The 57,671-nt window shown below is 69.5% G+C and carries 50 protein-coding genes (1 of these 50 running past the window's edge); 33 read left to right on the forward strand and 17 right to left on the reverse strand.

Translation table 11 applies throughout. The annotated features are described in order from the left end of the window. Positions 1–75: 75 nt before the first annotated feature. From ACWEKS_RS29055 to ACWEKS_RS29070, 4 genes are all read right to left on the reverse strand, one after another. Positions 76–1,032 carry a phytoene/squalene synthase family protein gene (locus ACWEKS_RS29055; RefSeq protein WP_452343021.1) on the reverse strand — a complete coding sequence of 319 codons (957 nt, stop codon included), beginning with the start codon at positions 1,030–1,032 and terminating at the stop codon, positions 76–78. An 11-nt stretch (positions 1,033–1,043) separates the two neighbouring features. Beyond that, a complete protein-coding gene (locus ACWEKS_RS29060; protein ID WP_452343022.1) occupies positions 1,044–2,708 on the reverse strand; it encodes an alpha-(1->6)-mannopyranosyltransferase A in 1,665 nt (554 codons plus the stop codon). A 63-nt stretch (positions 2,709–2,771) separates the two neighbouring features. Beyond that, positions 2,772–4,385: a phytoene desaturase family protein gene (gene crtI, locus ACWEKS_RS29065; RefSeq protein WP_452343023.1), complete on the reverse strand. Its 1,614-nt coding sequence runs from the start codon at positions 4,383–4,385 to the stop codon at positions 2,772–2,774. A gap of 25 nt (positions 4,386–4,410) precedes the next feature. Next, on the reverse strand, positions 4,411–5,556 hold the full coding sequence (locus ACWEKS_RS29070; protein ID WP_452343065.1) for a polyprenyl synthetase family protein: 1,146 nt from the start codon (positions 5,554–5,556) through the stop codon (positions 4,411–4,413). A gap of 139 nt (positions 5,557–5,695) precedes the next feature. Between ACWEKS_RS29070 and ACWEKS_RS29075 the strand changes: the two genes are divergently transcribed. Together ACWEKS_RS29075 and ACWEKS_RS29080 are read left to right on the forward strand one after the other, a co-directional pair. Beyond that, complete coding sequence (locus tag ACWEKS_RS29075; protein ID WP_452343024.1) at positions 5,696–6,694, forward strand: methylenetetrahydrofolate reductase; 999 nt, start codon at positions 5,696–5,698, stop codon at positions 6,692–6,694. A 94-nt stretch (positions 6,695–6,788) separates the two neighbouring features. Beyond that, positions 6,789–7,574, forward strand: a complete 786-nt coding sequence (locus tag ACWEKS_RS29080) for a hypothetical protein (RefSeq protein ID WP_452343025.1) — start codon at positions 6,789–6,791, stop codon at positions 7,572–7,574. A gap of 9 nt (positions 7,575–7,583) precedes the next feature. On the opposite strand, the gene ACWEKS_RS29085 is transcribed toward ACWEKS_RS29080, so the two are convergent. The 5 genes from ACWEKS_RS29085 to ACWEKS_RS29105 form a co-directional block, all read right to left on the reverse strand. Further along, positions 7,584–8,750, reverse strand: a complete 1,167-nt coding sequence (locus ACWEKS_RS29085) for a glycosyltransferase (protein ID WP_452343026.1) — start codon at positions 8,748–8,750, stop codon at positions 7,584–7,586. After that, positions 8,747–9,430, reverse strand: a complete 684-nt coding sequence (locus ACWEKS_RS29090; protein WP_452343066.1) for an LppM family (lipo)protein — start codon at positions 9,428–9,430, stop codon at positions 8,747–8,749. Before ACWEKS_RS29090 ends, ACWEKS_RS29085 begins: the two co-directional genes overlap by 4 nt. Positions 9,431–9,538: 108 nt before the next feature. Beyond that, positions 9,539–10,351, reverse strand: coding sequence for a carotenoid biosynthesis protein (locus ACWEKS_RS29095; protein WP_452343027.1), 813 nt, complete (start codon positions 10,349–10,351; stop codon positions 9,539–9,541). A gap of 261 nt (positions 10,352–10,612) precedes the next feature. Then, positions 10,613–12,229 (reverse strand): phytoene desaturase family protein, encoded by a 1,617-nt coding sequence (locus ACWEKS_RS29100; RefSeq protein WP_452343028.1) that lies wholly within the window; start codon positions 12,227–12,229, stop codon positions 10,613–10,615. Beyond that, a complete protein-coding gene (locus ACWEKS_RS29105) occupies positions 12,226–12,837 on the reverse strand; it encodes a GNAT family N-acetyltransferase (RefSeq protein WP_354843045.1) in 612 nt (203 codons plus the stop codon). The genes ACWEKS_RS29100 and ACWEKS_RS29105 overlap by 4 nt, the downstream gene beginning before the upstream one ends. Positions 12,838–13,046: 209 nt before the next feature. Here ACWEKS_RS29105 and ACWEKS_RS29110 point away from each other — a divergent pair, with 209 nt between their 5' ends. The 21 genes from ACWEKS_RS29110 (at position 13,047) to ileS (ending at position 38,230) form a co-directional block, all read left to right on the forward strand. Further along, complete coding sequence (locus ACWEKS_RS29110) at positions 13,047–13,487, forward strand: SAV_6107 family HEPN domain-containing protein (protein WP_452343029.1); 441 nt, start codon at positions 13,047–13,049, stop codon at positions 13,485–13,487. Positions 13,488–13,612: 125 nt separating this feature from the next. Further along, on the forward strand, positions 13,613–14,038 hold the full coding sequence (locus ACWEKS_RS29115) for a DUF3040 domain-containing protein (protein WP_452343030.1): 426 nt from the start codon (positions 13,613–13,615) through the stop codon (positions 14,036–14,038). Between the two features lie 457 nt (positions 14,039–14,495). Further along, positions 14,496–14,927, forward strand: a complete 432-nt coding sequence (gene mraZ / locus ACWEKS_RS29120; RefSeq protein ID WP_213560465.1) for a division/cell wall cluster transcriptional repressor MraZ — start codon at positions 14,496–14,498, stop codon at positions 14,925–14,927. Between the two features lie 184 nt (positions 14,928–15,111). Next, positions 15,112–16,092 carry a 16S rRNA (cytosine(1402)-N(4))-methyltransferase RsmH gene (gene rsmH, locus ACWEKS_RS29125; RefSeq protein WP_452343067.1) on the forward strand — a complete coding sequence of 327 codons (981 nt, stop codon included), beginning with the start codon at positions 15,112–15,114 and terminating at the stop codon, positions 16,090–16,092. A gap of 55 nt (positions 16,093–16,147) precedes the next feature. Beyond that, positions 16,148–16,816 carry a hypothetical protein gene (locus tag ACWEKS_RS29130; RefSeq protein WP_452343031.1) on the forward strand — a complete coding sequence of 223 codons (669 nt, stop codon included), beginning with the start codon at positions 16,148–16,150 and terminating at the stop codon, positions 16,814–16,816. A gap of 34 nt (positions 16,817–16,850) precedes the next feature. Then, positions 16,851–18,809 (forward strand): peptidoglycan D,D-transpeptidase FtsI family protein, encoded by a 1,959-nt coding sequence (locus tag ACWEKS_RS29135; RefSeq protein ID WP_452343032.1) that lies wholly within the window; start codon positions 16,851–16,853, stop codon positions 18,807–18,809. A 239-nt stretch (positions 18,810–19,048) separates the two neighbouring features. After that, entirely contained in the window at positions 19,049–20,665 is a 1,617-nt protein-coding gene (locus tag ACWEKS_RS29140; RefSeq protein ID WP_452343033.1) for a UDP-N-acetylmuramoyl-L-alanyl-D-glutamate--2,6-diaminopimelate ligase, read from the forward strand. After that, positions 20,662–22,146: a UDP-N-acetylmuramoyl-tripeptide--D-alanyl-D-alanine ligase gene (locus ACWEKS_RS29145; RefSeq protein ID WP_452343034.1), complete on the forward strand. Its 1,485-nt coding sequence runs from the start codon at positions 20,662–20,664 to the stop codon at positions 22,144–22,146. Before ACWEKS_RS29140 ends, ACWEKS_RS29145 begins: the two co-directional genes overlap by 4 nt. Then, on the forward strand, positions 22,143–23,219 hold the full coding sequence (mraY, locus tag ACWEKS_RS29150; RefSeq protein WP_452343035.1) for a phospho-N-acetylmuramoyl-pentapeptide-transferase: 1,077 nt from the start codon (positions 22,143–22,145) through the stop codon (positions 23,217–23,219). The genes ACWEKS_RS29145 and mraY overlap by 4 nt, the downstream gene beginning before the upstream one ends. Before the next feature lie 49 nt (positions 23,220–23,268). After that, complete coding sequence (murD, locus tag ACWEKS_RS29155; protein ID WP_452343068.1) at positions 23,269–24,711, forward strand: UDP-N-acetylmuramoyl-L-alanine--D-glutamate ligase; 1,443 nt, start codon at positions 23,269–23,271, stop codon at positions 24,709–24,711. Then, the gene (ftsW, locus tag ACWEKS_RS29160; protein WP_452343036.1) at positions 24,708–26,213 is read left to right on the forward strand and encodes a putative lipid II flippase FtsW; all 1,506 of its coding nucleotides are present in this window, start codon (positions 24,708–24,710) and stop codon (positions 26,211–26,213) included. Before murD ends, ftsW begins: the two co-directional genes overlap by 4 nt. A gap of 77 nt (positions 26,214–26,290) precedes the next feature. Next, complete coding sequence (gene murC / locus ACWEKS_RS29165) at positions 26,291–27,736, forward strand: UDP-N-acetylmuramate--L-alanine ligase (protein ID WP_452343069.1); 1,446 nt, start codon at positions 26,291–26,293, stop codon at positions 27,734–27,736. A 6-nt stretch (positions 27,737–27,742) separates the two neighbouring features. Beyond that, entirely contained in the window at positions 27,743–28,603 is an 861-nt protein-coding gene (locus ACWEKS_RS29170) for a cell division protein FtsQ/DivIB (RefSeq protein WP_452343037.1), read from the forward strand. Between the two features lie 320 nt (positions 28,604–28,923). After that, positions 28,924–30,183: a cell division protein FtsZ gene (gene ftsZ / locus ACWEKS_RS29175; RefSeq protein ID WP_354843015.1), complete on the forward strand. Its 1,260-nt coding sequence runs from the start codon at positions 28,924–28,926 to the stop codon at positions 30,181–30,183. 139 nt (positions 30,184–30,322) lie between these two features. Next, entirely contained in the window at positions 30,323–31,063 is a 741-nt protein-coding gene (gene pgeF / locus ACWEKS_RS29180) for a peptidoglycan editing factor PgeF (RefSeq protein WP_452343038.1), read from the forward strand. Then, on the forward strand, positions 31,060–31,833 hold the full coding sequence (locus tag ACWEKS_RS29185; protein WP_452343039.1) for a YggS family pyridoxal phosphate-dependent enzyme: 774 nt from the start codon (positions 31,060–31,062) through the stop codon (positions 31,831–31,833). The genes pgeF and ACWEKS_RS29185 overlap by 4 nt, the downstream gene beginning before the upstream one ends. 104 nt (positions 31,834–31,937) lie before the next feature. Continuing rightward, positions 31,938–32,735: a cell division protein SepF gene (sepF, locus tag ACWEKS_RS29190; RefSeq protein WP_452343040.1), complete on the forward strand. Its 798-nt coding sequence runs from the start codon at positions 31,938–31,940 to the stop codon at positions 32,733–32,735. Between the two features lie 492 nt (positions 32,736–33,227). Continuing rightward, positions 33,228–33,530: a YggT family protein gene (locus tag ACWEKS_RS29195; RefSeq protein ID WP_040856625.1), complete on the forward strand. Its 303-nt coding sequence runs from the start codon at positions 33,228–33,230 to the stop codon at positions 33,528–33,530. A gap of 72 nt (positions 33,531–33,602) precedes the next feature. Then, on the forward strand, positions 33,603–34,433 hold the full coding sequence (gene wag31, locus ACWEKS_RS29200; protein WP_354843003.1) for a DivIVA-like cell division protein Wag31: 831 nt from the start codon (positions 33,603–33,605) through the stop codon (positions 34,431–34,433). Positions 34,434–34,559: 126 nt separating this feature from the next. Further along, a complete protein-coding gene (locus ACWEKS_RS29205; RefSeq protein ID WP_354843223.1) occupies positions 34,560–34,763 on the forward strand; it encodes a hypothetical protein in 204 nt (67 codons plus the stop codon). A gap of 311 nt (positions 34,764–35,074) precedes the next feature. Continuing rightward, on the forward strand, positions 35,075–38,230 hold the full coding sequence (gene ileS / locus ACWEKS_RS29210; protein WP_452343041.1) for an isoleucine--tRNA ligase: 3,156 nt from the start codon (positions 35,075–35,077) through the stop codon (positions 38,228–38,230). A gap of 52 nt (positions 38,231–38,282) precedes the next feature. Here the strand turns inward: ileS and ACWEKS_RS29215 are convergent, their stop codons facing one another. Next, complete coding sequence (locus ACWEKS_RS29215; RefSeq protein ID WP_452343042.1) at positions 38,283–38,861, reverse strand: TetR/AcrR family transcriptional regulator; 579 nt, start codon at positions 38,859–38,861, stop codon at positions 38,283–38,285. 130 nt (positions 38,862–38,991) lie between these two features. Between ACWEKS_RS29215 and ACWEKS_RS29220 the strand changes: the two genes are divergently transcribed. Further along, positions 38,992–39,270, forward strand: coding sequence for a hypothetical protein (locus ACWEKS_RS29220; RefSeq protein ID WP_452343043.1), 279 nt, complete (start codon positions 38,992–38,994; stop codon positions 39,268–39,270). A 252-nt stretch (positions 39,271–39,522) separates the two neighbouring features. Then, positions 39,523–40,059, forward strand: a complete 537-nt coding sequence (locus ACWEKS_RS29225) for an NlpC/P60 family protein (RefSeq protein ID WP_452343044.1) — start codon at positions 39,523–39,525, stop codon at positions 40,057–40,059. A 6-nt stretch (positions 40,060–40,065) separates the two neighbouring features. Here the strand turns inward: ACWEKS_RS29225 and ACWEKS_RS29230 are convergent, their stop codons facing one another. Continuing rightward, positions 40,066–40,479, reverse strand: coding sequence for an organic hydroperoxide resistance protein (locus tag ACWEKS_RS29230; RefSeq protein WP_452343045.1), 414 nt, complete (start codon positions 40,477–40,479; stop codon positions 40,066–40,068). Between the two features lie 110 nt (positions 40,480–40,589). On the opposite strand from ACWEKS_RS29230, the gene ACWEKS_RS29235 reads away from it, so the two are divergent. Next, entirely contained in the window at positions 40,590–41,129 is a 540-nt protein-coding gene (locus ACWEKS_RS29235) for a TetR/AcrR family transcriptional regulator (RefSeq protein ID WP_379401661.1), read from the forward strand. A 7-nt stretch (positions 41,130–41,136) separates the two neighbouring features. Here ACWEKS_RS29235 and ACWEKS_RS29240 read toward each other — a convergent pair whose 3' ends face one another. Then, positions 41,137–42,204 carry a hypothetical protein gene (locus tag ACWEKS_RS29240; RefSeq protein ID WP_452343046.1) on the reverse strand — a complete coding sequence of 356 codons (1,068 nt, stop codon included), beginning with the start codon at positions 42,202–42,204 and terminating at the stop codon, positions 41,137–41,139. Between the two features lie 55 nt (positions 42,205–42,259). Between ACWEKS_RS29240 and ACWEKS_RS29245 the strand changes: the two genes are divergently transcribed. Beyond that, positions 42,260–42,706, forward strand: a complete 447-nt coding sequence (locus ACWEKS_RS29245) for a MarR family winged helix-turn-helix transcriptional regulator (RefSeq protein WP_452343047.1) — start codon at positions 42,260–42,262, stop codon at positions 42,704–42,706. A 43-nt stretch (positions 42,707–42,749) separates the two neighbouring features. Here ACWEKS_RS29245 and ACWEKS_RS29250 read toward each other — a convergent pair whose 3' ends face one another. Next, the gene (locus tag ACWEKS_RS29250; RefSeq protein ID WP_452343048.1) at positions 42,750–43,865 is read right to left on the reverse strand and encodes an alpha/beta hydrolase; all 1,116 of its coding nucleotides are present in this window, start codon (positions 43,863–43,865) and stop codon (positions 42,750–42,752) included. A 115-nt stretch (positions 43,866–43,980) separates the two neighbouring features. After that, positions 43,981–44,859: a UTP--glucose-1-phosphate uridylyltransferase gene (locus tag ACWEKS_RS29255; RefSeq protein ID WP_452343049.1), complete on the reverse strand. Its 879-nt coding sequence runs from the start codon at positions 44,857–44,859 to the stop codon at positions 43,981–43,983. A 230-nt stretch (positions 44,860–45,089) separates the two neighbouring features. On the opposite strand from ACWEKS_RS29255, the gene ACWEKS_RS29260 reads away from it, so the two are divergent. The 5 genes from ACWEKS_RS29260 to ACWEKS_RS29280 all read left to right on the forward strand — a co-directional run bounded on the left by ACWEKS_RS29260 (position 45,090) and on the right by ACWEKS_RS29280 (position 55,138). Continuing rightward, positions 45,090–46,415, forward strand: a complete 1,326-nt coding sequence (locus ACWEKS_RS29260; RefSeq protein ID WP_452343050.1) for a DNA polymerase IV — start codon at positions 45,090–45,092, stop codon at positions 46,413–46,415. Between the two features lie 243 nt (positions 46,416–46,658). Beyond that, positions 46,659–47,159: a hypothetical protein gene (locus tag ACWEKS_RS29265; RefSeq protein WP_379388871.1), complete on the forward strand. Its 501-nt coding sequence runs from the start codon at positions 46,659–46,661 to the stop codon at positions 47,157–47,159. Between the two features lie 184 nt (positions 47,160–47,343). After that, on the forward strand, positions 47,344–47,658 hold the full coding sequence (locus tag ACWEKS_RS29270) for a WXG100 family type VII secretion target (RefSeq protein ID WP_452343051.1): 315 nt from the start codon (positions 47,344–47,346) through the stop codon (positions 47,656–47,658). Between the two features lie 11 nt (positions 47,659–47,669). After that, positions 47,670–51,254, forward strand: coding sequence for a WXG100-like domain-containing protein (locus ACWEKS_RS29275; protein ID WP_452343052.1), 3,585 nt, complete (start codon positions 47,670–47,672; stop codon positions 51,252–51,254). A gap of 584 nt (positions 51,255–51,838) precedes the next feature. Further along, complete coding sequence (locus tag ACWEKS_RS29280; protein ID WP_452343053.1) at positions 51,839–55,138, forward strand: arabinosyltransferase domain-containing protein; 3,300 nt, start codon at positions 51,839–51,841, stop codon at positions 55,136–55,138. Between the two features lie 117 nt (positions 55,139–55,255). Here ACWEKS_RS29280 and ACWEKS_RS29285 read toward each other — a convergent pair whose 3' ends face one another. From ACWEKS_RS29285 to ACWEKS_RS29295, 3 genes are all read right to left on the reverse strand, one after another. Beyond that, positions 55,256–55,717, reverse strand: a complete 462-nt coding sequence (locus tag ACWEKS_RS29285) for a VOC family protein (protein WP_452343054.1) — start codon at positions 55,715–55,717, stop codon at positions 55,256–55,258. A 121-nt stretch (positions 55,718–55,838) separates the two neighbouring features. After that, positions 55,839–56,552 carry a hypothetical protein gene (locus ACWEKS_RS29290; protein ID WP_452343055.1) on the reverse strand — a complete coding sequence of 238 codons (714 nt, stop codon included), beginning with the start codon at positions 56,550–56,552 and terminating at the stop codon, positions 55,839–55,841. Beyond that, on the reverse strand, positions 56,540–57,547 hold the full coding sequence (locus ACWEKS_RS29295) for a hypothetical protein (protein WP_452343056.1): 1,008 nt from the start codon (positions 57,545–57,547) through the stop codon (positions 56,540–56,542). Before ACWEKS_RS29295 ends, ACWEKS_RS29290 begins: the two co-directional genes overlap by 13 nt. A gap of 104 nt (positions 57,548–57,651) precedes the next feature. Between ACWEKS_RS29295 and lspA the strand changes: the two genes are divergently transcribed. After that, a protein-coding gene (lspA, locus tag ACWEKS_RS29300; RefSeq protein WP_452343057.1) for a signal peptidase II crosses the window boundary here: on the forward strand, positions 57,652–57,671 show its 5' portion. It continues 598 nt past the right edge of the window; the window shows 20 of its 618 coding nt (coding positions 1–20); it begins with the start codon at positions 57,652–57,654; its stop codon lies off the right edge, out of view.

The following is a 57,671-nucleotide window of genomic DNA, read 5'->3' on the forward strand; positions in this document are numbered from 1 at the left end:
CGCACGGTGCCAAATCAGTTGGCGCCCAGCGATCGGGACACCTGCGGGTCGTGTCGTGTTTCGATCGGCCTGCGGTCAGTTCTGGTTGATGCGCCGGGTAGTGGCAAGTTCCCGCGCCGCGACGCGTAGGCGGCGGTGCTGGGGAACCACTGCGCGGCGGCTGAAGACCGCGTAGTCGGCGCGTTCGATCTCGTCGAGGATACCGCCGTACAGCGTGGCCGCGGTGCGGATGGCCGGGCGCACGCGGGGGCTGAGCAGTTCGATGCCGGGGGTGGCGCGGCGGTAGACGCCGCGATTGACGGCGATCAGGTGGGCCAGCGCGCGTCGTACCCGCGGGTCCGTGCGGCCGGATTCCCGGCAGTGGTGCAGCAGGTCGGCGTCCACGCCGAAGGCCGCCAGTTCGTCGGCGGGCAGATACACCCGCCCGCGGTCGAGGTCCTCGCCGACATCGCGCAGGAAGTTGGTGAGCTGGAAGGCTTCTCCCAGCGCCGCCGCCGCGGGTTCGGCATCGGCCACCGGGACGACCGTGCCCAGCACCGGCAGCAGTTGCAGTCCGATGGCGGCCGCCGAGCCGCGCATGTAGTCGCGCAGGTCGGCCATGGTGGGGTAGCGGTCGCGATACTGCGGCCCGCCGGGGATGTCCATGCGCATGGAGTCCAGGAACACCCAGAAATGTTCGGCGGCAATCGAATACCGGCGGATGGTGTCGGACACCGCGAGCAGCGCCGGGTCCTCGGGCCCGTCGCCCGTGTCGATGGGCGCGTCCACCAGGCGGGCCCGCAGCTCGTGTTCGATCCGATCCAGCCGCGCCGCGGATTCCGCCGCGCGACTGGGCGCGTCGCTCGCGTCGACGATGTCGTCGACCATCCGGGCGAAGGCGTACAGCGCGTGCACGGCCGGTCTTCGCTCCGGTTCCAGCAGCCGGGTGGCCAGGAAGTAGGTGCGGCCGTGGGCCGCCGCGATCCGGCGGCAGTCGCGGTAGGCGCGGTCGAGTCGTCCGGACTGATCCGGCAGTACGGTCTGGTCGGGCACGGCGGGCTGGTTCACGCCGGGCCGGGCGCGGGCGCGACGCCGAGCTGATCGGTCTGCGGGCGGGCGGCCCGCAGCTTCAGCGGATCCATCGTGCACAGCGACAGCGCCGCCACCACGGCCGCGAGGATGGCCAGCGTGCCGTGCACGGAATTGGTCACGGGCGAACCGTCCGGCTGGAACACCAGCATGAGCCAGGTGCACAACCCCACCAGCACCTGCAGGGTCCGGGTGGACAGCGCGAATCCGGCGGCCAGCGCCAGCGGCCACGAGTAGTACCAGGGCAGTGCCGCGGGCGAGAGGATCACGATGGCCACGAACGCGACGAGAATGCCGAGCACGGCCTCCCGCTCACTGTTCCTGAACCGCCACCACGCCCACACCAGGCCGGCCACCATCACCACCGCGCACAGGGTGCGGGTCCACGGCAGCACCGACTCCAACGGCAGCGGGGTCACCCAGCTGACCACGTGCGCCATGATGGTCGGCAGCGACAGCCAGTTGATGATCTTCTTGGACCCGGACAGCGCGGTGAGCCACCCGATCTGGTGGTCCCGCAGGCCGGTGGCCCAGGTGGCCAGCGCGAACACGGCCGCGAAGATGGCCACGCCCAGCGCGGTGATCTTGGCGAAGGTCCGGATCGGATGCGGCAGATCGCCCTCGTCCTGCGCCGCGCGTCGCTCGCGTTCGTGAATCATCCAGATCCACACCAGGAACGGCAGTGCCACACCGGCGGTCGCCTTCACCGCCACCCCGATCGCGACCACAACGATGCCGGCCACGTGATGATGCTCGAGCACCAGCGCGATGCCCGCGGCCATCAGGCCCACCATCAGCATCTCGTTGTGCACGCCGCCGATCAGGTGGATCAGCACCAGCGGATTCAGCACCGCCAGCCACAGCGCGATGGTCGGCTTGCCGCCCAGGTGCTTGGTCAGATGCGGGATCGCCCACACCATCAGCACCAGGCCCGGCAGCATCACCAGCCGCAGCGCGATGGTGCCCGCCACCACATTGTCACCGGTGATGGTGGTGATGGCCCGCCCGATCAGCAGGAAGACCGGACCGTACGGCGCGGTCGTGTTGAGCCAGACGGGGCTCACATTGTCCAGTACCGCAGCGGCATTCGCCTTCAACTCCGACGGACCGAACACGTACGGGTTGATGTGGTCGCGGAGCATCGCGCCCTGGGCCAGATACGAGTAGGCGTCGCGGCTGAACAGGGGGACCGAGAACAGCAGCGGGAAGATCCAGATGCCGACGATCGCGCGCAGCTCGTTGAGCGACACGGTGGCGCCCGGCTGCTTGCCGATCACGATGCGTCCCAGCCGGACCCACGCGGTGATCATGGCGATGACGCCGAGCCACACGAACACCGACGACAGCACCAGCCCGTGCCCGAACCGCAGCCACGACAGGTGCATGACCTCCAGCAGCGGGTCGCTGCGCCGCACACTGCCCGCGCCGAACCCGCCGAAGGTGATCAGCAGGGCGCCGAAGAATCCGAGCGTCGCCGCGTGTCCCTCGGGGCTGCGGGTGAAGTCGGAGGCGTGGCGCAGCCAGCGCTGCGTGGCGGTGCCGTCGGTGGCGGGGGCGCCCGGGATGGCCGGTTCGGCCGGCGCGAGGCGCGTGGCGCCCGCGGCCTCCGGGGTGGCGGCGTCCATAGAGGGGGTCGGCATTGGCGGTCGTTCCCCCCGGAAAGGTAGGCGGCGGCAGCCGCGTTGGTTCAGGACGCGGTCAGTCTAGTGTGTGGGCGCGGGGGCCACAGCCCCGGAGTCGGCGGATCCGATACCGGCATGTCGTGGATCACCCGTCAGGCGCGCCGCTGCCAGTTTCCCGGACAACAGCACGGTCGGCACGCCGACACCGGGCACGGTGCCCGAGCCTGCGAGAACCACATTCGCGCGGCCCCGCACCAGGTTCCGGGTGCGGAACGGTCCGGTCTGCCGGAACAGGTGCGCGGCCGAGAACGGGGTGCCGGCGATCATGCCCTTGTCCCGCCAGGTGCGCGGGGTGTCGAGGTGGTCGATCCGGAAGTATCGCGAAATACCTTGGTAGCCGCGCTCTTCCAGGGTGGCGAGCAGTTCGCGCAGGTAGTGGGGGCCGAGCTGTTCCCAGGCCAGGGGCGCGGCGTCGAGATTCGGGCACGGGGCCAGCAGCGAGAGCGGCTCGTAGCGCACGGTGTCGCGCAGGTGCCCGTCCGGGTCGATGTGCTGTTCGGCGCGCTCGATGTAGAGGGTCGGATCGGTGAGCGCGGGCCGGGTGAGCAGCAGCGAGGGATCGCTCATCAGCCGCCCGTGGCCGCGCCGGGCGGCGATCTCGCGGAAGGTCCGGTCCCACTCCTGGCCGAAGTCGATGGTGTGATGTGCCTGCACGGGCCAACTCTGGGCGACGCCAGCGGGAATCGTGCCGTGCGCCACCACCGCCGACGGCGAGGCCCGCAGTCCGATCCGGCGCCGCAGCCCGAAGCGCGGCAGCGATCCGAGGTCGGCGGTCACCACGACGGCGTCGCAGTCGAAGACACGTCCGTCGGCGGTGCGCACGGCGGTGGCCCGCCGGCCCGCGTAGTCGATGCCCACCACCTCGGCGTTCAGTTCGAGTGTCCCGCCCGCGGTGGTGAAGGCGCGGCCGAGCGCCTCGGCGATGGCCCGCATCCCGCCCTCGGGGTAGGTGACGCCCAGGCAGGTGTCCATGTAGGGGATTGCGCCGTACACCCCGAGCGCCCGGTTCGGCGCCATCCCCGCGAACAGGGCCTGGAAGCTGAACAGCCGCGCCACCTCCGGGTCCCGTACCAGGCGCCGGACCTTGGGCCCGAGCCGCCCGAACGCGCCGAGCCGCACCAGTTTCGCCAGCGCCACCCGTTTCTCCGGAATCCGCACCATGTCCAGCGGGGAATCGAAGTTGGTGTCCATGAACTGCCGGAACTCGGCCTCGTACACGTCTTTCAGCCAGCCGCGCAGCCGCCGATAGCGGCGCGCCGTGCCCGGCCCGCGCACCTGCGCGACCTCGGCCGCCATCTGCTCCTCGTCGGAGTAGACGCCGATCTCGGAGCCGTCCGCGAACCGGGCCCGATACGCCGGGGCCAGATCGAGGATCCGCAGGCCGACCGACTCGCGCGTCTGCCCGACCACCGCGAGCGTCTCGTCGATGAGCTCGGGCAGAGTGAGAATCGTTGCCCCGGAGTCGATCTCGTAGTCCGGTCCGCGATACGCGCCGACCCGCCCGCCCGGGCGATCATCGCGTTCCAGGATGGTCACCTGCCGTCCGGCCGCCACCAGGTGCAGCGCGGCGGCCAGCCCGGACAGTCCGGCACCGATCACCACGACCCGATCGGCCGGTCCCCCAACAGTTCTCATGCCCCGCACCCTCGCGCCCGGCCGGTCAGTAGGAGCGCGCGGTGGCGGCCAGGGCCATGGCGCGCAGCTGCCGTTTGGCGTCCGGGGTGGCCGTGCTGGCGTCCAGGGCGGTGAGCGCCTGGTCGGTGAGCGAGCCGATCCGCTGCTCCACGGCGTCGACCGCGCCGAGTTCGGTGAGGACCGTACGCAATTCGGCGACCTGCTCGGGGGTGACGTCGGTGCCGAGGCTGGAGCGGATGAGGTCCGCGGCGGCCGGGGCGGTGGCGTCGGCGCGCTGCAGGGCCTCGGCGATGAGGACGGTGCGCTTGCCCTCGCGCAGGTCGTCGCCGGAGGGTTTGCCGGTGACGGCCGGATCGCCGAAGACGCCGAGCAGGTCGTCGCGCAGCTGGAAGGCGATGCCGATATCGGTGCCGAATTCGCGGTAGGCGGCGACCAGTTCGGGGGAGGCCCCGGCCAGCGCCGCGCCCATGTGCAGCGGGCGCTCGATGGTGTACGCCGCGGTCTTGTACCGGTTGATCCGCAGCGCGGCCTGCACGGTCTCGTCGCCGGCGGACTCGCCGTGGATGTCGAGCAGCTGCCCGCCCAGCACCTCGGTGCGCATGGCCGCCCACACCGGGGCGAAACGCGCGGCGGCGTCGGCGGGCAGACCGGCGTCGCGGGTCATGTCGTCGGCCCAGGCCAGGGCCAGATCGCCGATGAGGATGGCGACGCTCACGCCGTAGTGGTCGCTGTCACCCGCCCAGCGCTGATCCCGGTGCCGCTGTTCGTAATCCACGTGCACGGTCGGGAAGCCGCGCCGGGTGCGCGAGGAGTCGATGATGTCGTCGTGGATGAGCGCGCACGCCTGCACCAGTTCCAGCGCGGAGCACGCGGTGAGCACGGCGTCGGCGTCGGGATCGTCGGCGCTGCGGCCCGCGCCCAGCCAGCCGGTCCACGCGAAGGAGGGCCGGGTCCGCTTGCCGCCGCGAATGACGAAGTCCTCCAGGGCCGCCGCCGCGTCCACGAACACCGGTCCGAGCGGTGCGACGACCGGTTCCCGGGTGCGGAAGAAGGCGGCGAGACGGTCCTCCACGGCGGCGACGAGTGATCCCGCGCCGACCGGGTGACAGGTCGGGGTACCGGGTCCGGCGGACAGGGGGGCCTCCTTGGTGAGAGCCGCGGCGCGGCGTATGCGCAGCCAGCGGGGTTGTGTCCGACTCTACCGACCACCGGGTCGCCGACGGGAATCGGTCGGGTCCGAATCGGTCTCACCTGCTGGGATAACCGCAGGTCGCGGTCCAGCACCCGGTACGGGCTCGTAAAATGTCCGCGTGAGTTTCGACAACGTACGGGGATATTCGACCCCAGGCCGAGTTTCCCGCACGCCTCGGGCGTCCGGAACTCGCTCCATAGTCCAGCAGCTGGGCCCGCGCCCGGATGGGTCGATCCCGTTCTCGGTCGAGTTCAATCCGCCGCGCGACGCCGCCGGTGAGGCGCGGCTGTGGCGGGCCGCACGTGAGTTCGAGCGGCTGCACCCGGCCTTCGTGTCCATGACGTACGGGGCGGGCGGCTCCACCCGCGACCGCACCATCCGGGTCACCGGCCAGCTGGCGCGCGAGACCACGCTGCTCACGGTCGCGCACCTGACCGCGGTGGATCACTCGGTCGCCGAGCTGCGGTCGATCGTCGGCGCGTACGCCGACGCCGGCATCCGGAATCTGCTGGTGTTGCGCGGCGACCCGCCCGGCGACGTGCTGGGGGAGTGGATCAAGCACCCCGAGGGCGTCGAGTACGCCGACGAACTCGTGCGCATCGTCCGCGACCTGGGCGACTTCCACGTGGGTGTGGCCTCGTTCCCGCAGGGCCACCCGCGCTCCACCGACCTCGACCAGGACACCCACTTCCTGGTGTCGAAACTCCGTGCGGGCGCGGAGTATTCGATCACCCAGATGTTCTTCGACGTGGAGCACTATCTGCGCCTGCGGGATCGGGCCATCGCCTGCGATCCGGTCGAGGGCGCCAAGCCGATCATCCCCGAGCTCATGCCGGTCACCTCGCTGCGCACCGTGCAGCGCGCGGAGGAGCTGTCGGGCCGTCCGCTGCCGGCCGCGGTGATGGAGCGGCTGCGGAAGGCCGCGGGCGACGGGCCGGAGGAGGATCGCGCCGCGGTCCGCGAGGTCGGCATCGAGATCGCCACGGAGATGGCTCAGCGCCTCATCGCCGAGGGCGCGCCCTGCCTGCATTTCATCACCCTGAATTTCGCCAAGACCACCAGCGAAGTTCTAGCAAACCTTGGCTACACCATGTCGGCGACTCCGGCGAACGCCTGAGCCAACCTACCCGGCATGCCGGATCAAATCCGCGGTATGCGCTGGTCAGCGGAGTAGCGTCGCCCTCGATTCGTGACCTCGAGGGGAGCTATCCATGTCCGTGTTCCACAGTCTCGTCCGTGTCGCAGGCGCTGTCGGCGCCTGCGCCGTGCTGACTGCCGCCGGTCCGGCAACCCTGGCCGGCCCGGCCGCCGCTGCCCCCGCCGATTCGCCCGCGGGGGCCGTGACCCAGGAGGCGGCCGCCGCCCTGGCAGCCATCACCGCCGCGGGCAAGACCGCCGGGGCCGATCCATCGGCCAGATCCAATACCGCCGGCCCATCCGACTGGCTCTCGGCCTACGATCAAGCCGTCGACGGCTTGAAGGCCCTGGGCATCCAGCCCTTCCTCTACCCGACCGCCGCTCCCTTCTGCCTCGGCGGCACCACCCTCGGCATCGCCCCCGGCGTGGCGGGCGCCATCCCCGGACCGTGGCCCAAGTACACGGTTTCCATTCCCGGCCTTGATCTTTCGGCCGTCAAGGCGGGCCAGACCATGTTCGCCTTCGTCCCCTACGGCATCAGCCCCGACGGCGCCGACACCTCCGGCATGCAGGTCGCCTGGTTCAACCTGTCCAGCGGCCGCGGCGGCCTCGTCCCCATGGGCCCCCTGAGCCAGGTCCTCAACGCCATGATCCCGCCCCAGATCCCCGCCGAACTCCGCCCCATGGTGGAACAGGCCGTCCACGACTACTTCACCGCCGCCCTCCCCGTCGGGGGCGTCCGCGCGGTCCCCGTCACCACCGGCTCCGGCACCGTCCTCGCCGCCGTCTTCGGCACCGTCCGCAACGGCACCTCCACCTGCTTCTTCCTCCCGACCATCGGCATGACCCCCGTCCCCTGACGGGCCCGGTCAGCGGGTTCCGAGCGGGCGGTCCTTCCAGCTCAGCCCGCCCGCCCGGTACGTGCGATGGGAGCGAAGCGACAGCGCCAGGTAGGCCGCGACCGACAGCGGGTGTGCCAGCGCGGCAACGAGATCCGCGCCGCCCGGGGTGCCCCCGCTCTCGGTCGAGCGGGCCAGCAGCCGGGCGGTGACCGCCGCGCCGTAACCCAGCAGTCCCATCCGGCGCAGGCGTCCCCGCCCGCAGATCGCTGCCAGTGGCGGCGCCCAGAACGCCAGGGCCGCAATCGAACCGACCGCGAGGCTGCCGGCCGGGCCGCCGTAGGCGGACCACAGCCAGCGGGCGTATCCCTCGGTGAGTTCGGTGGTGTTGCGGTACATCCGGGTTTCGGCGAGGGGACCGGCCGTGACCAGGGCGGTGTGCCGGCCGCTGCGGCGGAGGCGGCGGGCGATCGCCAGGTCTTCGGTCATGCTGCCGGCCACGGCCGTGTGACCGCCGAGGGCCGCGTAGGCCGCGGCGTCGAAGACCAGGAACTGGCCGCAGGCTACGGCCATCGAGGGGCGCAGGGTGCGGTTGGCCAGAGCGATGGGCAAGGTCGAGGCCCAGGACCAGCACAGGAGTGGCTGGACCAGTCGCTCCACGGGCGATTCAGCGCGCTGCCGGGGCCACGGGCACACCAGGTCGGCTGGGGCCGAGCGCAATTCGCGCACGGCTGCCGCCAGCGCGGCGGGCGCGAGCCGGATGTCGGCGTCGAGGAAGATCAGCGCACCGGTGGGGGATCCGGATGCGGGCGGTTCGAGGGCGAGATCGGCCAGGCGGGCGCAGGCGGCGGTCTTGCCGGTCCAGCCGGGTGCGGGGTCGATGTCGTTGCGGGAGAGCAGGAATCGATTGTCGTCGCCGATGGCGGTGCGGGCGGCGGCAGTGGTGCCGTCGGTTGAGCCGTCGTCGAGAATGAGGATCCGGAGCCGCGGAATGCCCTGCTGGGCGCGCAGATCGGCGATGAGGGCGGGGAGACGGACGGCCTCGTTGCGGGCGGGGACGCAGACGGTGACCGGTTCGGTGACGGGTCGTTCGGCCGGCCGGAGGCGGCGGGCGCCGAGGCGGTTCGCCAGGGCGGTGGCGGCGCCGAGGGCGGCGACGGCGCTACCGGCCGTCACCGCCCTGGCGGCGAGGGTCATCGAGTCTTGGTGCGATCGGGGCGCAGCCAGCGGGCCGCGCGGACGTAGGCCGGCGGGTCGGGGTTGCGGGTCATGAAGGCGAGGACCGCGACCACGGCCGCCACCGCGAGGGTGATGCCGCCGACGATGCCCGCCCAGCCGGCGAAGGAGCGCGTATTCGGGTCCGCGTAGCCGACTTCCGCGCGCAGCGTGCTGACATCGCCGGCGGGGAGCTTCCAGGACACCACGGAGTCGCCCTCGCGGGTGCCGTTGGTGGTGGCGACGCGGGCCGGGAAGGCCACGGTCAGCTGCACGTCGGAACCCTGGGCCGGCAGGCTCTTCAGGTCCACCCGGCCGGTCAGGGTGACCAGGTCGCCGGTACGGCTGAAGACCAGGTTGAACATGCCGGAGGTCTGGTCGGACATGCCGCCCAGCTGCTGCACCTCGCCGAAGGTGAGGTCGTCGAAATACACCTGGCTGCCGACGTATCCGTCCTGCGCGTAGGAATCGACCCGCACCTTGCCCTGCAACCCGTCGGGCGCCTTCAGCTGCGGCCCCTTGTCCTTGTCGTTCTGGGGCACGGCCGCCGCGACGATGCGGCCCGACACCCGGTCATTGGAGGACACACCCATCGACACCTGCACCCGCAGGCATCCGGTCAGCATGACGGCGAGCCCCGCGAACAGGACCACGGCCAGCATCCGCACCCACCGGCGCGGTCGCCGCGCTCCCGATGCGCTGGGATCCGACGGTGTCATGGATTCGGGCGTTTCCTCTGCTGTCGACATGTTGGGACTCGGCTGCACGGGTCACATCGTGCCATGCGCCCCGGGCCCCAGGGTGATTCGACGGGCGCTCAGCGTCCGAACCAGCGGAATCCCCAGCAGACCGAGCCCACAGAACCCGTAGCCGGCCGAGATCGGCAGCCCCAGGAACACCGCGTGCGCCAGCGTCGAGCCCAGCCAGGTCCACAGGAACACCACGACCGGAACCATCCGCGCCGCGCCGGTACCCGGAGCGGTCCGATCCCACCACTCCAGCAATCCCGCCATCACCAGCGCCACCGCGAACCAGCCGACATAGTTGGTGACCGGAATCTGGCCCAGCCCCGGCAGTCCGGCTACGGTCGAGCGCCACGTCCACTGCCCATCCGCGACCATCTGCGGATCCAGGAACAGATCCCACCCGACGGCCCCGAACGCCGTCAGCGAAATCCGTCCGGCCGCACCATGAACCAGCATCCCGGCCACCACCCACACCGGATACAGCCCACCGGTCCAGGCCAGCGGCACGATCAGCGGCACCCCGAGCAGCTCTGGCCCCAGCCGCCCGACCGCATAGTCATAGCTACCGAACGGGAACCCCGTCGCGATCCCCAGCAGCTCCGCACCGAACCCGATCCCGGACACGATCGCCAGCAAACCCGCAGCCCACCGCACCCCGCGTGTCACGCCGGCATGCACCAGAGCGGTCCCCAGCGAGAGCAGTACGACCACGACGGTCACCCGATCCCGCCCGACCCCGTGCGCCAGCGGATACGTGATCTGGACCAGCACCAGCAACACCGCCGGGATCGCAATGATCCTCATGGCCTGCTCGGCCGCCGCGGTCAACGTATGCATCCGGCTGCCCGCCATGTCCCGATCAGCCGATGTCCGGGCCGGTCGCCGCATCGGACCCGCGCCCGCTCGGCGGCCGGATGGTCGAAACGGGACAGCATCTGCGAACCGGCCATCGAGGATGCGGCGCGGGCCACGTCGCCGCCTGCACCGTGCCGAAGGCGGGTCGCGCGCCGGTCCGCCATGCGGTACCGCCGCCGGGTGCCGTCGGCTCCGGCTCAGCCGCAACCGGATTCGCGGCGGAGCGGGATGGTCCGGGGTCCGTCATCGACGCGCCACGAGGAGTCGGCGCGGGCGCAGGTCGCGCTCCACCAGGCGGGCCGCGCTGCGTCCGCTCGCGCCGGAGACGCCGCCGCCGGGATGCGTGGACGCGCCCGTGAGGTACAGCCCAGGCGCCCCCGGAACCCGCTGCCCCGAGAGCTCGGGCAGCGGCCGCCACATGAACATCTGGTCGATGGACATCTCGACGTGCATGACATTGCCGCCCAGCAGGCCCATCTCGCGTTCCAGGTCGGCAGGCGTCTGGACGAAGCGCTGCGTCACCGTCCCGGCGAATCCCGGTGCGTGTGCGTCGACTTCGGCGATGATGCGGTCGGCCTCGCGGTCGGCGTGCGCGGACCAGGCGGTGCCGTCGGCCAGGTCATAGGGATGCCACTGCGACCACAGCGTGACCTGATGCTCGCCCGCGGGCGCGATGCTCGGATCCAGGGCGCTGAAACTCATGGCCAGCACGACCGGTCGCGGCGGCAGATCCCCGGCCAGCGCGGCGCCGTGCGCGCGGCGCAGCTCGCGGCGATCGGTGACGAGAAGCTGCAGGCCGTGGGCGGATTCGGCGGTCTCCGCACCCGGATACCGGGGCAGGTCGCTGAGCGCGGCCCGCACCACCATGCCGATGCCCGGCCCCACCCGAATGCGCCGCCGCCAGCCGGTGAGCACCCCGGCGTCGAATCCCCCCCGCTCCAGCAGGTTCAGCGTGGTGAGGATGTGGGTGCCCGCGATCACGATGTCCGCCTGCACGTTTCGCCCGTCCGCGGTGCGCACCTCCCAGGTGTCCCCGGCCCGGGCGATGGCGGTGACCGCGTCCCCGGCGCTCACGATGCCGCCGTCGGACTCCAGCCGCGCCACCAGCGCCGCGGTCAGCGCCCCGCTGCCGCCGACCGCGCGGCCCGGCGGCAGCGTGTGCATGAGCGCCGCGAATCCCACCATGGGCGCGGACCCGGGTTCGGACATGGGCGGCCCGGACTGTGCGCCGAACCAGGCCAGCGCGGCCTTGAGCCGTTCACTGTCGAAGAGGCTGTCCAGCAGCGCGTCTCCGGTCTGCATCATCTCCCGCGACAGGGCCCCGGCACTGGTGCGGCCGGTCGCCCCGGCGGCCTCGCGAGGGTCCATGCCCCAGAACGCCTTCAGCAGGTTCCCGCCCGTCGGCGTCGCCGAGAACGCCCGCATCACCCGGGCGCTGCGCGGTCCCCACACGGTCACGAACCGCCGATACGCCTCGGCATCCCGTTCCCCGCATGCCGCCGCGATGGACGCGCAGGTCCGGTCCACATCGCGATGGAACACGATCGGCGGCAGCCCGCTCCCGGGCGGTGCGGGCGCGAAAGCCCATGGGTCGCAGTCGATGTACCGCAGCCCGAACCGGGCCAGCTCCAGTTCCTCGATGATCCCGGTGTGCCGGATCATGATGTGCGCCGACGAGCCCCGATCGACCAGGTGACCCGGGAACCGCTCCACCGTGGACACCGCCCCGCCCAGCACGGTGTCGCGCTCGAGGACGTCGACCCGATGCCCGGCCCGCGCCAGGTAGCAGGCCGCGACCAGCGCATTGTGCCCGGAACCGACGATGACGACGCGGCGGGCACCGAGGTCGCCGCGGCTCACAGGGGGAGCCGCCGGCCGAGCACCGCGAATCGCCGGGTGTCGCCGGAGAAGATGAAGTGCCGCACCACATCTCCGAACCCCTGCCGCCGATACAGCCGCCAGGCCCGGTTGGATTCCCGATCCACCTCGGGTGTGGACAGCAGCACGGTCGGCTCGGGCCGGTTCTGCAGCAGCCGGGTGAGCAGGATTTCGCCGAGCCCGCGGCCCTGCGCCGCCGGGTGCACGTGCAGCTCGGTGAGTTCGAAGTAGTCCGAAAGCAGTTCTCGCGCGGCGTGTTCGGGCCATCCGGTGCGCCGCATGCCGCTGTACACCTGCTGGTGCCACCACTGGTGCGGCGCGCCGTGATACCCGTAGGCGATGGCCACGATGGGCGCGGTACGCAGGTCGAGCCGTCCGTCGTCGTCGGGCAGTACCGCCGCCACCGCCTGCCAGCCGGGCCGGGTGGTGTGCTCGGTCCACATGGGCGCGCGCTGGTGTTCGGTGCCGCGCGGGTAGTCCATCGCCGCTACATAGACCGAGAGGGCGTCGTGCAGCCGGTGCCGCAGGGTAGCGGCCGACAGGTCGACCACCACGGGCGCGGGCGTCGGTTTGGGGGTGACTGCGGTCATCGGCTGGACGCAACTCTCGTTGGCGCGGACGGATGGGGTCGACAGTAGCGCCACGCGGGGGCGTCAACTTGTCGGTGGGTCTCTCTATATTCAAACGCACGAGAAACCTTCGAATATCTGTTCGATCTTTCCAGCGGGCGAAATGCCTGATCGGGACCGGATGTCCTCCTGGAAGGTGAATCAGGTGTACGAGTGGGGAGGTACCCGAAATGAGCGGGAAAACTGAACGACCGGGCCATCCCGGCCGCGCCGGCGATCTGCTGCGCAAGGCGGACGGTCTATTGCTGGCAGCCCAGGGGGAAACCGACCCGGCGGAGCGCTTCCGTACGGCCTACCTCGCCGCTCTTCGCGGCGCGGGCGCCGTGCTGGCCCTCACGGGGGCAGACCGCGCGCCCCGCGCGCGTTCTCGCAACGCCTGGGTCCTGATGCAGCGCGCGGCACCGGAATTCGTGATGTGGGCCGACTATTTCACCGGTCAATCCGAGACCAGAGCGGCCCTGGAGGCCGGGTTGCCGCGGCCCATCGATGATCGCCGCGCGGACGAGTTCGCTTCGAGGGTAACCGCATTCCTGCACGACGTGGCGGACCTGCTGGCCGCCGCCGCCCGCCTGCGCCCCAGTTCAGGGTGGGTAACCGGAATGCTGGCGTGAGTATCGGCGAGTAGGTGGTCGCGGTCTGATCGAACTCGTATTATTGGTGACAGACAGCCGCCAAGGTCGGCTATCCGTCGTCTACCCGGAGGCGACAGCCACCACCTAGTGCCGGGGGAGGTACCGTGCCACTCTCCGAGCACGAGCAGCGCATGCTCGAACAGATCGAGAGCGCGCTCTATGCTGAGGATCCGAAGTTCGCCTCGACTGTTCGGGGTGGACGGTTACGTTCTGCCACTGGTCGACGCAGACTTCAGGCGGCCGCCCTGTTCGTCCTCGGTCTGTTCCTATTGGTGGCCGGTATTGCCGCACCATTCAAGCCGGGCGGCTTCCCGATCATCAGTCTGGTCGGATTCATCGTCATGTTCAGCGCGGGTGTGCTGTTGTTGATCGGTGGCCCTCGGATGGGCGCGCCGAGCAGCCGCGGCGCCGATGCGCATCCCAACGCGGGTGGCGCTCCCGGCGCCGGCCGCGGGAAGCCCCGGAAGCAGGGCGGGTTCTCCGCGCGGATGGAGGACCGGTTCCGCAAGAGGTTCGAACAGGACAGTTGACCGGGCTGCCGTGCCGCCGAAGGCTTTCGGCGTCGCGCGGCAGCGGATGATCGGCTAACTGAAGATTCAGCGACACGCCGTGGCGCCACACCGATTTGGGGTGTGGCGCCACGGCGTTTCTCGTTGGTGCCGATTCGGCGTGTCGGGAGCCGTCCGGGATTCCCCACACCTCCCCACGGAGCATCCCCACCGCGCCCCGCGAATGCCGGAAATGCACGCTATCTGCGGGTTTGCTGGCGGTTGTCGGATGCTCGCCGGCGCGCGTCGCGCGTGTCGGGGGAACTGCACGAAATCTTCCCCACCTCGGTGATAGCTGGTGTGACCTGCGAAGTTCGCCAAGCGGGGACCGAGATCACCGACGCTTTCGATTGAAAGTGGGGGAAAGTGGGGTAATGTGGAGCCCGCACTACAGGAGGCCGAACAGTCGAGAGGGTGATCCGGCAGGAGGTGTCGAGGCTTGTTTCTCGGGACCTATACCCCTCGGTTGGACGACAAAGGGCGACTGACGTTGCCTGCGAAGTTCCGGGACGAGCTGGCGGGAGGGTTGATGGTCACGAAGGGACAGGACCACAGCCTTGCCGTGTATCCCAAGGACGAGTTCACCGCGCTGGCGCGGAGAGCCGCGGCGGCATCCCGGTCCAATCCGCAGGCCCGCGCATTCGTCCGGGCCTTGGCGGCTTCCAGCGATGAGCAGCGTCCGGACGCACAGGGCCGGATCATGCTGTCGGCCGAGCATCGCCGCTACGCCAATCTGTCCAAGGATTGCGTGGTGATCGGTTCGGTCGACTTCCTCGAAATATGGGACAAGACGGCCTGGGATTCCTACCTCGCCGAGCACGAGGAGGATTACTCGCAGGCCAGAGACGAGTCGCTGGGCGAGATCTTCTAGCCCGCAACGAGGCGAGTGCCCTGCGGCCTCTGCCCGACACCGACCCTGACGTACTTCCCCAACGCCAGGTGCGGTGCTTCGGTCAGAGACCACGGGGCATTCGCCCAATTCGAAGGTCCTTTTCGCTAGCGACCCCAGGTGGCCGTGCGAATGAAACGTGAGGCAGGAATTCCGGGAGGTCGAGGTGCACCGAGGCAGTGACGGCCCCCGCCATGTTCCGGTTCTTCTCCATCGGGCCGACGAAATCCTTGGTCCCGCACTGCATTCCGAGGGCGCGGTCTACCTGGACTGCACGCTGGGGCTCGGCGGTCATGCCGAGTACTTCCTGCGGACGTATCCGAACATCCGCCTGGTCGGGCTGGATCGCGATACCGCCGCGCTGAAGCTGGCGGGCGAGCGACTATCCCCGTTCCGGGACCGGATCACCCTGGTGCACACCAGGTATGACGGCATCGCGCCCGCGCTGGAGCAGGCCGGGCTACCCGACAAGGGTTCGGTCAGCGCGATTCTGATGGACCTGGGTGTGTCCTCCATGCAGCTGGACGAGGCCGATCGCGGCTTCGCCTACTCCATCGACGCGCCGCTGGACATGCGGATGGACTCCAGCACCGGCCCCACGGCCGCCGACGTGCTCAACACCTACAGCCACGGCGAGCTGGCCCGGGTGCTGAAAACCTATGGCGAGGAACGGTTCGCGGGCAAGATCGCCGCCGAGATCGTGCGGCGTCGTCAGCGCACCCCGTTCACCACCAGCGCGCAGCTGGTGGAGCTGCTCTACGACGCCATCCCGGCCGCGGCTCGGCGCACGGGCGGCCATCCGGCCAAGCGCACCTTCCAGGCATTGCGGGTGGAGGTCAACCGCGAACTGGAGTCCCTGGAGGCCGCGCTGCCCGCCGCGCTGGACGCGCTGGCCCCGGGCGGCCGCATCGTGGTCATGAGCTACCAGTCCCTGGAGGACCGGGTGGTGAAGGCGGCGCTGGCCAAGCGGTCGGTGTCGCGCACCCCCCTGGACCTGCCGGTCGAATTGCCGGGTATGGGACCGGAATTCAGGATTCTGACCCGCGGCGCGGAGAAGGCCACCGAGCAGGAGATCGAGGACAACCCGCGGGCCGCTCCGGTGCGCATGCGGGCGGCCGAACGGATCGTCGGGGAGGAGCAATCGTGAGGTTCCGGGGTGGAACGGCGCGTCGAGCGGGCATCCGCTGGATCGGAGCCGCACTGTGACGATCAGGACGCAGGCGACGGGCCGGGGGGCCCGCCGGGTGCAGGCCGCCGAACGGGTGAAATCGGGTGCGGCGCAACGGGCCTACGCGCGCCGGCGCAATCGGGAGGGCGGGGCCGACCTGCCGGGCATGCGCCGCGGTCGGCGCAGCGATTCGATGCCGCGCGGCCGCATGTCCTTCGTGGCCACCATCATCGCGCTGCTGGGCTGCGGCCTGGCGCTGACGCTGCTGCTCACCACCCGCGCCACCGAGGACAGTTATCAGCTCGGCGATCAGCGCCGCGCCAACCAGAAGCTGTCCGACGAGCGGGACGCGCTGCAGCGCGAGGTGGCCTCCGCCGATTCGGCCCCCGAATTGGCCAAGCGTGCAGCCGAACTGGGCATGATCCCGGCCAAGGATCCGGCCCGGCTGGTGATCGGCCCGGACGGTCAGGTCACGGTGGTCGGCAATCCGCAGCCCGCTGAGGGCGCGCCCGCACCGCCGCTCAACACGACGCCGCCGCCCGCCCCGCCGCCGTCGAAGCTGCAGCAGGCTCAGGGTGAGCGGGTGGTCCCGGTGACCACGACGCCCGCCCCACCGACCACCGCCGCCGCGAATCCCGTTCCGGCGGCGCCGGTCACGATTCCGCAGAACCCGCAGGTGCAGGCGAACGGAGCGCCCCGATGAGCCGCACCGCGGCGCCGGCGAACGGGGCTGGTCGATGAGCCCTACCCGCGCGGGGCGCGGGCGCGATTCCGGCCGGGGCCGGTCCGATTCCGGTCGAGGGCGGGTCGCCGCCGCCGGCCGGAGCCGGTCGGGTTCCGGCCGTGCCGGTTCGGGGCCGGGCCGGCAGTCCAGACCACGGCCCGCTCCGGGATTGGACTCCAGCGCGCGCCTCCGGTTCGGCGTGGGCCGGCTGGTCATGCTGGTGGCGCTCGCGGTGGCGGCCATCCAATTGCTGTGGGTGCAGAGTGTTTCCGCGCCGAAGCTGTCGGCGGAGGCGGCCAGCCAGCGCACCGTGAAGGTGGCCGATCCGGCCAACCGGGGACCGATCACGGATCGGTACGGGAAGTCGCTGGCATTCACCATCGCGGCGAAGGAGCTGAGCTTTCAGCCGGTGCGGGTGCGCAAGGATTTGGCGGACGCGCACGACAAGACGCCCAAGACCGCGCCGGATCCGGATGATCGGCTGGCGGCCATCGCCAAATACATTCACGAGAAGCTGGGTAATGACGCGCCCGAGAAGGACATCCTGGCCAAGCTGAAGAGCGACGAGCCGTTCGTGTACCTCGCGCGGAATGTGGATCCCCGGGTCGCCTCGGACATCACTCTGCAGTTCCCCGAGGTCGGGATGGATCGGCAGGATATGCGCGAGTACCCGGGTGGATCCCTGGCCGCCAATGTGATCGGCGCGACCGGCTGGGACGGGCACGGCCAGATCGGCCTGGAGTCCTCGATGGACGCGCTGCTGGCCGGCTCCGACGGATCGGAGACCTACGACCGCGGCTCCGACGGCGCGGTGATCCCGGGTTCGTGGCGTGATCGCCAGCCCGCGGTGAACGGCTACGGCCTCGAGCTCACCCTGGATTCGGATCTGCAGTACTACGTGCAGCAGCAGGTGCAGCAGGCCAAGGACCTCTCGGGTGCGAGCGCGGCCTCGGCGGTGGTGCTGGACGTGCACACCGGCCAGGTGCTGGCGATGGCCAATGACAACACCTTCAATCCCGCCATGGGACCGCAGTATTGGTCCACCACCGATCTGGGCAATCCGTCGGTGCAGGAGGTGTTCGAGCCGGGCTCGGTGAACAAGATCGTCACCGCGGCCGCGGCCATCGAGTACGGCCTCACCACTCCCGATGAGGTACATCAGGTTCCGGGCAGCATCTTCATGGGCGGTGTCACCGTGCACGACGCCTGGGAGCACGGTGTCGCCCCCTACACGACCACCGGCATCTTCGGTAAGTCCTCGAACGTGGGCACCCTCATGCTGGCGCAGCGCGTCGGCGAGGACCGCTATTTCGACATGCTCAAGAAGTTCGGCCTGGGCCAGCGCACCGGCGTCGGCCTGCCGGGTGAGAGCGCGGGCGTGGTGCCCGCCCGGGACCAGTGGTCCGGCTCCACCTTCGCCAACCTGCCCATCGGCCAGGGTCTTTCGATGACGACCCTGCAGATGACCGCCATGTACCAGGCCATCGCCAATGACGGCGTGCGGATGCCGCCGCGCATCGTGAAGGCCAAGATCGCCCCGGACGGCACCCGCACCGAGGAGGAGCCGCCGGAGGGCGTCAGGGTGGTCACCCCGCAGACCGCGCAGACGCTGCGCCAGATGTTCCAGGCCATCGTGCAGAAGGATCCGCGCGGTATCCAGACCGGCACCGGCAGCCCGGCCGCCGTGGAGGGCTATCAGATCGCGGGCAAGACCGGCACGGCCCAGCAGATCGACCCGAAGTGCCGCTGCTATTCCAGCGACCGCTACTGGATCACCTTCGCGGGCATGGCCCCCGCCGACAATCCCCGCTATGTGATCGGCATGATGCTGGATGCGCCGGTGCGCAGCTCCGACGGCAGTGGCGGCGGTTCGGCCGCACCCCTGTTCCACAGCATCGCCTCGTGGCTGTTGCAGCGCGACCGCATCCCGCCGTCGCCGCCTGCCAAACAGCTGATTCTGCAGGCGAGTTAGAGCAGGGAGCGGATGGTTGTGACGCCCATCGCCGCCGGTGCGTGCGCCGGCGGGTGACCGAACCCCGCCGTGCCGATCGCGCGGCGATCGAACACAGGTAACCTGACACGTCGATCCGGTCATCCGGACCGATTCATGCATATGACCGCCCCTTGGAGAGGAGCTTCGTGCCCGCGCAGTCGGTTCCGTACAGCGGTGATCGAGCAGAGCCGCCGAGCGGAAGAACGGCGGAGCCGCAGGTGCTTCGGCCCGCCGCGCCGCCGGCGACCACCCTGCGCGCGGTGGCGGAGCTGACGGGTGCGCGGCCCGCCGAATTCGCAGCGGCTCTCGAGGACATCCAGGTCACCGGCATCGAGCAGCGCTCGAATGCGGTGCTGCCGGGTGACCTGTTCGCGGGTCTGGCCGGAGCCCACGCGCACGGCGCGCGCTTCGCCCACGATGCGGTCGAGCGTGGCGCGGTCGCGGTGTTCACCGATCCGGCGGGCGCGGAACTGATCGGCGAGATCGCCGTCCCGGTGCTCGTGCACGATGCGCCGCGCGCGGTGCTCGGCGAGTTGTCCTCGGCCCTTTACGGTGATCCGTCTCGCAAACTCCGCATCGTCGGTATCACCGGTACGTCCGGCAAGACGACCACGTCGTATCTGGTGGAGGCCGGGCTCGCCGCGGCCGGGCTGGGCACCGCTCTCATCGGCACCATCGAGACCCGCATCGGCGGCGTCCGGGTGCCCTCGGCGCTCACCACGCCCGAGGCTCCGCAGCTGCACGCCATGTTCGCGCTCATGGTCGAGCGGGGTGTGGACGCGGTGGTCATGGAGGTCTCCAGTCATGCCCTGGCGCTGGGCCGGGTGGACGGGGTGAGTTTCGCGGTCGGCGCGTTCACCAACCTGTCCCAGGACCACCTCGACTTCCACTCCGATTTCGAGGACTATTTCGCCGCCAAGCGCCGCCTGTTCATTCCGGACGGGCCGGACTCGGCCGCCGCAGCGCGCCCGTCGGTGGCCGCGCGCACGGCCGTGATCTGCGTCGACGACATGTGGGGCCGGCGGCTGGCAGACGACGTATCCGACTGTCTCGCAGCGGGATCCGGTGATACCACCGGCCGCCTCCGCACCGTGGCGACCCGGCCGGGCGTGCCCGCGGACTGGACCGCCGGCACGGCCACCGCCGGGCTCGGCGGCACCCAGGAGTTCACCGCTTCGGGGCCGGGTGTCAATGTGGATGTGCGGCTGCGGCTTCCGGGCGCGTACAACATCGCCAATGGACTCCTGGCCGTCGCGGTGTGCGCGGCAGCCGGGGTCGAGGCGGAGACTGCCGCTGCGGCGCTCGGCACTGTCGATGTGCCGGGCCGCATGCAGCGGGTGGATAAGGGTCAGGAGTTTCTGGCCGTGGTCGATTACGCGCACAAGCCCGCCGCGATCGAATCGGTCGTGGCGACCCTGCGCACGTGGTTGGCCGAAAAGGGGGAGGGCCGTCTGGCCGTAGTGGTGGGCGCGGGCGGTGATCGCGATGCCGGCAAGCGGCCCCTGATGGGTGCGGCGGCGGCGCGCGGCAGCGACCTGGCCATCATTACCGACGACAATCCGCGCAGCGAGGACCCGGCCGCCATCCGCGCCGCGGTGCTCGCCGGTGCCAGACAGGTACCGGTCGCGGAACGCGGTGAGGTCCGGGAGGTTGGGGACCGGGCGGCCGCGATCAAGACCGCCGTCGACTGGGCGCAGCCCGGCGACGTGGTGCTGGTCGCGGGCAAGGGACATGAGACAGGGCAGGAGATTTCAGGCGTGAAGCATCCGTTCGACGACCGCGAGGTACTCGCGGCCGCCCTGTCGGAAAAGACGAGGGACCTGACGCTTTCATGATCGAGATGACTTTGCGGGAGATCGCGGAGGTCGTCGGCGGCACGCTGCACGACGCCCCCGATCCCGAGGCGAAGGTCACCGGCTCGGCCGAATTCGATTCGCGCCGTATCGGTTCCGGTGACCTGTTCCTGGCGCTGCCCGGTGAGCGCGCCGACGGCCACGACTTCGCGGCGCAGGCCGTCGCGCAGGGCGCGGTCGCGGTGCTGGCCGCCCGGCCCGTCGGGGTGCCCGCCATCGTGGTGACGCCCCGTCCCGGGAACACGCGCGCCATCGCGCTGGCCCACGACACCGACGGCTCCGGCGCGGCGGTGCTGGACGCGCTGGCCGCCCTGGCCCGCGTCAGTGTGGACCGGCTGGTCCGGGCCGGGAACCTGACGGTGGTCGGGGTGACCGGTTCCTCGGGCAAGACCTCCACCAAGGATCTGCTGGCGGCGGTGCTCGCCCCGCTGGGACCCGTTGTGGCCCCGCCCGGTTCGTTCAACAACGAGCTCGGCCACCCGTGGACCGCGCTGCGCGCCGACGCCGGCACCCGCTTCCTGGTGCTCGAGCTGTCCGCCCGCGGACCCGGGCACATCAAGGCCCTCACCGAGATCGCCCCGCCGAGCGTGGGTGTGGTGCTCAATGTGGGCACCGCGCACCTGGGCGAGTTCGGCAGCCGCGAGGTCATCGCGCAGACCAAAGGCGAACTCGTCGAGGCGCTTCCGGCCTCCGGCCTGGCCGTCCTGAACGCCGACGACCACCTGGTCGCCAAGATGGCCGAACGGACCGCCGCCCGCGTGGTGACCTTCGGCCACGCCGCGCAGGCCGATGTCCGCGCCTCCGACGTGGTGCTCGACGATCGGGCCCGCGCTCGATTCACCTTGCACGCCAACGGCGAATCGATCGAGGTCCAGCTGGCCGTGCACGGTGAGCACCAGGTCGGCAATGCGCTGTCCGCGGCGGCCGTCGCCCTGGACCAGGGCGCGGACCTCGCGACCGTCGCGCGGGCGCTGTCCGGCGCGACCCCCGTCTCGGCCCGCCGCATGGACGTGCGCACTCGCGCCGACGGCGTCACCGTCGTCAACGATTCCTACAACGCCAACCCGGATTCGGTGCGCGCCGCCCTCAAGGCGCTGGTCACCATGTCCAAGGCCGGGACCGAGCCGCGCCCCAGCTGGGCGGTGCTCGGCGAAATGGGTGAACTGGGCGAGGAATCCGTCCTCGAACACGACCGGATCGGCCGCCTGGTGGTGCGGCTGGACGTGGACCGCCTGATCGTGGTCGGCCAGGGCCGTCCGGTGCGCGCCCTGTTCCAGGGCGCGGTGCAGGAGGGCTCCTGGGGTGAGGAGGCCATCCACGTGCCCGATATCGAGTCCGCCATCGCCCTGCTCGACGAGGAATTGGAGCCGGGTGCGGTGGTGCTGGTGAAGGCCTCGAAGTCGGTCGGCCTGTGGACGGTCGCCGAACACCTGATCGGTGCGGAGCAGGAGGCCGCGCGATGACCCAGATTCTGCTGTCGGCGGCCATCGCGCTGACCGTCTCCATCCTGCTGACCCCCGTGGTGATCCGCTACTTCGCCAAACAGGGCTTCGGACAGGAGATCCGGGTCGACGGCCCGGAGAGCCACAAGGCCAAGCGCGGCACCCCCACCATGGGCGGCGTCGCCATCATGATCGGCATGTGGGCCGGCTACCTCGGCTCGCACCTGATCTCCATGACCTACGGCGAGCCGGGCCCCTCGGCCTCGGGCCTGCTGGTCATGGGCCTGGCCACCGCGCTGGGCTTCGTCGGCTTCACCGACGACCTGATCAAGCTGCGCAAGCAGCGCAACCTGGGCCTGACCGCGGCCGGCAAGTACATCGGCCAGCTCACCTCGGCCGTCGTCTTCGGCGTCCTGGCCCTGCAGTTCAAGAACATTCACGGCCTGACCCCCGGCGACAAGCGCCTGTCCTACACGCGCGACATCAACACGCTGTCGATGAGCGTGGTGGTCTTCCTGGCATTCGTCTGCCTGCTGGTGGTGGCCTGGTCCAACGCGGTGAACCTGACCGACGGCCTGGACGGCCTGGCCGCCGGCTCGATGAGTCTGGTGCTGGGCGCGTACATGATCATCACCTTCTGGCAGTGGCGTAACTCCTGCTCCGCGCACGCGGTCGCGGGCTGCTACCAGGTTCGGGATCCGCTCGATCTGGCCCTGGTCTGCGCCGCGGGCGGCGCGGCCTGTATCGGCTTCCTATGGTGGAATGCCGCGCCCGCCAAGATCTTCATGGGCGACACCGGCTCGCTGATGCTGGGCGGTCTGCTCGCGGGCCTGTCCATCACCACCCGCACCGAGCTGCTGATGGTCGTCATCGGCGCGCTGTTCGTGGCCGAGGCCGCGTCGGTGGTGCTGCAGGTGGCGGTCTTCCGCGCCACGCGCAATCGCCTGTTCAAGATGGCACCGTTCCATCACCACTTCGAGCTGAGCGGGTGGGCCGAGACCTCGGTCATCATCCGGTTCTGGTTGCTGGCCGGTATGGCCTCGGCGATCGGACTGGGCCTGTTCTACAGCGAATACCTCTCTGCGGCAGGGTGAGTGAGCAATGTCCGAACATTCTCCGAGGGTCCTGCGGTCGCCGGGGCCCATGCTCGAATTCCTGCGTGGCCGTGATGTGCTGGTGGCCGGTTGGGGGGTCTCCGGACGCTCGCTGATCGAGCCGCTGCAGGACATCGGCGCGCGCCCGGTGGTCACCGACAGCGGCGAGAGGGCGCTCACCGAGGCCGCCGAACTGGGCCTGGGCACCGCCACCAGTGCCGACCTGCTCAAACCCGATGCGCTGCAACGCTTCGCGCTGGTGATCACCAGCCCGGGCTGGCGGCCGGACTCCCCGGTGCTGGTCTCGGCCGTCACCGAGGGCATTCCGGTGTGGGGCGATGTCGAGTTCGCCTGGTGGGTCGATCAGGCCCGGATCTACGGCCCGGTCCGCAAGTGGCTGGTGGTGACCGGCACCAACGGCAAGACCACCACCACCCAGATGACGCACTCGATCCTGCGCGCCGCCGGGATTCCCTCGGTGGCCTGCGGCAATATCGGGCTGCCCATCCTGGACGCGCTGCGCCGCACCCCGGGCCCGCAGATCCTGGCGGTGGAACTGTCCTCGTTCCAGCTGCACTGGGCGCCGTCGGTGCGCCCGGAGGCCGGGGTGGTGCTGAACGTGGCCGAGGATCACCTGGATTGGCACGGCGGCCTGGACGCCTACGCCGCCGCCAAGGCGCGCGCGCTGACCGGACGGGTCGGCGTGGTCGGCCTGGACGACGCCGTCGCCGCGGCGCTGGCGCGAAAGTCCAAGGCGCGCCGCACCGTCGGCTTCCGCATCGGCGTTCCCGCCGACGGCGAGCTGGGCGTGGTGGACGGCAAGCTGCTCGACCGCGCCTTCACCAAGGCCGCCATCCTGGCCGAGGTCGGCGACATCAGCCCGCAGGGCCCGGCCGGTGTGGCCGATGCCCTGGCCGCCGCCGCCCTGACCCGATCCATCGACGTGGCACCGCAGTTCGTGAAGGAGGGCCTGCAGGAGCACAAGGTCGGCCCGCACCGGGCGGCCTTCGTGCGGGAGCTGTCCGGCGTGGAATTCGTCGACGACTCCAAGGCCACCAACCCGCACGCCGCGCGCTCCTCGATCCTGGCCCACCCCAGCGTGATCTGGGTGGCCGGCGGTCAGCTCAAGGGCGCGAGCGTCGAGGACCTCATCGAGGAATGCCGCGACCATCTCGTCGCGGCCGTGCTGTTCGGCCAGGACGCGGCGGCGATCGCGGCCGCACTCGCGCGACACGCGCCCGATGTGCCGGTCGTGGAGCTGAATTCGGGGGACGATGCTCGGATGGGTGACCCCTTCACCGAGATCGAGCCCGAAGCGGTGATGGCGCGCGCGGTGCGCGTGGCGGCCGGCTTCGCCCACCGCGGCGATACCGTGCTGCTGGCCCCGGCCGCGGCGTCCCTGGACATGTTCGCCGACTACACGCACCGCGGCCGCAGCTTCGCGGCCGCCGTGCAGGCCCTGGACGAGAAGGACATCGGGAGAACCGAATGACGACGGCGACGCCGCGGCGGGCCGGGAACCAGACCCAGCGACCGAGAATCGGATGGTTCGGGGCCTGGCTGGCCCGCCCGCTGGCGTCGTTCCACCTCGTGGTGGCGATCGCGGTGCTGCTCACCGTGCTGGGTCTGGTCATGGTGCTCTCGGCGTCCAGCGTGGAGTCCTACGCCGACGGCGGCTCGGCCTACCGGCTGTTCATCCAGCAGGCGGTGCTGGCCGTCTTCGGCGCGGTGCTGTTCTATATCGCGCTGCGGATTCCGATGCGGGTGATGCGCCGGCTGTCGTTCCCGGTCTTCGCGCTGTCGGTGGTGCTGCTGGTGCTGGTGCTCATCCCCGGCATCGGCAGCGAGGTGCAGGGTTCGCGGCGCTGGTTCGACCTCGGCGTGGTGTCGGTGCAGCCCTCGGAGATCGTGAAAGTCACGCTGGTGGTGTGGGGTTCGCACCTGCTGGCCTCCCGGCAGACCGAAAAGGCCGGGTACAAGGACATTCTCATGCCGCTGGTGCCCGCGGGCCTGCTGGTGTGCTTCCTGGTCGTGCTGGAACCCAACCTGTCGACCACCATCGCGCTGGGCATCGTGCTGACCGCGCTGCTGTGGTTCGGCGGGCTGCCGCTGCGCATGTTCGTGACCATCGCGGTCTCGGGCGGTGTCGCGGCGGCGATCCTGGCGCTCTCGGCCGGCTACCGGTCCGACCGCATGCGCGCCTTCTTCAGCCCGGGCGACGACCCGCAGGGCATCGGCTACCAGGCCCGGCAGGCCATGTACTCGCTGGCCGACGGCGGCATCTGGGGTCGCGGCCTGGGCCAGTCCCGGGCCAAGTGGAGTTATCTGCCCAACGCGCACAACGACTTCATCTTCGCCATCATCGGCGAGGAGCTCGGGTTCCTCGGATGTGCGCTGGTGCTCGGGCTTTTCGCACTCTTCGTCTACGCCGGGTTGCGGATCGCGACCCGCTCGGTGGATCCGTTCATCCGGCTGCTCACCGCCTCGGCCACCACCTGGATCACCTGTCAGGCGCTGATCAATGTCGGCTATGTCGTCGGTTTGCTGCCGGTAACCGGCCTGCAGCTGCCGCTGGTGTCGGCCGGTGGTTCCTCGCTGGCCATCACGCTGCTCATGTTCGGCATCATCGCCAATGCCGCCCGGCACGAGCCCGAGGCGGTGGCGGCCCTGCACGCGGGCCAGGACGGCCGCTTCAGCCGGCTGCTGCGCCTGCCGAAACCCGAGCTGTACTCGCCCGCGCGGGCGCGGGCCTCCCGGGCCCGCACCAAGGCCAAGGCGAAAGCCAAGGTGAAGGCCAAGGTGAAGTCCGCCCCGCAGCGGAGCGCGCTACCCTCGGGTCGGAGCCGGGGCGGCTCGGAGTCGTCGGCGCGGCGGTCGATAGATTCGGATTCGGCCCGGCGCACCAGCCGCTCCACGGAGTCGTGGCGCAGCACCCGGGCCTGGGAGCCCAACTATCCGATGAAACACGCCAGGGAACGGGGTAATTCGAGGTGACAGTGGAGCGGCCGGACAGCGATGTGGGAACCGCCGAGGCTCACACCGACCTACCCGACCATCTGCAACGCGTGCACATGATCGGCATCGGTGGTGCCGGTATGTCCGGGATCGCCCGAATTCTCCTGTCGCGTGGCGGCATGGTCTCCGGTTCCGACGCCAAGGAGAGCCGCGGTGTGCTGGCCCTGCGGGCGCGCGGTGCGCAGGTGCGCATCGGCCACGACGCCGGCGCCCTGGACCTGCTGCCCGGCGGGCCCACCGCCGTGGTGACCACCTACGCCGCCATTCCCAAGACCAATCCCGAGCTGGTGGAGGCGCATCGGCGCGGCGTGCCGGTGCTGCTGCGCCCGGCCGTGCTGGCCTCGCTCATGCAGGGTCACAAGACGCTGCTGGTGTCGGGCACGCACGGCAAGACCTCGACCACCTCCATGCTGGTGGTGGCCCTGCAGCACTGCGGGTACGACCCGTCCTTCGCCGTCGGCGGCGAACTCAACGAGGCCGGCACCAACGCCCACCACGGCACCGGCGGCATCTTCGTGGCCGAGGCCGACGAGAGCGACGGGTCGCTGCTGCAGTACGCGCCCGACGTCGCGGTGGTCACCAATATCGAGTCCGACCACCTGGACTACTTCGGTACGGACGAGGCCTACGTCCAGGTCTTCGACGACTTCGTGGACCGGCTCGAACCGGGTGGCCGCCTGGTGGTGTGCGTGGACGATCCGGGCTCGCTGGGCCTGGCGCAGCGGTCGGTGGCCCGGCTGGCCGAGGATCCGCGCGGCATCCAGGTGATCGGTTACGGCTCCGGCGATTTCGCCACGTCCGGTGTCCCGGTCGGCGCGCAGCTGCTGTCCTGGGAGCCGCGCGATGTCGGCGGCGTGGTCGTCTTCCAGCTCGCCGACGAGCATGCCCCGCGCACCCTGCGCCTGTCGGTGCCCGGCCGGCACATGGCCCTCAATGCGCTGGGCGCGCTGCTGGCCGCCCGCGCGACCGGCGCCGATATGGGCGAGATCATCCAGGGCCTGGAGGGTTTCGGCGGCGTGCACCGCCGCTTCCAGCTCACCGGACGCGAGAACGGCGTGCGCGTCTTCGACGATTACGCCCACCACCCGACCGAGGTGCGCGCGGTGCTCTCCGCCGCCGCCGAACTGGTCGCGCAGGAGGCGCGTGACGGCGCGCGCTCGCGACCGGGCCGGGTGATCGTGGTGTTCCAGCCCCACTTGTACAGCCGCACCGCCACTTTCGCGACCGAGTTCGGCGCGGCGCTGTCGCTGGCCGACGAGGCGGTGGTGCTCGATGTGTACGGCGCGCGTGAAGAACCGCTGCCGGGTGTGAACGGCGCGCTGGTGGCCAACGCGGTCACCAAACCCGTGCACTACCAGCCGGATATGTCCCGGGTCGGCAAGCAGGTGGGCGCGCTGGCGCGGCCCGGCGACGTGGTGATCACCATGGGCGCGGGCGATGTGACCATGCTGGGCAGCCAGATTCTGGATGGGCTGCGCGCACGACCCGCACACGGACGGTGAGCCACCGTGGGCTCGGGTGGGGGAGCGGCGGATCGGCCGGTTCCGGCCGCCGGCGATAGCTACGACGCGGACGATTACGACACCGAATCCGCTGCGGCAGCGGACAACAGCGCCGAATCCGCGGGCGAGAGCGCGGCGGCCCGGCGGGCCCGGCTGCGCCGTGGGCGGGTTCGCCGCGAATCGCGGATCGTGACGGCGTGGCAGTCGCGCTGGGTGCGGTGGGGCGCCCCGGCCGGCGTCGTGGTGCTGATCGCGTTCGGACTGGTCGCCTGGTTCACGCCGCTGCTGTCGGTGCGTACGGTGCAGGTGTCAGGGCTGAGTGCCGTTCCGGAACAACAGGTTCAGGACGCGCTGGAAGTACCGGACGGTCTGTCCATGATGCGGCTGGACACCAATGCCATGGCCGAACGGGTATCGCACCTGCCCAAGGTCCATTCCGTGCGCGTGCAGCGGGTGTTCCCGTCCACCGTCCGGGTGACGGTCGTGGAGCGCACCCCGGTGCTGTACTTCGACAGTCCCGACGGCGCCCATCTGCTCGATTGCGACAGCGTGGAATTCGCGATCGAGCCGCCGGGACCGGGGATACCCAAACTGGTGACCGATCATCCGGGCGGATCGGACCCGGTGACCAAGGCCGCGGTGGCCGTCATGGCCGCGATTCCTGTTCCGCTGCGCGACGAGGTCGGCGTGGGAGCGGTTGTGGCCCGCTCGGTTTCGGATATTGCCCTGGAGTTGCGTGACGGCCGCACCGTGCTCTGGGGCGGAACCGCGGACTCCGCGCGCAAGGCCGCGGTGGTCGGACCCCTGCTTTCCCAGCCGGGCAAGGTATTCGATGTTTCGAGTCCGAATCTGGTCACGGTAAAGTAAGCGATACCCATTGGGCTGCCGAAATTTTCGGTGGTTTGCCGGAAGGGCACCGTCGGTTCTGATCCAGGACCGGAGGGCAACCGTCCACGATACGATGCTCGGGTGGGTCGGACGAGTCGAATCACGCAAGATTCTGATGCTCGGTTCGGCGCGCCTGCGCCCGTAACGCGGTGGCTGCGAATACCGTTCGGCACCAGTCGGATACTTGACATAACGCTGAACCTATGGTTGAGGGTTTATCGGACCGAGACCATAGTGCCGGTATTTTGCGAGTAGCCGAAGACGACAAGCTGTTTCAGATCGAAGGAAGGCGAGAGCCCATGACGCCCCCGCACAACTACCTTGCTGTGATCAAGGTCGTCGGTATCGGCGGCGGCGGCGTGAACGCCGTCAACCGGATGATCGAACAGGGACTCAAGGGAGTCGAGTTCATCGCCGTCAACACCGACGCGCAGGCGTTGTTGATGTCGGATGCGGACGTGAAGCTCGATGTCGGCCGGGAACTCACCCGCGGTCTGGGCGCCGGCGCCGATCCGGAGGTGGGCCGCAAGGCCGCCGAGGATCACAAGGACGAGATCGAGGAAGTCCTCAAGGGCGCCGACATGGTCTTCGTGACCGCCGGCGAGGGTGGCGGCACCGGCACCGGCGGCGCGCCGGTCGTGGCCTCCATCGCGCGCAAGCTCGGCGCGCTCACCATCGGTGTTGTGACGCGGCCGTTCTCGTTCGAGGGCAAGCGCCGCAGCAACCAGGCCGAGGCCGGCATCCAGGCGCTGCGCGAGTCCTGCGACACCCTCATCGTCATTCCGAACGACCGGCTGCTGCAGCTCGGCGACGCGGCCGTGAGCCTGATGGACGCCTTCCGCTCCGCGGACGAGGTGCTGCTCAACGGTGTTCAGGGCATCACCGACCTGATCACCACCCCGGGTCTGATCAATGTCGACTTCGCCGACGTCAAGTCGGTCATGTCCGGTGCAGGCTCGGCCCTCATGGGCATCGGCTCGGCCCGCGGCGAGGGCCGGTCGGTGAAGGCCGCTGAGGCAGCGATCAATTCGCCGCTGCTGGAGGCCTCCATGGACGGCGCGCACGGCGTGCTGCTGTCCATCGCGGGCGGCTCCGACCTCGGCCTGTTCGAGATCAACGAGGCCGCCTCGCTGGTGCAGGAGGCCGCGCACATCGAGGCCAACATCATCTTCGGTACGGTCATCGACGATTCCCTCGGCGATGAGGTCCGCGTCACCGTGATCGCCGCCGGCTTCGACGGCAGCGGCCCCTCGCGGCGTATCGAGCCCGCGGTCAGCCGGTTCACCAATACCAGCGGCACCGCGAGCGCCAGCGCCGGAAGCGTGGGTCGCTCACACGAATACACCTCGGCCCGCACCTCCGAGCCCGCTCCCGCCCCGCGCCCCGAGCCCGCGCCGGCCCCGCCGCCGCAGCCGGTCGCCGAGCGCGGCCCGGCCCCGTCCTACAGCGCGCCCCGGCCGGCCGTCGACCCGACGGTCGCGAGCAACACTCGCGGCCACATCCAGCCCCCGGACGCCGATGACGACGACGTCGACGTCCCCTCCTTCATGCGCCGCTGACGTTGCGCCCCTGACGGATTCATCCATCGCGCCCGCTCCGGCTCCGGAGCGGGCGCGATGTCGTTCCCGGGCGCTGTTGTCGTTCGGAGCGTGGTGGTGAGTTCGGGGTTGCCCGCCGGTGACTACTACCCTCGAAGGCATGACAGCAGCGGCACGGGTATTTCGGACCAGACGGGTTGTGACGACGCGGGCGGGCGGGTTCTCGGCCGCGCCGTACGACTCGTTCAACCTGGGCGATCACGTGGGTGATGATCCGGAGGCGGTGCGGCGCAATCGGGTTCGGCTCGCGGAGAACCTCGGGCTCGCGCCGGACCACCTGGTGTGGATGGAGCAGATCCACGGGCGGAACGTAGAGATCGTGGACGGGCCGCGAACCGAGCCGGTGCCCGCCACCGATGCGCTGGTGACCACCCGGCGCGATCTCGCGCTGGTGGTGCTGACCGCCGACTGCGTGCCGATCCTGCTGTCCGACGACGAGGCCGGCGTCATCGCCGCCGTCCACGCGGGGCGGATCGGGGCCCGGATCGGGATCGTGCCTAGAGTGCTGGCGGCCATGATGTCGCTGGGCGCGCAGCCCGAGCGCATCGGCGCGTTCCTCGGCCCGGCGGCCAGCGGTCGCCAGTACGAGGTGCCCGCCGCCATGCGCGCCGACGTCGAGGCGCATCTGCCCGGCAGCGCGACCACCACGGCCAAGGGCACGCCCGGCCTGGATCTGCGCGCGGGCATCCGCCGGCAACTGGAGGCGGCCGGCGTGGGCGCGGTCGCGGTGGATCCGCGGTGCACCATCGAGGACCGGACGCTGTTCTCGCACCGCCGCGACGCGCCGACCGGGCGACTCGCCGGTGTGATTTGGATGTCATCCGAGGGAGTTTCAGAATGACCGAAAGCTTCACCGCCGCAGAGGGATCCGATGCGGCGCAGGTCACGTCGGGCGGTGGTCGCGCCGGCGAGCTCGCCACCGCCCTGTCGGCACTCATCGAGCGAATCGACGCAGCGTGCGCGGCCGCGGGCCGGGCGCCGGGTTCGGTGCGCCTGCTACCGGTCACCAAGTTCTTCCCCGCCTCGGATATCGAGATCCTCTATGGATTGGGCTGCCGCGAGTTCGGAGAGTCCCGTGAGCAGGAGGCGGCGGGCAAGGTGGCGCAGCTGCGACACCTGTCCCAGATACGCTGGGACTTCATCGGACGGCTGCAGCGGAACAAGGCGAAATCCGTTGCACGCTGGGCCGATACGGTCTACTCGGTGGACAGCGACCGGCTCGCGAGCGCTCTCGACGCCGCCGCGGAGGCCGCACTGGACGACGGATCCCGCACCACCCCATTGCGCGTGCTGCTCCAGGTGTCCCTGGACGCGGACCCGTCCCGCGGCGGCGCCCGCGACGCGGCCCTGCACGCGCTCGCCGATCAGGTCGCCGCGTCGCGATCCCTGCAGCTCGCGGGCCTGATGGCCATCCCGCCACTGGACGTGGAACCGGATGCCGCTTTCGAGCAACTGGCCCGCATCCACGCCGCATTAACAACTGTCCACCCCGATGCGAAAGAACTGTCGGCGGGCATGTCCGGCGACTTGGAGTCGGCCATCCGCCATGGATCCACCTGCGTGCGTGTCGGTACAGCCCTGATGGGCACGCGACCGATAACCTCGGCGTAGCAAAGAAACCTCACCAGTCACATTCGAAACATATGCTTGGTGACAGACGAGGACTGAGCAGGACAACACCCCAGGCCAACCGGGGCCGAAGGAAGGTCGACCAGATGAGCACGCTGCACAAGTTCAAGGCGTACTTCGGGATGGTTCCGCTCGAGGATTACGAAGACGATTACGTCGACGACCGCGGAGCCGCCCGGAGCGCCGATGAGCGTGGCCAGCGTCGTCCCCGGCCCTACGCCGAACGCGAGCGTGACTACGACCGATACGGCGAGGACCGCTACGACGACGAGCCCGCCTACGAGCCGTCCTACAAGGCGCCCTACAAGCCCGGGTACAGCGCGTCCCGCCGGGACGACTACGCCGACGATCACCGCGAGCGCGACCACCGCGACCGCTACGACGCCGACGACCGTTACGACGCGCCCCGTCGTCCCACCCGCATCGACACCGCCCCGTCCAGCCGCACCCGTGCCATGGGCGGCAGCGCGCCCTCGGTGCGCGGCAGCACCCGCGGCGCGCTCGCGATGGATACCGACGCGGAGCGGCGCATCGAGGAGCTGCGGGAGCAGGAGCGCCGGATCGAGGCGGCCCGCCGTCCCCAGATCTTCGAGGACGGAGGCACCTTGTCCAAGATCACCACGCTGCGCCCGCGCACCTACGCGGAGGCCGCCATCATCGGTGAGCGCTTCCGCGACGGCACCCCGGTGATCATGGACCTGGTCGAGATGAGCAACTCCGACGCCCGCCGCCTGGTGGACTTCGCCGCGGGCCTGGCCTTCGCGCTGCGTGGTTCATTCGACAAGGTCGCCACCAAGGTGTTCCTGCTCTCACCGGCGGACGTGGACGTCTCCGCCGAGGAGCGCCGCCGGATCGCGGAAAACGGCTTCTACAACCAGAAGTGACGAGCTGCCGCGGCCGCGAGTACGCGGAGGCGGCAGCCGGGGTTCGACCGTTGCGCCAAAACTGAACGGCGGCAACGAATTGCGTTCGTCAACGGGGGTTGCGAAATAGTCGCGGGGGATTCGTGGGGGAGTCTTGCGCCCGAGTTGTCGGGTATCGCACGCTCATTCAGATGGGCATGTCATGAATCACATGCCTGGACTCGGGCTCTGCATGTGTCCCTTGTCGCGGTCCCACTCGAAGTTCGCGGCCCGCCTCGGCCTGGACTGCGCTCCGCCTCGCCGCGCTTGGAGCGGAGGAGCGAAGCGGGGGAGCGTAGGAGGGAAGGCCGAGGTAACAGGGCCGCGAACCCGCCCGGAGCGAGGCGGAGGGCAATCGGACACAGAGGGAAGGCCGAGGTAACAGGGCCGCGAACCCGCCCGGAGCGAAGCGCAGGGCAACCGGGCCCAGTGTTTCTATTTTGCCGATCATGGAATCTAGGGCACAGTGGTGCGGTGGCCCTGTTCCAGGTGTTGAACCTACTGCTGTTCCTCTTCTGGCTGCTGCTGATCAGCCGAGTCATCGTCGAGTTCATCCGCAGCTTCGCGCGAGACTGGCGGCCGACGGGCTTCGTGGTGATCATCCTGGAGGTGATCTTCACGGTCACCGACCCTCCGGTGAAACTTCTGAGGCGTTTGATACCCCCAGTGAATCTTGGGGGAATTCGGCTCGATCTGTCCATTATGGTCCTGCTTTTCATCGTGTTCATCTTGATGACGATCACGGGCCAGGCAGGGCAGTCGATAGCTCAGGTGTGACAGAATGGCCGGAAAGAAAGCTTGCCCAGATCTACCGCTAGATCTCCATACGAAGCGTGAAGGGATCGTTCCATGCCGCTGACCCCCGCCGATGTTCATAACGTCGCGTTCAGCAAACCGCCGATCGGGAAGCGCGGCTACAACGAGGATGAAGTCGATGCCTTCCTCGACCTGGTCGAGCAGGAGCTCTCACGCCTCATCGAGGAGAACGCTGATCTTCGCCAGCGAGTTGCCGAGTTGGATGCGGAACTGGCTGACGCCAAGAAGAATCGGGGCCCCGCGGTTCAGCCGGTGAAGGCGCCCGTCGCGCCGGAGCCCATCAAGGCCGCTCCGCCGCCGCCCCCGGCCCCCATGCCGGCTCCGGTCCCGGTGGCCGCCGTCAAGCAGGAGGCGCCCTCCGCGGACGCGAATCTGCAGGCCGCCAAGGTGCTTTCGCTGGCCCAGGAGATGGCCGACCGCCTCACCTCCGATGCCAAGACCGAGGCCGAGCAGCTGCTGGCCAACGCCCGGGCCAACTCGGAGCGCCTGGTCAGCGACGCGCGTACGCGTTCCGAGGCGATGATCGCCGATGCCCGTCAGAAGGCCGAGGCCATGCTGTCCGACGCGCAGACCCGCTCGGATTCCCAGCTGCGCCAGGCGAAGGAGAAGGCCGACGCCCTGCAGGCCGACGCCGAGCGCAAGCACACCGAGATCATGGCCACCATCACCCAGCAGCGCAGCGTGCTGGAGAGCCGGATCGAGCAGCTCAAGACCTTCGAGCGCGAATACCGTGTGCGCCTGAAGTCCTACCTGGAATCGCAGCTGGAGGAGCTGGAGAACCGTGGTTCGGCGGTCCCGGTCGACGGCGGCGAGTTCGGTCAGGATGCGTCCGGCAACGGCGCACTTCTCAAGGGCAGCAAGTAAAGTCGTAGATACGGCCAGCGATGCCAGGTCGCGCGGGACGAACTCCCGGGTGGCGCGGTATCGCCGCCAACCTTTCGAGTCCTCCGATAGCCATCGCTATCGAAGCCCAACGAGGGGGTGGTGCACTTGCTCGTGGTGACGCTCGCGCTCGCAGCCGTGGGTTTCGGCCTGCTGGTGACCGCACTGACCACCGGTTCGGTGATCTGGGCATGGGGCTGCATCATCGTGTGCGTGATAGGCGCGGTGCTGCTGCTCGTCAGTGCGTTGTCGCTGCGGACCGATGACGAGGACACCTCGTCACGGCCGGGCGGAAGACATGCGAAGCATTAGTGGGGCGGGTCCGCGGAATATCCGCTGGACCGGCCCCGCTAGACTGTAGAGAGCTATACGGCGTTGATCCGGCCATCACCGGGGAGCTTTCGGAAGAACGGCGGGCGTCTGCGTTCAGCAGTGAACGACAGGGCCTCGCTCACTAGAACCGAACGGGTGAGCCCGTCACAGCTCACAACGAGAGGCTCGGTCCTGCAAGGGTTTTCGTGATCCTGGGCCGGGCAAGCGGGGTGGTACCGCGGTTACGGCGCACCGAGCGCCGGCATCGTCCCCGTGCCCACAGTGCTGGCACGAGGAGCTGAGAGGCCGCGATGGCGGACGAGACCACCACCCGAAGCGCATATCCGCGCGTTGACCTGAGCCGGACGTCCGGTCAGGTGTCGTTCCCCGAGCTGGAGCAGCGGGTCCTGGACTACTGGGCCGCCGACGACACCTTCCGTGCCAGCATCGAGAACCGTTCCGATGCAGAGGAATTCGTCTTCTACGACGGCCCGCCCTTCGCCAATGGGTTGCCGCACTACGGCCATCTGCTCACCGGATACGTCAAGGATTTGATCCCGCGATTCCAAACCATGCGCGGGAAGAAGGTCGAACGACGATTCGGTTGGGATACTCACGGCCTCCCCGCGGAAATCGAAGCGGAGAAGCAGCTCGGTATCACGGACAAATCACAGATCGATGCCATGGGTCTCGCGGAATTCAATGCCGCGTGCAAATCCTCGGTACTTCGCTACACGAACGAGTGGCGTAACTATGTGACACGCCAGGCCCGGTGGGTCGACTTCGACAACGACTACAAAACCCTCGACCTCGACTTCATGGAATCGGTCATGTGGGCGTTCAAGTCGCTGTACGACAAGGGCCTGATCTATCAGGGCTTCCGGGTGCTGCCCTACAGCTGGTACGAGCAGACCCCGCTGTCCAATCAGGAGGCGCGGCTCGACGACTCCTACCGGATGCGCCAGGATCCGGCGGTCACCGTCGACATGGTGCTGCGGGTCCCCGCCGAGCACCCGCTGCACGCGCTGGACGGCGCCAACGCCCTCATCTGGACCACCACGCCGTGGACGCTGCCGTCCAACCTGGCGATCGCGGTGCACCCCGACATCACCTACGCCCACGTCCAGGGCAAGGACGGCAAGCGGTATGTGCTTGCCGCCGAGCGGGTCTCGCACTACGCGCGCGAGCTGGGCGAGGAACCGACTGTGCTGTCCGAGTATTCGGGCGCGGCGCTGGAGGGCCTGCACTACCTGCCGCCCTTCGACTTCTTCCTCGGCCACCCCAACGCGCACCGGGTGCTCAACGCCGACTACGTGACCACCGACTCCGGTACCGGCGTGGTGCATCTGGCGCCCGCGTTCGGTGAGGAGGACATGGATGTGGCCTCCGCCAATGGAATCGAGGTCGTACAGCCCCTCGACCCGGGCGGCAAGTTCACCTCCATGGTGCCGCCCTACGAGGGCCTCATGGTCTTCGACGCCAACCCGGTCATCATCAAGGACCTCAAGGCCGCCGGAAAGCTGTTGCGGCACGAGACCATCGAGCACTCCTACCCGCACAGCTGGCGCTCGGGTCAGCCGCTGATCTACATGGCGGTGCCGTCCTGGTTCGTGGCGGTCACCACCTTCCGCGACCGCATGGTGGAGCTCAACAAGGAGATCACCTGGGTTCCCGAGCACATCCGCGACGGCCAGTTCGGCAAGTGGCTGCAGAACGCGCACGACTGGAACATCAGCCGCAACCGCTACTGGGGTGCGCCCATCCCGGTGTGGATCTCCGACGACCCGGCCTACCCGCGCGTGGACGTCTACGGCTCGCTGGATCAGCTGGAGCAGGACTTCGGCGTGCGGCCGAGCGATCTGCACCGGCCCGGCATCGATGAGCTGGTGCGCCCGAATCCCGATGACCCGACCGGGAAGTCGATGATGCGGCGCACGCCCGAGGTGCTGGACTGCTGGTTCGAGTCCGGCTCCATGCCGTACGCGCAGGTGCACTACCCGTTCGAGAACAAGGAATGGTTCGAGGGCACCCCCGACGCTGCCGCGCACAGCCCGGGCGACTTCATCGTCGAGTACAACGGCCAGACCCGTGGGTGGTTCTACAACCTGCACATCCTCTCGACCGCGCTGTTCGATCGCCCGGCCTTCAAATCGGTGGTGGCGCACGGCATCGTGCTCGGCGACGACGGCCTCAAGATGTCCAAGTCCAAGGGCAACTACCCGGACGTCAACGAGGTCTTCGACCGCGACGGCTCCGATGCCATGCGCTGGTTCCTCATGGCGTCCCCGGTGCTGCGCGGCGGCAACCTCATCGTCACCGAGCGCGGCATCCGCGAGGGTGTCGGCCAGGCCCTGCGCCCGCTCTGGAACGCGTGGACCTTCCTGCAGCTCTACGCCTCCAAGCCGGGTACCTGGCGCACGGACTCGCCGAACGTCCTGGACCGCTACATCCTGGCCAAGCTGGCGCAGACCCGCGACGTCATGACCGACGCCCTCGAGATCTACGACATCGCGACGGCCTGCGACGAGCTGCGCACCTTCGCCGACGCGCTCACCAACTGGTATGTGCGCCGGTCGCGTTCGCGCTTCTGGGAAGAGGACCGCGACGCCATCGACACCCTGCACACGGTGCTCGAGGTGACCACCCGGCTGGCGGCCCCGCTGCTGCCGCTGCTGACCGAGGTGATCTGGCGCGGCCTCACCGGCGAGCGCTCGGTGCACCTGGCCGACTGGCCGAGCGACACCGACCTGCCGCACGATGCCGAACTGGTCTCGGCCATGGACGAGGTCCGCACGGTCTGCTCCACGGTGCTGAGCCTGCGCAAGGCCCAGAACCTGCGCGTGCGCCTGCCGCTCTCGGAGGTCACCGTGGCCGCCGCCGACGCGGAACGCCTGCGGCCCTTCGTGGATCTGATCGCCGACGAGGTGAACGTCAAGAAGGTCGACCTCACCACCGATGTGGCCGCGCACGGCCGTTTCGAGCTCGTGGTGAACGCCCGCGCCGCCGGACCGCGCCTGGGCAAGGCGGTCCAGACGGTCATCAAGGCCGTCAAGGCGGGGGAGTGGAGCGAGGCCGCCGACGGCACCGTGTCCGCCGCCGGCATCGCCCTGCTGCCCGAGGAGTACACCCAGCGCCTGGTCGCCGCCGAACCCGAATCCACCGCCGCCCTGCCCGGCAATATCGGTCTGGTGGTGCTGAATTCGGCGGTCACCGAGGAGCTGGAGGCCGAGGGCTGGGCCCGCGACCTCATCCGTGACCTGCAGGAGACCCGCAAGTCCCTGGGCTTGGACGTCTCCGACCGCATCACGGTCGTGCTCGACGTCCCGGCCGAGCGCCTGGGCTGGGCGGAGACCCACCGCGAGCTGATCGCGGGCGAAATCCTCGCCACCACACTGTCTCTCGGTGAGGTGGGTGCCGATGCCCCCGAGGTCGTCGGCGGCGTGAAGGTCTCGATCGTCAAGGCGTAGCCGAAGAGACAAGGGGCGGAACCGAACCCGGTTCCGCCCCTTCCCTTTTGCGTCAGGAGCGGGGACGGAGTCCGTCGAGGATGGGGTCCACCAGTTCCGGGGCGTCGAGGACGTCGCCGACGCCGAGCAGGAACCGCAGGTAGACCGGGCCGTAGAGCATATTGGTCATGGCGAGCACTGACAGATCGTCACGGATCTGCCCGGCGCGGATGGCGGATTCGAGCCGGAGCCCACCCTTCCGGGCCCGGGGTTCGACGAAGGTCTCACGGACCATCTGCATGAGCTTCGGGTCGTTCTGGGCCTCGGCGATGACGCCGCGGTAGACGCAGCCGACATCGCCGGCCAGCATTCGGGCGAGGCCGCCGATCTGCGCCTTCAGATCGGCGGCGATGTCACCGGTGTCGGGAAAGTCGGTGGCCGAACCGATCTGGTCATTGATGGCCTCGAGGGCGATCGCGCCCTTGGAGGGCCACCAGCGGTAGATGGTCTGCTTGCCGACGCCGGCTTCGGCGGCAATGGCCTCGATGGTGAGTTTGCCGTAGCCATTGCGCACGGCGAGTTCGAAGGTCGCGTCGAGGATCGCCTGGTGGGACTTGGCGCTGCGCAGTTCGGGATTGGGCGGCTGGGGCATGGCTCCATCATACCGCCGAACGAGACGGAACGTCTCGTCTTGACAGGTGTCGCGGCGGGGGCTAACTTACCCATGAGACGAGACGGACCGTCTCGCCGATAATCGGGAACACGGTCGCTAGGAGCGCATAATGACCACCCTCACCACCACCCCCGCCACTGTCGCTGCCGCGAATGCCGCTGCGCCCATGGTGGTTCCGTCAGTGCATCGGCGCGCCCTCATCACCTGGCTGGCCGTGTATCCGACCATCACCATCGCTCTGGCCCTGCTCGGCCCCGAGATGGCGAGCCTGCCGGTGTTCGTGCGGACCCTTGTCCTGACCGCGATCGTGGTGCCCACTTCGGCCTACGTCCTGATCCCGATGCTGCTGAAGGCCAACCACCACCTGACCCAGCGGCTGCACCGCTGACCGCTGGCGAACGCCGCATCATCGGCCTTCGGCAAACTTTGAGCGCCTTCCCGAAGTTCGGGCGGGCGCTCTCGGCTTTTCGGGGTCAAATAGCTTGAACAGGCATTTTTCGAGGTTAGCGACGGAGGTTCGAGACACGCCGAGCCGGGTTCTCTTGTGACGTATGTTGCGCGTGCGCTAGAACAGCTATCAGTTAGTTAATTTTTCTTGCTCGAGATGTTGCTGCGGTATCGCCGATGAAGGAGCACGCATATGGCTCGAAGGCAGGTTCACCGTTTCGCATCATTCGTCACCACGGCCTCGGCGCTGGTGCTGAGCGCCGCGCTCTGGGCGGGCCTGGCGCACGCGGATACCGGCTCGGCGTCGGGGTCCGCCTCGGGCAGCGCCAGCGGGTCGGCCTCGGGCAGCGCCAGTGGTTCGGCGCAACTGCCGGTGGCCAGTCCGCGGGCCATGCTCGCGCTCGCGCTCGCGACCACCCAGACCGGCAAGCCCTATCGCTGGGGCGGCACCGGCCCGGACGCCTGGGACTGCTCGGGCCTGGTGCAGTGGGCCTTTCGCAGCGTCGGCATCGATATGCCGCGTACCACCTGGCAGCAGGCCGACGCCGGACTCGAGGTGCCCGTCGGCGCTATTGAGGTCGGTGACGTCGTCGTCCTCAACGACGACGCCTCCCACGTAGGCATCTACGCGGGAGGCGGCAATGTGCTGAACGCGTACGACTGGGGTGTGCCCGTCGGCCTGACTCCGCTGAGCCAGTTCGACATCTACACCATTCGCCGCTTCTACTGAATCGTCTTACTCGACAACCAGTTCCACGGGGATGTTGCCGCGGGTGGCCTTGGAGTAGGGGCACACCTGGTGGGCGGCCTCGACCAGCTCGCGGCCCTTGTCGTTCTGCAGCTCCTCCGGCAGCTCGACGTGCAGCACGACGGAGATACCGAAACCGGTCTCCTCGTCCTTGTTCAGGCTGACGTCGGCGGTCACCGAGGTGTCGCCCAGCGCGATGCCCTGGTTGCGGGCGACCGCCTGCAGCGCGCCGGCGAAGCAGGCCGAGTAACCCACCGCGAACAGCTGCTCCGGGTTGGTGCCGTCACCGCTGCCGCCGACCTCCTTGGGCTGGGCCAGCTTCAGGTCGAGGTAACCGTCGGAGCTGACCGAGCGGCCCTCGCGGCCGACGGAGGTAGCGGACGAGGTGAAGAGCTTAGCCATTTCGAATCTCCCTAGACAGACTTGTCTGTTCAGACCTGACCCAGAGTAGACAGACCTGTCTGCTATCGTCAATACCGAAGCCCGATGAGGGGAAGGAGTGCAGGTCAGCCATGAGCGAAGCCCGTGATCGCCTGCTGGACACCGCGACCCGGCTGTTCTACGCCGAGGGCATCCACACCGTCGGCATCGACCGCATCATCGCCGAGGCGGGCATCGCGAAAGCCACCTTCTACCGGCACTTCAAGACCAAGGAAGACCTGGTCGTCGCCTACCTGGTGCGCGAATACGGCCGTCAGCGCGAGGTATTGGAGGCCATCCCCGGCGCCGGCGCCGACTCCATCGTCGGCATCTTCGAGCGGCTGGGCGAGCTCAGCTGCGGACCGGGCTTCCGGGGCTGCCCGTTTCTCAATGCGGCCGTGGAGTTCCCGAATCCGGAGCATGCCGTGCGCAAGGTCGTCGACGACTATCGCGGCTGGTTCCGGGATCTGATGGCCGACCGGTTGCGCGCTGCGGGGCGCACCGACATCGACGATGCCGCCCGGGCGCTGCTGCTGACCCGCGACGGCGTGGCCGTCAGCGGGGGCATGGGAGACAACGAGACGGTCCGGGTGGGCATCCGGACCGCCTTGTCGCAGTTGGGTATTCGGTAGGCCGGCCTCAGACGCCGACCGCCTCCTCCATCTCCTCCTCGGCCGCCACCGCGGTCTCGGCGGACGGGGCCTGCCCGACGGGCTCGGGGGCGGCGTGGCGCGGCGCGGATTGCGCTGCGGCCTGCCGCTTTTCGGTCAGGCCCGCCACGATCATGAGCAGCATGCCCGCCACGAACCAGAGCGCCAGGCTCGCCATCCGGCCACCCAGTCCGGTGCTGTCGAAGTAGAGCAGGCTGCGTGCGCCCTCGACGAAGCCCGCGCCGTTCCAGAAGTGGTGCAGCGTGCCGAAGAAGTCGTTCTGCAGCCACGGGCTGTAGACGCCGCCGGAGCTGGTGAAGTTCAGCATGACGAACAGCACCATCAGGGCCAGTGTGGTCCAGCGCTTCAGGAAGGTGTGCAGGCCGATGCCGATGGTCAGGATGCCCGCGGAGTACAGCCACGACATGCCCCAGATCGCGCCCAGGTCGTGGTCGACCACGTGGAAGACCGGGCCGGCGAGGGCCAGGCCGATCAGGCTCACCAGCAGCGAGGTGACCAGGCCGATCGCGCCGCGCAGCCACATGGGCAGGCCCGCGCCCGCCGCGCCGATGGCGGCGACGCTGCCGTAGGAGCCGATGCTCAGGGCGACCAGCAGGAAGAAGATGCCCTGCGCGGTGGGGTCGCCGGAGCTGGGGGTGGTGACGTCGGTGACGGTCAGCGGCGCGTTCTGCAGTCCGGCGACCTGGCCGAAGACGGCCTCGGCGGCCATGGCGGTGGTGTCGGATCCGGCCTTGGCGACCAGTAGTTCGGGCTTCTCGGTGTCGGGGACGTACGCGCCGGCCAGGTCGCGGTGGCGCAGCTGGCTCACCGCGTCGTCGCGGGTGGGCACGGTGATCACGTCGAGGGCATTGCCGCCCTTGTCCTTCAGGGTCTGCGCGAGCACCTTGACCTGCGGGCTGTCGCCGACGATGGCCACCGCCAGGTGGTTGGGCTCGGGCTGATGGAACGCGCCCAGGTACGCGAGCCCCATGCCGAGGCACATGAGCAGCGGGGTGAGCAGGTGCACGGCGACATGCCGGATCTGATGCGGGGCCATGGGTTCATCTCCAATAGTTGGTAAATACAACCAATCGAGGTTGTAGTCTACAACTATGAAGAGTGCTGACGCATTCCCCGGCCGATCCGCTGCGATCGAGGTCATACAGCGCGAGCTCACCGCCTTCGCCCGGCGCGCCCGCGGGCGCGCCGCCGAACTGCATCCGGAGCTGTCGCTGGTGGCCTCCAGCATTCTCGACCTGGTGATCGAGCGGAACGGGTGCCTGGCCTCGGATCTGGCCGGGCACTTCCACCTCGACAAGTCCACGGTCAGCCGCCAGGTGGCCGCGCTGGAACGCGACGGCTACCTGGCCCGCGAGGTCGACCCGGCCAACCGCCGCAACCTGGTGCTGCACGCCACCGCCGAGGGCAGACGGGTGGCCCGCGCCGCGGCGCGCAACCGCAGCGCCGCGTTCACCGAACGCTTCGCCGACTGGGACGACGCGGATGTCGAACGGCTCGCGGCCTATCTCGTGCGCTACAACGCCGCCGACGAGGGCTAGCGGCTTCGCCGGACAGACACCGAGGGCCGGAACCGGCCGCGGCTCAATCCGTTTCGGGCAGCTCCAGGCCCTCGGCCAGCACCGGCCACGAGGCGCGCAGCGCGTCCTGCCAGTAGCCCCACGAGTGCGTGCCCGGCTTGGCGATATCGAAGGTCGCGGGAATGTTCAACTGGTGCAGGCGGGTTTTGAGATTGCGGGCGCACCAGTCGCTGGCCGCCTCCAGGATGCCGCCGACCAGGATCTGTTGCGGCAGACCGCCGTCCGCCGGACCGAGGCTGCGCACATCGGCCACATTGTCGTGGCGGCCGGGCAGGCCGGAGCCGTTGGAGACATAGATCCCCAGGCCGCGCAGCGCCTCGGCGTGCACGTAGGGGTCGTTGGCGGCCCACTCCGGATCGTCCATCGGCCCGTACATGTTCACCGGATTGCCGCCGCCGATGGAGACCACCAGGTCGGTGAACTTCTGGCCGACCGGATCACTGATCTGGGCGCACCCGCTGTAGGCGGCGACGGCCCGGTACAGGCCGGGCGCGGCGATCGGAAGCTGCAGTACCGAGGTGCCCGACATGGACATGCCCGCGATGGCGTGAATCCCATTGGTGGCCAGGGCCGCGTCGACCAGCGGGGGTAGCTCCTCGGTGAGGAAGGTCTTCCACATGGGCTGGCCCAGCCGGGGATCGGGGCTGCGCCAATCGGTGTAGTAGGTGAACGCGCCGCCGATCGGCATCACCACGTTCACGTTCTTGTCCATGAAGAACTGGGTGGAATCGGTATTGCGCTTCCAGGTCGCCGTGTCCTGGCCGCCGCCCGCACCATTGAGCAGATACAGCACCGGGCGCGGCTCGGAGGTGTCGGCGGGACGCTGTACCTCGACCGTGATATCGGAGTTCATGGCCGCCGAGTGCACGTGCAGCGTCAGGTTGCGGGAGTCGTGCACCTCGAAGGAGGTGATGGCGGAGCCGTCGTCGGACACCGCGGTGCCCGCCAGGCTCGCCGTGCTGGTTATCGGGTCGGGTGGGGCGCCGAAGGCCGGACCAGCGGGTACGACCATGGTGAACGTAGTGACAAGAGAACAACTTGCCGCCGCGAGCAGTGCCGCCCGGGTGCCCAATCCGCCTAGCAAAACCGACCTTCGATCCAGAGGGGTATCCCGACCCATCGGCATGATCGTCGAAACATGCCCCCATGTTTCGGGTTTCGACAAATTCGGTCTGGCGTGGTCGGGCGCACGGCACCTGTGCGCCGAACCTGGCGGCCTGTGGGGCGGCGGCGGACTACTCGCCGACGAGCTGCCGCAACAGCGGACCGTACTCCGGATGCGCCAGCGCCGAAGCGAATTGCGCGGTCAGATAGTCGGCCGGGTTGCCGGTGTCGTACCAGCGCCCGCGGATCACCTGGCCGTACACCGGATTCTCGGCGGCGAAGATATTGATGGCATCGGTCAGATACACCTCGCCGGTGCGGTGGGTGTACCAGTTGTCGACCTGCTTGCGCAGTTCGTCGATGATGCCCGGGGTGACCACGTAGCCGCCGATGGCGGCGAAGGAGGACGGGGCGTCTTCCGGCTTGGGCTTCTCCTTCAGGCCGCTGATCCGCATCAGACCCTCGCCGACCGTCTCCTCGACCACCGGGACGCCGTAGCGCTGCGACTCGGACGGATCCATCGGCATGAGCGCCAGCACCGGCGCGTTGGTCTTCTCGTAGGCGTCGATGAGCTGCTGGGCGCGCGGCACCTCGGCGACGAAGACGTCGTCGGGCCACAGCACCAGCATGGGCTCGTTGCCCAGGTGGCGGGCCGCGTTCAGCACCGGGGTGCCGTTGCCGTAGGGGCCGTGCTGGTCCAGGTAGGTGATGTGGCCCTGCCGGCTCAGCTCACCGACCTCTTCGACCGCGTCGGCGAAGGCGGTCTTGCCGTCGGCGCGCAGCTGGGCGACCAGGGCGGGGTTGGGGCGGAAGTGATCCTGGATCAACGACTTTCCGCCGCTGACCACGATGGTGATGTCGGTGATGCCGGAGGCCACGAGCTCGCGGACGGTGTGTTCGATGACGGGCTTGTCACCCACCGCGAGCATTTCCTTCGGGATCGCCTTGGTCAGCGGCAGCAGGCGCGAGCCGATACCCGCTGCGGGAATCACGGCCTTGCGAATCGTCATGGACGAATCATCACACATCCGGCGGGTCGTACCTGTCGGTAGTCGCTTGTAGATTTCCCGGTGTGAACACGTCTGCCGACCCCGCGAACCGGGACATCATGCCTGGTGAAGTCGGTTGCGCAGGGCCGGAGGGCAGGGGCGGCGGGCCCGCCGGGGCGGGCGCGGACACACAGCAAATCGACAGCGGGTCCCGAGGTGCGGGACAGCGGCGGTGGGTGCTCCATATAGATATGGACGCGTTCTTCGCCTCGGTCGAGCAACTGACCCGCCCGACCCTGCGCGGGCGGCCGGTGCTCGTGGGCGGCATGGGCGGGCGCGGCGTGGTGGCGGGCGCCAGCTACGAGGCGCGGGTGTTCGGAGCGCGCTCGGCCATGCCCATGCATCAGGCGCGGCGGCTGGTCGGCGGGGCCGCGGTGGTGATCCCGCCGCGCGGGGCGGTGTACGGCGAACTCAGCGGGCAGGTCTTCGACACCCTGCGGACCCGGATCCCCGTGCTGGAGACGCTGTCGTTCGACGAGGCGTTCGGGGAACCCGCGGAACTGTCCGGAGCCACTCCGGCGCGGGTGCTCGAATTCTGCGAGGAGCTGCGGTCGGCGGTGCGGGAACGCACCGGGCTGGTGGCCTCGGTCGGGGCGGGCAGCGGCAAGCAGCTCGCCAAGATCGCTTCCGGGCTGGCCAAACCCGATGGGGTGCGGGTGATTCCGGCGGCCGAGCAGGACGGGTTCCTGTCCGCGCTGCCGGTGCGCAAGCTGTGGGGGATCGGGCCGGTGGCCGAAAGCCGGTTGCGCTCACTGGGAATCGAGACCGTGGGGGCGCTGGCGGCGCTGCCGGAATCGGAGGCGTCCTCGATTCTCGGCGGCAGCATCGGGGTGGCGCTGCACCGGCTGGCCCGCGGTATCGACGACCGGCCGGTGGCCGAGCGCGCGGAGGCCAAGCAGATCAGCGCCGAAACCACCTATGAGACCGATATTCTCACCCTCGCCCAGCTGCGCCCGGCCATCGACGCCATGGCCGCCTCCGCCCATCGGCGGCTCACCACCGACGGCCGCGCGGCGCGCACCGTGGTGCTCAAGCTCAAGAAGACCGACATGAGCATCGTGACCCGCTCCTCCACGCTGCCCTACGCCACCGAGGATCTCGCCACCCTCACCGCCGCCGCGCAGCGGTCCGCCCTGGACCCGGCCGAGATCGGGCCGATTCGCCTGGTGGGAGTGGGTTTCGCCGGACTCTCGGAGATCCGGCAGGAATCGCTGTTCCCCGAGTTGGATCAGACGGTCGACACCGATGGCGCGGTCTCCGAGGAACCCACCTTCGCGGTGCCCGAGGGCCCGGATCCGGTGGTGCCGCCCGCGACTCGCTCCTTCGCCGTCGGAACCTGGTACCCGGGACTCGATGTCGAACACCCCGAATTCGGGCACGGCTGGGTACAGGGCGCGGGCCACGGGGTCGTGACCATCCGGTTCGAAACCCGGTCCACAGGGCCGGGTCCTGCCCGCACATTCCCCGCCGACGACCCCGACCTCACCCGTGCCGACCCACTGGGCAGCCTGCGCTGAGCCGGTTCCGGCGCCATCCGGGGTACGGGAGCCGGCCCGTCTTCCTTACCTTTCGGGGCTTGTCCCACCGCTAAGGCCCGAATGCGTGAATTATGAGGATTCAGCCTGAAAATGCCGCGCCGTCCGGCGCGAAGGCGGCTTCTGAGACGCCGCGTTGGTAGTGTCGCGTGTCGTGCAGCGCCGCCGGTCGGGTGTAGCTGGCACGTTGTCGAACGGACCTACTCGAACGCAAAGGACGAGCAGTTGAAGCTTCAGAAGACTGGACGCATCGCGGTCGCCGCACTGGCTGTCGTGACCGTACTCGGGCTGTCGGCGTGTGGGAGCGGTGACAAGAAGGAGAGCAAGCCCGCCAAGGTCACCACCTCCAAGACCACCGCGGCACAGACGAACTACCCGCCGGCCCCGACCGCGGCGGACCTGAACACCGAACTGCAGAAGGCACTGGACCCGAGCATCCCCGACTCGGAGAAGCTCGACATGTTGCAGGGCGTCTCGGCCGACCCGAGCCTGCCCACCCGGCTGGCGGAGGCCTACAAGCAGAACAACGCCACCATCACCGTCACCAATGTGACCGATCTCGGCAACGGCACCATCACCGCCGACGCCCAGGTCGCGATCAACGGCGGCGCGCCGCAGCAGGCCGTCGTGCCCTTCGTGGCCGAGGACGGCAAGTGGAAGGTCCAGAAGGAATGGATCTGCAACGCACTCTCGCTGGCCAACCAGACCTCTCCGGCCTGCAGCTAGTCCCGTGTGACCGGTCCGGCATCGAACGGCGGATGCCGGACCGGGTTTTGCCTGTCCCGCACGGAGTTTCGTCAAGAAGACCGCGAAACCTGTCAGGGCGGCGTTAATTCGGGGTCGCCGGCCTGTTGCGCGACCCGCACCCGTTGCCATCGTTGATCTTCCGTCCATCGGCGAAAGGGCAACAGTGGCAACGAAAGTCGGCGTTACTCCTGGTCAGTTGCGTAGTGCCGCAGGGCAGATGCAGGATCTCGAAAGCCGCGTCAACGGCATTCTCGCCACCCTGGAACAGGCGCTGTCCGCCAAGGGCGCGGCGTGGGGCGACGACAGCTACGGCAGCACCTTCGCCGACGGCGGACAGGGGTACGCCGCGGCCCACGCCAATCTGCGGGACGGACTCCGCGATATGGCAACGACCCTGGGGTCGTACGCGTCCGGGCAGAACGAGGCCGCGGACACTCTCGAGCGGATGGACCACGGCAACGCTGTCCACTACCGGTAGACCGGCCGCCATTGTCCATCGATATTCCGGGCGAACTGCAGTGGCTGGGCTGGGTCGCCGGTTCGGCCTGGCCGCAGGGCGACGAAGACGCGATGTGGGACATCGCCTCCGAGTGGAGCACCGCCGCGCGCCAATTGCGTGACCTGATACCCGAACTGGAGGCCGCCAAGAAGGCCACCATCGCGGCCTACCCGTGGGGCGACGGTGTCGAGGCCATGGTCACGGCCCTGAACAACCTCGATTCGGGCCCGCAGTCCTTCCAGGCGCTGGCCGACATCCTCGATCAGGTGTCCGAGGCGGCCGACGGCCTCGGCACCGAGATCGAGTACACGAAGATCATGATCCTCTCCTCTCTCGGCATGCTCGCCGTGGAGATCGCACTGGCGTGGTGCTTCCCGCCCACCGCGCCCGCCGAGGAGGCCGCGGCCACCCTGATCACGCGCACCGCCGTGCGGCTGCTGGGCGAGCGCGCGGTCTCCGCCATCGCCCGCTACGCGGAGAAACTGGGCGTCGCCGCACTGGCCCGCTTCCTTGCGAAACATGTCGTCATCAGCACCGCTCTGGGCGCTGGTCAGGACGTCGCCATCCAGGGTCTCCAGATCGCCGAGGGCCACCGCAAGGGCATGGACTGGGAACGGGTCGGCATGACCGCCCTCACGGCGGCCGCAGCGGGCGCGGCCGGCGGACCCGCCGGTGAGATCTTCGGCAAGGCCGCCACCCGGCTCCCGTTCGCGGGCAATCCCTTCGGCGATGCGGTTCGCGGCGCTCTCGTCGGCACCGGCGCGGGCATCGCCGGAGCCTTCGCCTCGTGGGGCGTGGGCGGCCTCCCCACCCTCATTACCGAGGGCACAACGGACGGCTGGACCTGGGACCCCCGGCTGCTCACCAGCGCCACCTCCTACGGCGTCCTGACCGGCGCCACCAAGGGCTTCCGCCTGCCGACCGGTGGCGGCGTCCACCCGGGTTCCTTCGAGGCACCCCCCGGCGCGCGCATGAACATGCCTACCGGGGGCGACGGCAGCGCCCCGGCAGCCCACCCGGAACCGGCGACGACCTCCCACCCGACGGCCACGCCCGATCCGTCGGGCGCACCCGCGGGGACCCCGCACCCCCAATCCACGGCCACGGGCCTTTTCACCGGCGACCCCGGCGCGCAAACCCACACGTCCGCAACCAGTTCCACCACGGAATCGCCCCGACCCCTCACCAATCTGTTCGGCGGCCCCGGCACCCGCACCGAACCCTCGTCCGCTCCGGACTCGGGTACGCACGGAACCAGTTCGCGTGCCGCCGAGCCGGGTTCGCGCGGCGGCACCTCGCCCGCCTCGGAGTCCAGCATTCGCGGGACAACCCCCACCGGCGAGTCCGGCCCGCGCACCAGCACTTCACCCACGGCCGAGTCCAATTCGCGTCCTGGCGGTTCGACTGCGCCCGAGCCCAACTCGCGTGCCGGGAATCCAGCCGCGTCGGAGCCCAACTCGCGTGCCGGGAATTCGGCCGCGTCGGAGCCGAACCCGCGTGCCGGAAGCCCTTCGGGCGGCGATACGACCGGGCGTGGCGCGAATCCCGCGACCAGCGAACCTGGTTCGCGCGCGGGCTCTCCCTCGGCGACCGAACCCGGAACCCGGGCGGGTACCGATCCCGCCAACCCGTCGCGCCCGGCAACCGGCGGGCCTGCCGCCGAGTCGCGCACGGGCGCGCCGGCCCGTGGCGATGGCTCCGCACCGGTCCCGACTCGGTCCGAACCGGTGGCCGTGCACGAGTCCGGGACCGAGCCGAAGGGCGGGTCCGCAACGGAAACCCGGCCCGGGTCCGGCGGCACGGGTGGGCCGGAACCGCGCCCGCACGAAAGGGATCCGGTCTCGGGCGGCGAGCCCGAGCCGCAGCCGCAATCCAGTCGTGGACCGGAATCGACGCCGGAGTCTGGGGAGAACGCAGGCCCGGAGCCGCAGCCCGGGCGGCCGCGCACGGCCGCTGAAGCGCTGGATTCGGCTCGCGCACTGCTGCGTTCGCTGGGCATCGATCCGGAAGGAATGAGCCCGGAGCACATGGGCCGGGCCGGTATGGACGCGGTCATGCGCCGCACGGCCGAGCTGTCGGATGCGCAGGCCCGCCTCGACGAGGCGAACCTGCGCCCGGACAAGTACTTCGAGGAGCGCGAAGGCATCCAGCAGCGCATGCGCGATCTGGGAGACATCCGCAGGCAACTACGCGCCGACCTCGACGACTACCGTCGAGCCGGCCAGGCCGAAAACCCTGCCACCCCAACCCGTCCCGCTCCGGATCCCCGCTCGGCCACCGAGCCTCGGCAGACTCGCGCGCCGGAAGCCGGGCCCGAGCCCACGCCCGAAGCCGAGCCGGGACAGCAACCTGAGCCGAGGTCTGGCATGAAGCCGGAACCCGAATCTGGCGCGAAGCCGGAGTCCGACGGGTCGGCCGGGCCTGAGCCGAAGACCGCATCCGAGCCGGCGCTGGAATCGCTTCAGGAACAGGTGCGTTCGCTCGGCGTGGACCCCCACGGGTTGAGCTCGGAGCAGCTGCGGCGGGCCGGGCTGGAGGCCGTTGTGCGCCGGCTGTCGGAGTTGGATGGCGATTACGGGCGGCTCATCGACGACTTCGGGCAGTTCGCCGAGAAATTCGGAGGTGAGGTCGGCGACGGCCCAACGCATGCGGCACCCGAGTCGAAGCCGTCCGGCGACACCGAGCCGGGCCCGGCCCAACCCCCGCACGGCGGGGAATCCGCCCCTGCGAAACAGCCCGCCGAAGGCGGAAACTCCGAATCCCCGCGACCTGGCGAAGCCCGGGACCCGCGCTTGGCATGGCGCTTACCGGCCGAAGATGCGGGCCCGGCTCCGGAGTCCGGCAGTCTTGTGCGGGGTCAGGATCCGAGACTGGCATGGAGGTTGCCTGAGGAAGGTGAGGGTTCGACGCCGGAGCCGCAGCGGCAAAGGGGGGTTGAGGACCCCAGGTTGACTTGGCGTTTGCCGGTGGAGGGTGAGGGTTCGGCTCCTGAATCGGGCGGTCCTGTGCGGGGTCAGGATCCGAGACTGACATGGGGGTTGCCTGAGGAAGGTGAGGGTTCGACGCCGGAGCCGCAGCGGCAAAGGGGGGTTGAGGACCCCAGGTTGACTTGGCGTTTGCCGGTGGAGGGTGAGGGTTCGGCTCCTGAATCGGGCGGTCCTGTGCGGGGTCAGGATCCGAGACTGGCATGGGGGTTGCCTGAGGAAGGTGAGGGTTCGACGCCGGAGTCGGGTGCTCATGCCCCGGGGCAGGATCCGCGGTTGACGTGGCGGGTGCCGCCGGGAAGTGAGGATCCGACGGTTGAGCTGCAGCGGCCGCCTCACGACGACGATGTGCCGGATACGACGTCGCTGATTCCTTATACGCCTCGGTACTTCTCGATCCCGCCGATTCCGGAGTACACAGCGCCCGCACCTCCGCCCGAGAGCGTGTGGGAACCCGAGCAACCGCCGAAGCCGGCCCCGCCGCCGCACCCCGGGCCCGATCCGAAGCCAGTGCATCCCCACCCGCCAACCCCGGCCCCGCCGCACCCGCCACGTAGGCCGAGACATGGAGACAGCCATGAGCAGGGGTAAGGGCATGGCCACGGACCTGGATGCCCATAGGCCGAGAGCAGCGGGCATGGACACAACCCCGGGCGTGGGCAAGGACACGGACACGATCTCGCCAAGGCAAGGGCCCTGGTCACGGTGGTGGCCCAGGACACAGCCGTAAGCCACGGCGGGGCCAGGGGGTGGGCCAGAGGGGGAGTCATGGGCCGGTTGTGGTCATGGTCAATAGGCCCGGGAGCCGAGCGCAAGGTCACGATCGCGCCCTCGGGCCTCGACTTGGGCCCCGGGCACCGGACTGTGTCTCGGCTCCGGGGGCCGGACTGTGCCTCGGATACGGGCTATGCCTCGGCTCCGGCCCGGACGGGGCCCCAGCTCTGTTCTGGTGGACGGCAGCGGCTCGGTGTGGATCCTGGGTAGGTGGTCGTGCCGGGACTGTGGGCGGAGCGGTAGCCCGGTCTGGATCGGGCTCGGAAATGTGAGGTGGCACACAGTAAGTGGTGCGGGAGCATGGATATTCGACCGGGTGGGGTGGTGTCCCGGGGGTTTGGGGGGCCGATCGTGGAGAGGGGGGAGCGGGGGAAGATGAGTTCCGCTTAGGATCGGCGGTCGTGACCGACGTGTTGGAGAAGGCGGGGCAGGATGCCGCCGGGAGTGCTGGTGCTGAACCCGAGAGAAGGATTCGAGGGGGCTGGGCGCGGCCGACCGCTCTGATCGCCGGTGTGATCGCGGTGCTGGCGGCGCTGGCGGTGCCGTTCCTGCCGGTCCGGGTGGACCACACGACTTTGACTTGGCCGCAGGGGAATTCGGCGCAGAGCATCGAGGCTCCGCTGGTGACCTACGCGCCGTTGAACTTCGACGCCACCATTCCCTGTTCGGCTGTGACGCAGCTGGGTTCGAAGGGCGGTACGCTCGCCGCCACCGCGCCCAATGGTGCGCCGGACCTCGAGAAGTACGGCTTCGTGGCCCGGGTCACAGCGGCATCCACCACCGATGGTGTGACCACGCCGGGCAAACTGGAAGCGATCCTGCATCACAAGACGCTGGTGAGCGTGCCCGTCGACCAGCTCGGCGCGGGTTGCGCGCTCACCGTGCACTCGGACTTCACCTCCTCCACCGCGACCCTGAGCGGATCCACGGCCGCCCCGGTCACCCTGAACGGTGACTACCGGCCGCAGCTGGTCGGCATCTTCAGCGACCTGACCGTCTCCGACGGCGCCAAGGTCAGCGCGCAGGTGGACAGCCGCTTCACCTCGACGCCGAGCACGATCAAGCGGATCGCCATCTGGACCGCCATCCTCGGCACCCTCGTCGCCCTGTTCGCGCTGTTCCGCCTGGACCGCCTCGACGGCCGCCGCGCGCGCCGTTTCCTGCCGCAGCACTGGTGGACCTTCAAACCCGTCGACGCCGTGGTGCTGGGCACCCTGATCCTCTGGCATTTCATCGGCGCGACCACCTCCGACGACGGCTACCAGTACGGCATGGGCCGGGCCTCGATCCACGCCGGGTACATGGCCAACTACTTCGGCTACTTCGGTGTCCCCGAAACCCCGGTCGGCACTCCGTATTACGACCTCATCGGCCACATGGCGCAGGTCAGCCCGGCCAGCGTGTGGATGCGCCTGCCCGCCCTGCTGGCCGGCATCGTGATCTGGCTGGTGCTCAGCCGCGAGGTGATTCCCCGCCTGGGCGCGCGGATCCGCCGCGACCGCGTCGCGGTGTGGACCGGTGCGCTGGGTTTCCTCGCCGTCTGGCTGCCGTACAACAACGGCCTGCGCCCGGAACCGCTGGTGGCGCTGGGTGTCCTGCTCACCTGGGTCTCGGTGGAGCGGGCGATCGCGACGGGCCGGCTGCTGCCCTACTGCGTGGCCATCATGATCGGCGCGTTCACCTGCACCGTCGGCCCGTCCGGCATCATCTGTTTCGCGCCGCTGCTGGCCGGCATCCGGCCGGCCTGGCGGATCCTCAACAAGCACGCGACCGTGCTCGGCAAGCCGACCGCCCCCGGCGCGAGCGCCTTCACCATCCTGAAGGCCCGCTTCGGCGCCTACCTGACCCTCGCCGCCCCGCTGGCGGCGGCCGGTGCGGTGGTGCTGGCGATCATGTTCTGCGATCAGCCGCTGTCGTCGATGTTCGAGATGAGCCGGGTGCACACCGCGGTCGGCCCGGATGTGCACTGGGACGGCGAATACATTCGCTACCAATACCTTTTCATGCCCACCATCGATGGTTCGCTGGCGCGGCGCTTCGGCATGTTCGCGTTCTGGATCGGCCTGCTGGTGTGCGCATTCGTGTTGCTGCGCAAGGGCGGCCGGATCCCGTTCACCGCGCCCGGCCCGGTGCGCCGGGTGCTCGGCACCGGTGTGGGCGTCATCGCGCTGATGATGTTCACCCCCACCAAGTGGACCCACCACAACGGCATCTACGCCGGATTGGCCGGAGTCATCGCGGTTTTGACCGCGGTGGCGGTCGGCCCGCGGGTGATGCGCTCCCCGCGTAACCGCGCGCTGTTCGCTGCGGTGATCGCGTTCGCGCTCGCGGTCGCGTTCTCCAGCATCAATGGCTGGTGGTACGTCTCGAACTGGAATGTGCCCTGGCACGACAAGCCGGTGGTGCTGGCCGGGATCGAGGTCGACAAGATCTTCCTGGCGCTCACGGTGGCGCTGCTCGCCCTGGCCGGCTGGTTCCATGTGCGCGCGCCGGAACAGCCCGGCCCGCACCGGATCTCGAAGCTGGGCTGGCGCTTCGTGGCGATTCCGCCGCTGACCGTGGCGGCCGCTTTCATGGTGCTGTTCGAGGTGGGCTCGCTCGCCAAGGGCGCGGTCGCGCAGTACCCCGCCTACTCGCTGGCGCGCTCGAATGTGGATGCGGTGCTGGGCAAGCCGTGCGGCATGGCCCGCGACGTGCTGGTCGAGACGAACCCGAACCAGGGCATGCTGAAGCCGCTCAACGGTGATGCGCTCGGCACCTTCACCGCGGATGCGGTCGGCTTCTCGCCCAAGGGCGTGTCCACCGACCTGCGCCCCGACGACGATGTCGATACCGGCGGTAGCGTCGCCAGCGCGGTCAGCAACCGCAGCGACGGCACGGTCGACGGAACGACCACCGCGCCACTGCCTTTCGGCCTGGACACGAACACCCCGGTGCTGGGCAGCTACGGCAGCACCGATGCGGTCTCGACCCTGACGACGGGCTGGTACGCGCTGCCCGGTCAGCAGGACCGGTCCGGCATCATCGCCCTCACCGCGGCCGGGCGTATCCGTTCGGCCGACAAGGACGGTGTCGTCACCCCCGGCCAGCAGGTCGAGATCGAGTACGGGGTGCCGGGTTCCGACGGTGCGGTTGATCCCCAGGGCCGGATCATGCCCATCGACATCGGCCCCGCGCCGACCTGGCGCAATCTGCGGGTGCCGCTGAGCGATATTCCGGCGCAGGCCACCGCGATTCGCGTGGTGGCCGAGGACCGTGACAGCGATCCCAAGCAGTGGGTGGCGCTCACCCCGCCGCGCATCCCGCAGACGGTGACGCTGGAGGACTACGTCGGCCGGGACAAGCCGGTGCTGCTGGATTGGGAAGTGGGCCTGCAGTTCCCGTGCCAGCGGCCGTTCGATCACCTCGACGGGATCGCCGAGGTGCCCGACTACCGCATCATGCCCGACCGCGGCGGCGCGGCCATGACCACGCTGTGGCAGAGCCATGACGGCGGCGGCGCCCTGGGCTGGAGTTCGATGCTGCTGCGCCCGGTCACCCTGGCGACCTATCTCGACCACGACCCGCGCATGGATTGGGGTGAGCTGCAACGGCTCGAGCGGATCGATGGTTCCGCACAGACCGCCAAGCCCGTGGTGACCACGGACCCGCACAGCGGTCTCTGGAATCCCGGCCCGATCAACGTGACCGGCTGGCAGTAGTCACCGTGACCGGGCGGCGATAGCCGCCCGGGTCGCGACCGCGATCCGCACCCGTTTCCTCGTCGAAACGGGTGCGGAGGCGTTTTCAGACCGTGCTATCGGACCGCATGCCGAGCCTCAGCCCTGCATGTCGGCCATGCGCTTGGCCATCTCCTCCGGCTCGACATCCTCGACGTGCAGGGCGAGGGTCCAGCGGTGACCCCATGGATCCTCGATGCCCGAGGTGCGGTCACCGTAGAACTGGTCGGCGGGCGGCTGTAGCTCCTGCGCCCCGCCCGACAGGGCCGCGGCGTGGGCGGCGTCGACATCGTCGACATAGACGTACAGATTGACCGGTGTGCCGCCGACCGCCTTGGGATCCAGGAACCCCATGGACGGTGCCGGGTCGCTGAGCATGATCACCGAAGAGCCGAACTGCATTTCGCAGTGTGCGACTGTGCCGTCGGGCCCGGGCATGCGGAAACGTTCGTCGGCGCCGAAAACACGTTTGTAGAAGTCGATCGCCTGCGCGGCGCCATTGCAGGCGAGCGAGGGGCAGACGGTCGGGTAGCCCTCGGGAATGGGTTTGACATCGGACATCGAAAACCTCCGTTCGAGGTTGTTGCCGGACGCGTCGAGCTTATGCCCCGGTGCCGACAAGAATTACTCGAATTTCCGAATGATCATCCGAATTGCCGCATATGCGGGAAAAGTTCCGCGACTACGGACCCGCAGCCCCCTGCAGCTTGCGCACCTGCGCTGCGGTCATGGCGCTGAGCTGCTGTGGATCGGGTTCCTTCGCATCCGAGTAGGCGATCTGCACCACCGTCGAACCGACCAGCGTGATGCTCACATCGGTGTACAGCGTGAGCCCGTCGCTGGTGGTGCGCACCTGGAATGCGGTCGAGCCGTCACCGGCCTGCGGCTGATTCAAACCGCCCAGCCGGAATTCCACTTTCGTATTGTCGGCATCCTTGCCGGAATACTTGGTGCAGCCCGGCAGAATGGACTGGACGGTGGAGAAAGCCTGCGCCGCTCCGCCATTCGAATACGACGCCGCATCGATATCCACGCTGGCGAAATTCGGCCCGCCGAACTGGGCCGCGGCCTGCGCCGCCGACCCCGGAGCCTGAACGGCCATGGCCGCCAGCACATTCGCGCACGGCGCCGGATCGGTCTTGGCACCCGCCCCGCCGGAACTCCCGGGCGGCGGATCGTCGAGCGCGGTGAACCCCGCGGGCATCACCGACACATCCAGCAGCTCCGAACGCAGCGTGAACTGATCGAGAACCGGTGCGCCCCCGGGCGTTCCGGACGGTTGCACGGCCGGCCCCAGACTCGGCAGCGCGGGCGCGGAATCCTTGTGGCTGCCGCAGGCGGTGGCGGCCAGCGCCAGGACCCCCGCCAGCAGCGCGAGCCGCGTCAGGCGCCCCACTGCACCTCCGTGCGCAGGGTCTGCCGCAGCGTCACCGAACTGCGCGGGTCGCGGTAGGTCTGGTTGCCGCCCACCTCGACCGAACCGGAAACCGGTAGCGGCAGACCGAGATCCACCGCGATGGTGCCGGTGCCGTGCATGAGGTAGTCGACGATCTCCAGCTGGCCCGCCTCGTTGGGCAGATGCCACACAGTGGATTTCGGCGTCTGCACCACATTCAGTTCGATGGTGAGCTGGTTGCCGTTCCGGGAGGTGAGGGTGCAGGTGGTCACCTGCTCCAGCGGCACGCTGCCGGAAACCTGTTGCCGCACCGTCCACACCGCGCCCACCCCGACGGCGTCGGGCGGGAACGCGATGGACTGGTACACGGCCTGATAGAACGCCTGCTCCAGCGCGGCACGCGCGGAGTCGGAGGTGGCGGGCTTGGGCGCCAGTTTGAGCGCGGTGATCGCTCCCAGTTCACTGACGTCGAAGCCGACGTGGGAACCGTCCGCGGGCAGCAGCGCCTTGGCCAGGGTCGGGTCGGGGGAGGTGGCATTGCCGACGGTCAGTTCCACCCCATCGGCGCCGGACTCCGCGGTGAGCGGAATGGTCATCGCGGGCGGGGAGATGTCGCGCAGCGCCTGCTGATTGATCTGCTGCTCGATGTGATGTTCGGTACTCAGCGTGACCTGCTGGGTGGCGCCCGCCTCGAGGATGCGGCGCAGCGGCGAGCGGGGCTCGGCGCCCGGCTCGACGACGGTGGCGGTCACGGCCTCGATGGGCATGGTGACCTCTTTGTTGATGCCGACCGGTTCGGTGCCGTCGGCCTCGGCCGTGGTCTCCGTCCGATCGCTGCAGCCGACGCCGAAGGCGGTCAGGGTCACCGCGAGCACCAGGAGCAGGACCCCCGAGCGCGCGGTGCGCGTGCCCGCGCCTCGCCGCGGCGGGCGCGGGGTGCCGGAACAGGGTGCGGTGGCTTTCGCCGAGCTGGGGGAGGAAGACAACACCGTCACGTCGAACAGGTTACGGCGCGTTCCTGAAAAACAGCTGGGATCCTGTGGGGCCGTGGTTTCGGGGTGTTCAGAGGCGCCCGACATGAATAAGGAATGATGTCAGGGTGAGTACCGATCGGCCGCG

The sequence above is a fragment of the Nocardia sp. NPDC004711 genome (assembly GCF_053601595.1).

What these genes read in the sequence shown, in the direction of transcription:
- ACWEKS_RS29060 (WP_452343022.1), bottom strand. Translation starts at nt 2,708, where the DNA reads ATGCCGACCCCCTCTATGGACGCCGCCACCCCGGAGGCCGCGGGCGCC.
- crtI (WP_452343023.1), bottom strand. Translation starts at nt 4,385, where the DNA reads ATGAGAACTGTTGGGGGACCGGCCGATCGGGTCGTGGTGATCGGTGCC.
- ACWEKS_RS29080 (WP_452343025.1), top strand. Translation starts at nt 6,789, where the DNA reads ATGTCCGTGTTCCACAGTCTCGTCCGTGTCGCAGGCGCTGTCGGCGCC.
- ACWEKS_RS29085 (WP_452343026.1), bottom strand. Translation starts at nt 8,750, where the DNA reads ATGACCCTCGCCGCCAGGGCGGTGACGGCCGGTAGCGCCGTCGCCGCC.
- ACWEKS_RS29090 (WP_452343066.1), bottom strand. Translation starts at nt 9,430, where the DNA reads ATGCTGGCCGTGGTCCTGTTCGCGGGGCTCGCCGTCATGCTGACCGGA.
- ACWEKS_RS29095 (WP_452343027.1), bottom strand. Translation starts at nt 10,351, where the DNA reads ATGCATACGTTGACCGCGGCGGCCGAGCAGGCCATGAGGATCATTGCG.
- ACWEKS_RS29105 (WP_354843045.1), bottom strand. Translation starts at nt 12,837, where the DNA reads ATGACCGCAGTCACCCCCAAACCGACGCCCGCGCCCGTGGTGGTCGAC.
- ACWEKS_RS29110 (WP_452343029.1), top strand. Translation starts at nt 13,047, where the DNA reads ATGAGCGGGAAAACTGAACGACCGGGCCATCCCGGCCGCGCCGGCGAT.
- ACWEKS_RS29135 (WP_452343032.1), top strand. Translation starts at nt 16,851, where the DNA reads ATGAGCCCTACCCGCGCGGGGCGCGGGCGCGATTCCGGCCGGGGCCGG.
- ACWEKS_RS29145 (WP_452343034.1), top strand. Translation starts at nt 20,662, where the DNA reads ATGATCGAGATGACTTTGCGGGAGATCGCGGAGGTCGTCGGCGGCACG.
- mraY (WP_452343035.1), top strand. Translation starts at nt 22,143, where the DNA reads ATGACCCAGATTCTGCTGTCGGCGGCCATCGCGCTGACCGTCTCCATC.
- murD (WP_452343068.1), top strand. Translation starts at nt 23,269, where the DNA reads ATGCTCGAATTCCTGCGTGGCCGTGATGTGCTGGTGGCCGGTTGGGGG.
- ftsW (WP_452343036.1), top strand. Translation starts at nt 24,708, where the DNA reads ATGACGACGGCGACGCCGCGGCGGGCCGGGAACCAGACCCAGCGACCG.
- murC (WP_452343069.1), top strand. Translation starts at nt 26,291, where the DNA reads ATGATCGGCATCGGTGGTGCCGGTATGTCCGGGATCGCCCGAATTCTC.
- ftsZ (WP_354843015.1), top strand. Translation starts at nt 28,924, where the DNA reads ATGACGCCCCCGCACAACTACCTTGCTGTGATCAAGGTCGTCGGTATC.
- pgeF (WP_452343038.1), top strand. Translation starts at nt 30,323, where the DNA reads ATGACAGCAGCGGCACGGGTATTTCGGACCAGACGGGTTGTGACGACG.
- ACWEKS_RS29185 (WP_452343039.1), top strand. Translation starts at nt 31,060, where the DNA reads ATGACCGAAAGCTTCACCGCCGCAGAGGGATCCGATGCGGCGCAGGTC.
- sepF (WP_452343040.1), top strand. Translation starts at nt 31,938, where the DNA reads ATGAGCACGCTGCACAAGTTCAAGGCGTACTTCGGGATGGTTCCGCTC.
- wag31 (WP_354843003.1), top strand. Translation starts at nt 33,603, where the DNA reads ATGCCGCTGACCCCCGCCGATGTTCATAACGTCGCGTTCAGCAAACCG.
- ileS (WP_452343041.1), top strand. Translation starts at nt 35,075, where the DNA reads ATGGCGGACGAGACCACCACCCGAAGCGCATATCCGCGCGTTGACCTG.
- ACWEKS_RS29215 (WP_452343042.1), bottom strand. Translation starts at nt 38,861, where the DNA reads ATGCCCCAGCCGCCCAATCCCGAACTGCGCAGCGCCAAGTCCCACCAG.
- ACWEKS_RS29220 (WP_452343043.1), top strand. Translation starts at nt 38,992, where the DNA reads ATGACCACCCTCACCACCACCCCCGCCACTGTCGCTGCCGCGAATGCC.
- ACWEKS_RS29225 (WP_452343044.1), top strand. Translation starts at nt 39,523, where the DNA reads ATGGCTCGAAGGCAGGTTCACCGTTTCGCATCATTCGTCACCACGGCC.
- ACWEKS_RS29230 (WP_452343045.1), bottom strand. Translation starts at nt 40,479, where the DNA reads ATGGCTAAGCTCTTCACCTCGTCCGCTACCTCCGTCGGCCGCGAGGGC.
- ACWEKS_RS29235 (WP_379401661.1), top strand. Translation starts at nt 40,590, where the DNA reads ATGAGCGAAGCCCGTGATCGCCTGCTGGACACCGCGACCCGGCTGTTC.
- ACWEKS_RS29240 (WP_452343046.1), bottom strand. Translation starts at nt 42,204, where the DNA reads ATGGCCCCGCATCAGATCCGGCATGTCGCCGTGCACCTGCTCACCCCG.
- ACWEKS_RS29245 (WP_452343047.1), top strand. Translation starts at nt 42,260, where the DNA reads ATGAAGAGTGCTGACGCATTCCCCGGCCGATCCGCTGCGATCGAGGTC.
- ACWEKS_RS29250 (WP_452343048.1), bottom strand. Translation starts at nt 43,865, where the DNA reads ATGGGTCGGGATACCCCTCTGGATCGAAGGTCGGTTTTGCTAGGCGGA.
- ACWEKS_RS29255 (WP_452343049.1), bottom strand. Translation starts at nt 44,859, where the DNA reads ATGACGATTCGCAAGGCCGTGATTCCCGCAGCGGGTATCGGCTCGCGC.
- ACWEKS_RS29260 (WP_452343050.1), top strand. Translation starts at nt 45,090, where the DNA reads ATGGACGCGTTCTTCGCCTCGGTCGAGCAACTGACCCGCCCGACCCTG.
- ACWEKS_RS29285 (WP_452343054.1), bottom strand. Translation starts at nt 55,717, where the DNA reads ATGTCCGATGTCAAACCCATTCCCGAGGGCTACCCGACCGTCTGCCCC.